At 64.7% G+C, this 57,671-nt stretch carries 50 protein-coding genes and 1 tRNA gene; 19 read left to right on the top strand and 32 right to left on the bottom strand.

The features are described from left to right. Positions 1 to 105: 105 nt before the first annotated feature. The 3 genes from lepA to pnuC form a co-directional block, all read right to left on the bottom strand. The gene (gene lepA, locus AC1DRD_RS20680) at positions 106 to 1,917 is read right to left on the bottom strand and encodes a translation elongation factor 4 (RefSeq protein ID WP_066807655.1); all 1,812 of its coding nucleotides are present in this window, start codon (positions 1,915 to 1,917) and stop codon (positions 106 to 108) included. Between the two features lie 74 nt (positions 1,918 to 1,991). Continuing rightward, positions 1,992 to 2,525 (bottom strand): AAA family ATPase, encoded by a 534-nt coding sequence (locus AC1DRD_RS20675; RefSeq protein WP_478032235.1) that lies wholly within the window; start codon positions 2,523 to 2,525, stop codon positions 1,992 to 1,994. Then, a complete protein-coding gene (pnuC, locus tag AC1DRD_RS20670; RefSeq protein ID WP_478042857.1) occupies positions 2,522 to 3,127 on the bottom strand; it encodes a nicotinamide riboside transporter PnuC in 606 nt (201 codons plus the stop codon). The genes AC1DRD_RS20675 and pnuC overlap by 4 nt, the downstream gene beginning before the upstream one ends. Before the next feature lie 248 nt (positions 3,128 to 3,375). Here pnuC and AC1DRD_RS20665 point away from each other — a divergent pair, with 248 nt between their 5' ends. From AC1DRD_RS20665 to AC1DRD_RS20655, 3 genes are all read left to right on the top strand, one after another. After that, positions 3,376 to 4,122, top strand: a complete 747-nt coding sequence (locus AC1DRD_RS20665; protein WP_478042856.1) for a CsgG/HfaB family protein — start codon at positions 3,376 to 3,378, stop codon at positions 4,120 to 4,122. A 256-nt stretch (positions 4,123 to 4,378) separates the two neighbouring features. Next, positions 4,379 to 5,677 (top strand): FAD-dependent oxidoreductase, encoded by a 1,299-nt coding sequence (locus tag AC1DRD_RS20660; RefSeq protein WP_478042855.1) that lies wholly within the window; start codon positions 4,379 to 4,381, stop codon positions 5,675 to 5,677. A 136-nt stretch (positions 5,678 to 5,813) separates the two neighbouring features. Continuing rightward, positions 5,814 to 5,890, top strand: a tRNA-Pro gene (locus tag AC1DRD_RS20655). Between the two features lie 163 nt (positions 5,891 to 6,053). Here the strand turns inward: AC1DRD_RS20655 and AC1DRD_RS20650 are convergent. From AC1DRD_RS20650 to AC1DRD_RS20625, 6 genes are read right to left on the bottom strand one after another with little or no spacing between them, the layout of a single operon-like run. Continuing rightward, entirely contained in the window at positions 6,054 to 8,555 is a 2,502-nt protein-coding gene (locus AC1DRD_RS20650) for an ABC transporter permease (RefSeq protein WP_478032230.1), read from the bottom strand. 10 nt (positions 8,556 to 8,565) lie between these two features. After that, positions 8,566 to 11,073, bottom strand: coding sequence for an ABC transporter permease (locus AC1DRD_RS20645; RefSeq protein ID WP_478042854.1), 2,508 nt, complete (start codon positions 11,071 to 11,073; stop codon positions 8,566 to 8,568). Positions 11,074 to 11,083: 10 nt separating this feature from the next. Next, a complete protein-coding gene (locus AC1DRD_RS20640; protein WP_478032227.1) occupies positions 11,084 to 13,519 on the bottom strand; it encodes an FtsX-like permease family protein in 2,436 nt (811 codons plus the stop codon). Positions 13,520 to 13,550: 31 nt separating this feature from the next. Next, on the bottom strand, positions 13,551 to 14,231 hold the full coding sequence (locus AC1DRD_RS20635) for an ABC transporter ATP-binding protein (protein WP_478042853.1): 681 nt from the start codon (positions 14,229 to 14,231) through the stop codon (positions 13,551 to 13,553). A gap of 5 nt (positions 14,232 to 14,236) precedes the next feature. Next, a complete protein-coding gene (locus AC1DRD_RS20630) occupies positions 14,237 to 15,562 on the bottom strand; it encodes an efflux RND transporter periplasmic adaptor subunit (RefSeq protein ID WP_478042852.1) in 1,326 nt (441 codons plus the stop codon). Further along, on the bottom strand, positions 15,559 to 15,783 hold the full coding sequence (locus AC1DRD_RS20625; protein WP_478032224.1) for a hypothetical protein: 225 nt from the start codon (positions 15,781 to 15,783) through the stop codon (positions 15,559 to 15,561). Before AC1DRD_RS20625 ends, AC1DRD_RS20630 begins: the two co-directional genes overlap by 4 nt. A gap of 384 nt (positions 15,784 to 16,167) precedes the next feature. Here AC1DRD_RS20625 and AC1DRD_RS20620 point away from each other — a divergent pair, with 384 nt between their 5' ends. Together AC1DRD_RS20620 and AC1DRD_RS20615 are read left to right on the top strand one after the other, a co-directional pair. Beyond that, positions 16,168 to 17,547, top strand: a complete 1,380-nt coding sequence (locus AC1DRD_RS20620; protein WP_478042851.1) for a sigma-54-dependent transcriptional regulator — start codon at positions 16,168 to 16,170, stop codon at positions 17,545 to 17,547. Then, positions 17,537 to 18,853: a sensor histidine kinase gene (locus AC1DRD_RS20615; protein WP_478032222.1), complete on the top strand. Its 1,317-nt coding sequence runs from the start codon at positions 17,537 to 17,539 to the stop codon at positions 18,851 to 18,853. The genes AC1DRD_RS20620 and AC1DRD_RS20615 overlap by 11 nt, the downstream gene beginning before the upstream one ends. A 9-nt stretch (positions 18,854 to 18,862) precedes the next feature. On the opposite strand, the gene dinB is transcribed toward AC1DRD_RS20615, so the two are convergent. Continuing rightward, on the bottom strand, positions 18,863 to 19,951 hold the full coding sequence (gene dinB / locus AC1DRD_RS20610; RefSeq protein ID WP_478042883.1) for a DNA polymerase IV: 1,089 nt from the start codon (positions 19,949 to 19,951) through the stop codon (positions 18,863 to 18,865). A gap of 88 nt (positions 19,952 to 20,039) precedes the next feature. On the opposite strand from dinB, the gene AC1DRD_RS20605 reads away from it, so the two are divergent. The 3 genes from AC1DRD_RS20605 (at position 20,040) to AC1DRD_RS20595 (ending at position 23,128) form a co-directional block, all read left to right on the top strand. Then, entirely contained in the window at positions 20,040 to 21,527 is a 1,488-nt protein-coding gene (locus AC1DRD_RS20605; RefSeq protein ID WP_478032218.1) for a S41 family peptidase, read from the top strand. 96 nt (positions 21,528 to 21,623) lie between these two features. After that, positions 21,624 to 22,382, top strand: a complete 759-nt coding sequence (locus AC1DRD_RS20600; protein WP_478042850.1) for an NUDIX hydrolase — start codon at positions 21,624 to 21,626, stop codon at positions 22,380 to 22,382. Positions 22,383 to 22,474: 92 nt separating this feature from the next. Continuing rightward, positions 22,475 to 23,128, top strand: coding sequence for an extensin-like domain-containing protein (locus AC1DRD_RS20595; protein WP_478042882.1), 654 nt, complete (start codon positions 22,475 to 22,477; stop codon positions 23,126 to 23,128). 27 nt (positions 23,129 to 23,155) lie between these two features. Here AC1DRD_RS20595 and AC1DRD_RS20590 read toward each other — a convergent pair whose 3' ends face one another. The 3 genes from AC1DRD_RS20590 to AC1DRD_RS20580 form a co-directional block, all read right to left on the bottom strand. Beyond that, complete coding sequence (locus tag AC1DRD_RS20590) at positions 23,156 to 23,710, bottom strand: hypothetical protein (protein ID WP_066591361.1); 555 nt, start codon at positions 23,708 to 23,710, stop codon at positions 23,156 to 23,158. A 231-nt stretch (positions 23,711 to 23,941) separates the two neighbouring features. Continuing rightward, the gene (locus AC1DRD_RS20585; RefSeq protein WP_478032216.1) at positions 23,942 to 24,217 is read right to left on the bottom strand and encodes a hypothetical protein; all 276 of its coding nucleotides are present in this window, start codon (positions 24,215 to 24,217) and stop codon (positions 23,942 to 23,944) included. A gap of 132 nt (positions 24,218 to 24,349) precedes the next feature. Further along, complete coding sequence (locus AC1DRD_RS20580; protein WP_478042849.1) at positions 24,350 to 25,081, bottom strand: Bax inhibitor-1/YccA family protein; 732 nt, start codon at positions 25,079 to 25,081, stop codon at positions 24,350 to 24,352. A 131-nt stretch (positions 25,082 to 25,212) separates the two neighbouring features. On the opposite strand from AC1DRD_RS20580, the gene thpR reads away from it, so the two are divergent. After that, the gene (gene thpR / locus AC1DRD_RS20575) at positions 25,213 to 25,755 is read left to right on the top strand and encodes an RNA 2',3'-cyclic phosphodiesterase (protein WP_478042848.1); all 543 of its coding nucleotides are present in this window, start codon (positions 25,213 to 25,215) and stop codon (positions 25,753 to 25,755) included. A 238-nt stretch (positions 25,756 to 25,993) separates the two neighbouring features. Here thpR and AC1DRD_RS20570 read toward each other — a convergent pair whose 3' ends face one another. Beyond that, complete coding sequence (locus AC1DRD_RS20570) at positions 25,994 to 26,530, bottom strand: superoxide dismutase family protein (protein WP_478032213.1); 537 nt, start codon at positions 26,528 to 26,530, stop codon at positions 25,994 to 25,996. A 134-nt stretch (positions 26,531 to 26,664) separates the two neighbouring features. Between AC1DRD_RS20570 and AC1DRD_RS20565 the strand changes: the two genes are divergently transcribed. Then, complete coding sequence (locus AC1DRD_RS20565) at positions 26,665 to 28,167, top strand: DUF4403 family protein (RefSeq protein ID WP_478042847.1); 1,503 nt, start codon at positions 26,665 to 26,667, stop codon at positions 28,165 to 28,167. Positions 28,168 to 28,432: 265 nt separating this feature from the next. On the opposite strand, the gene AC1DRD_RS20560 is transcribed toward AC1DRD_RS20565, so the two are convergent. From AC1DRD_RS20560 to AC1DRD_RS20550, 3 genes are all read right to left on the bottom strand, one after another. Continuing rightward, positions 28,433 to 29,515 carry a hypothetical protein gene (locus tag AC1DRD_RS20560; RefSeq protein WP_478042846.1) on the bottom strand — a complete coding sequence of 361 codons (1,083 nt, stop codon included), beginning with the start codon at positions 29,513 to 29,515 and terminating at the stop codon, positions 28,433 to 28,435. Beyond that, positions 29,503 to 30,228, bottom strand: a complete 726-nt coding sequence (locus AC1DRD_RS20555; protein ID WP_478042845.1) for a VC0807 family protein — start codon at positions 30,226 to 30,228, stop codon at positions 29,503 to 29,505. Before AC1DRD_RS20555 ends, AC1DRD_RS20560 begins: the two co-directional genes overlap by 13 nt. A gap of 112 nt (positions 30,229 to 30,340) precedes the next feature. Continuing rightward, a complete protein-coding gene (locus AC1DRD_RS20550; protein ID WP_478042844.1) occupies positions 30,341 to 31,138 on the bottom strand; it encodes an SGNH/GDSL hydrolase family protein in 798 nt (265 codons plus the stop codon). A 115-nt stretch (positions 31,139 to 31,253) separates the two neighbouring features. On the opposite strand from AC1DRD_RS20550, the gene AC1DRD_RS20545 reads away from it, so the two are divergent. Then, a complete protein-coding gene (locus tag AC1DRD_RS20545; protein WP_478042843.1) occupies positions 31,254 to 31,643 on the top strand; it encodes a DUF6632 domain-containing protein in 390 nt (129 codons plus the stop codon). 202 nt (positions 31,644 to 31,845) lie between these two features. On the opposite strand, the gene AC1DRD_RS20540 is transcribed toward AC1DRD_RS20545, so the two are convergent. Together AC1DRD_RS20540 and AC1DRD_RS20535 are read right to left on the bottom strand one after the other, a co-directional pair. Next, on the bottom strand, positions 31,846 to 32,697 hold the full coding sequence (locus AC1DRD_RS20540; RefSeq protein WP_478042842.1) for a hypothetical protein: 852 nt from the start codon (positions 32,695 to 32,697) through the stop codon (positions 31,846 to 31,848). A 189-nt stretch (positions 32,698 to 32,886) separates the two neighbouring features. After that, positions 32,887 to 34,047 carry a hypothetical protein gene (locus AC1DRD_RS20535; protein ID WP_478042841.1) on the bottom strand — a complete coding sequence of 387 codons (1,161 nt, stop codon included), beginning with the start codon at positions 34,045 to 34,047 and terminating at the stop codon, positions 32,887 to 32,889. 218 nt (positions 34,048 to 34,265) lie between these two features. On the opposite strand from AC1DRD_RS20535, the gene acnA reads away from it, so the two are divergent. After that, complete coding sequence (gene acnA / locus AC1DRD_RS20530) at positions 34,266 to 36,956, top strand: aconitate hydratase AcnA (protein ID WP_478042840.1); 2,691 nt, start codon at positions 34,266 to 34,268, stop codon at positions 36,954 to 36,956. Between the two features lie 674 nt (positions 36,957 to 37,630). Next, positions 37,631 to 38,323: a hypothetical protein gene (locus AC1DRD_RS20525; protein WP_478042839.1), complete on the top strand. Its 693-nt coding sequence runs from the start codon at positions 37,631 to 37,633 to the stop codon at positions 38,321 to 38,323. Positions 38,324 to 38,359: 36 nt separating this feature from the next. On the opposite strand, the gene AC1DRD_RS20520 is transcribed toward AC1DRD_RS20525, so the two are convergent. From AC1DRD_RS20520 to AC1DRD_RS20505, 4 genes are all read right to left on the bottom strand, one after another. Further along, on the bottom strand, positions 38,360 to 40,051 hold the full coding sequence (locus AC1DRD_RS20520; protein ID WP_478042838.1) for a putative bifunctional diguanylate cyclase/phosphodiesterase: 1,692 nt from the start codon (positions 40,049 to 40,051) through the stop codon (positions 38,360 to 38,362). Between the two features lie 73 nt (positions 40,052 to 40,124). Continuing rightward, entirely contained in the window at positions 40,125 to 40,715 is a 591-nt protein-coding gene (locus AC1DRD_RS20515) for a Smr/MutS family protein (RefSeq protein ID WP_478042881.1), read from the bottom strand. A 25-nt stretch (positions 40,716 to 40,740) separates the two neighbouring features. Further along, complete coding sequence (mltA, locus tag AC1DRD_RS20510; RefSeq protein ID WP_478042837.1) at positions 40,741 to 41,994, bottom strand: murein transglycosylase A; 1,254 nt, start codon at positions 41,992 to 41,994, stop codon at positions 40,741 to 40,743. Between the two features lie 195 nt (positions 41,995 to 42,189). Continuing rightward, positions 42,190 to 42,837: a Tim44/TimA family putative adaptor protein gene (locus AC1DRD_RS20505; RefSeq protein ID WP_478042836.1), complete on the bottom strand. Its 648-nt coding sequence runs from the start codon at positions 42,835 to 42,837 to the stop codon at positions 42,190 to 42,192. Positions 42,838 to 43,015: 178 nt separating this feature from the next. On the opposite strand from AC1DRD_RS20505, the gene secB reads away from it, so the two are divergent. From secB to trpS, 3 genes are read left to right on the top strand one after another with little or no spacing between them, the layout of a single operon-like run. Then, entirely contained in the window at positions 43,016 to 43,531 is a 516-nt protein-coding gene (secB, locus tag AC1DRD_RS20500) for a protein-export chaperone SecB (protein ID WP_478032198.1), read from the top strand. Positions 43,532 to 43,570: 39 nt separating this feature from the next. After that, positions 43,571 to 45,169, top strand: coding sequence for a murein biosynthesis integral membrane protein MurJ (gene murJ / locus AC1DRD_RS20495; RefSeq protein WP_478032197.1), 1,599 nt, complete (start codon positions 43,571 to 43,573; stop codon positions 45,167 to 45,169). A 9-nt stretch (positions 45,170 to 45,178) separates the two neighbouring features. Continuing rightward, entirely contained in the window at positions 45,179 to 46,186 is a 1,008-nt protein-coding gene (trpS, locus tag AC1DRD_RS20490) for a tryptophan--tRNA ligase (RefSeq protein WP_478032195.1), read from the top strand. Positions 46,187 to 46,361: 175 nt separating this feature from the next. Here the strand turns inward: trpS and AC1DRD_RS20485 are convergent, their stop codons facing one another. The 5 genes from AC1DRD_RS20485 to AC1DRD_RS20465 all read right to left on the bottom strand — a co-directional run bounded on the left by AC1DRD_RS20485 (position 46,362) and on the right by AC1DRD_RS20465 (position 50,669). After that, a complete protein-coding gene (locus AC1DRD_RS20485) occupies positions 46,362 to 47,066 on the bottom strand; it encodes a hypothetical protein (protein WP_478032193.1) in 705 nt (234 codons plus the stop codon). Then, positions 47,067 to 48,278, bottom strand: coding sequence for a toxic anion resistance protein (locus tag AC1DRD_RS20480; RefSeq protein ID WP_478032192.1), 1,212 nt, complete (start codon positions 48,276 to 48,278; stop codon positions 47,067 to 47,069). Positions 48,279 to 48,422: 144 nt separating this feature from the next. Beyond that, positions 48,423 to 49,334 (bottom strand): hypothetical protein, encoded by a 912-nt coding sequence (locus AC1DRD_RS20475; protein ID WP_478032191.1) that lies wholly within the window; start codon positions 49,332 to 49,334, stop codon positions 48,423 to 48,425. A 7-nt stretch (positions 49,335 to 49,341) separates the two neighbouring features. After that, a complete protein-coding gene (locus AC1DRD_RS20470) occupies positions 49,342 to 49,911 on the bottom strand; it encodes an NADPH-dependent FMN reductase (RefSeq protein ID WP_478042835.1) in 570 nt (189 codons plus the stop codon). 65 nt (positions 49,912 to 49,976) lie between these two features. Further along, positions 49,977 to 50,669 carry a DUF6058 family natural product biosynthesis protein gene (locus AC1DRD_RS20465; protein WP_478042834.1) on the bottom strand — a complete coding sequence of 231 codons (693 nt, stop codon included), beginning with the start codon at positions 50,667 to 50,669 and terminating at the stop codon, positions 49,977 to 49,979. 164 nt (positions 50,670 to 50,833) lie between these two features. Between AC1DRD_RS20465 and typA the strand changes: the two genes are divergently transcribed. After that, positions 50,834 to 52,672, top strand: coding sequence for a translational GTPase TypA (gene typA / locus AC1DRD_RS20460; RefSeq protein ID WP_478032188.1), 1,839 nt, complete (start codon positions 50,834 to 50,836; stop codon positions 52,670 to 52,672). Positions 52,673 to 52,813: 141 nt separating this feature from the next. After that, on the top strand, positions 52,814 to 53,263 hold the full coding sequence (locus AC1DRD_RS20455) for a DUF805 domain-containing protein (protein WP_478032186.1): 450 nt from the start codon (positions 52,814 to 52,816) through the stop codon (positions 53,261 to 53,263). A 22-nt stretch (positions 53,264 to 53,285) separates the two neighbouring features. Here the strand turns inward: AC1DRD_RS20455 and AC1DRD_RS20450 are convergent, their stop codons facing one another. The 3 genes from AC1DRD_RS20450 to AC1DRD_RS20440 form a co-directional block, all read right to left on the bottom strand. Then, positions 53,286 to 53,954: a peptidylprolyl isomerase gene (locus AC1DRD_RS20450; protein ID WP_478032184.1), complete on the bottom strand. Its 669-nt coding sequence runs from the start codon at positions 53,952 to 53,954 to the stop codon at positions 53,286 to 53,288. Positions 53,955 to 54,023: 69 nt separating this feature from the next. After that, a complete protein-coding gene (locus tag AC1DRD_RS20445; protein WP_478042833.1) occupies positions 54,024 to 55,451 on the bottom strand; it encodes a GH1 family beta-glucosidase in 1,428 nt (475 codons plus the stop codon). A gap of 96 nt (positions 55,452 to 55,547) precedes the next feature. After that, a complete protein-coding gene (locus AC1DRD_RS20440) occupies positions 55,548 to 56,360 on the bottom strand; it encodes an SDR family NAD(P)-dependent oxidoreductase (protein WP_478032180.1) in 813 nt (270 codons plus the stop codon). A 73-nt stretch (positions 56,361 to 56,433) separates the two neighbouring features. Here AC1DRD_RS20440 and AC1DRD_RS20435 point away from each other — a divergent pair, with 73 nt between their 5' ends. Continuing rightward, positions 56,434 to 56,877 (top strand): winged helix-turn-helix transcriptional regulator, encoded by a 444-nt coding sequence (locus AC1DRD_RS20435; protein WP_478032179.1) that lies wholly within the window; start codon positions 56,434 to 56,436, stop codon positions 56,875 to 56,877. A gap of 56 nt (positions 56,878 to 56,933) precedes the next feature. On the opposite strand, the gene AC1DRD_RS20430 is transcribed toward AC1DRD_RS20435, so the two are convergent. After that, a partial coding sequence (locus AC1DRD_RS20430) for a hypothetical protein (protein WP_478042832.1) occupies positions 56,934 to 57,671 on the bottom strand: 738 nt, incomplete at its 5' end.

The raw sequence follows: 57,671 nt of genomic DNA, 5'->3' as shown, positions 1-57,671 counted from the left end.
AAGGTGCCGCGATGGAAGTCATTGAACCTCTTGCCTTTCGGCCTGCCGCCCGTTGGCCCCCGGCACAAGGCCAGGGTGACGGCTGGGACGGACGCGCGGTTAGCCTCAGCTCTCGTCACCCATCCTGAGCGCGGCGATGAAGGCTTCCTGCGGAATCTGCACGCTGCCATATTCGCGCATGCGCTTCTTGCCTTCCTTCTGCTTGTCCAGCAGCTTGCGCTTGCGACTTATATCACCGCCATAACATTTGGCCGTAACGTCCTTGCGCATAGCGGCAATCGTCTCGCGCGCGATCACCTTGCCGCCGATCGCCGCCTGGATCGGGATCTTGAACAGATGGCGCGGGATCAGGTCCTTGAGGCGCTCGCACATGCCGCGCCCGCGGCTTTCGGCGGTGCCGCGATGGACGATCATGCTGAGCGCATCGACCGGCTCGTTATTGACCAGGATCGACATCTTGACGAGGTCGCCCTCGCGATAGCCGATCTGATGATAGTCGAAGCTGGCATAGCCCCGGCTGATCGACTTCAGGCGATCGTAAAAGTCGAACACCACTTCGTTGAGCGGCAATTCGTAGGTCACCTGCGCGCGGCCGCCGACATAGGTCAGGTTCTTCTGGATGCCGCGCCGGTCCTGGCAGAGCTTGAGGATCGAGCCGAGATATTCGTCGGGGCAATAGATCGTCGCCTCGATCCACGGCTCGCTGATCAGCGCGATCTTGTTGGGATCGGGCATGTCCGCCGGGTTGTGCAGCTCGATATGGCCCTGCCCGTGGGTCAGCTCGATCTGATAGACGACCGACGGTGCGGTGGTGATCAGGTCGAGATCGTATTCGCGGGTCAGCCGTTCCTGGATGATCTCCAGATGCAGCAAGCCGAGGAAGCCGCAGCGGAAGCCGAAGCCGAGCGCGGCCGAGGTTTCCATCTCGAACGAGAAGCTGGCGTCGTTGAGGCGCAACCTCGAAATGCTCTCACGAAGCTTTTCGAAGTCATTGGCATCGACAGGAAAAAGGCCGCAGAACACGACCGGCTGGACTTCCTTGAAGCCCGGCAGCGGCGCGGTCGCAGGACGCTTGGTATCGGTCAGGGTGTCGCCGACCCGCGCTTGCGCCACGTCCTTGATCTGCGCGGTGATGAAGCCGATCTCGCCGGTGCCGAGCTCGGTCAATTGTTCGATCTTGGGCCGGAAACAGCCGACACGGTCGACCAGATGCTGGGTGCCGGCCTGCATGAAGGTAACTTGCTGGCCCTTCTTGAGCACGCCGTCGATCACGCGGACCAGAATGACGACGCCAAGATACGAATCGTACCAGCTGTCGACCAGCATCGCCTTGAGCGGCGCGGATGCGTCGCCCTTGGGATGCGGGATGCGCTGGACCACCGCCTCGAGCACTTCGGCGATGCCGATCCCCGATTTGGCCGAGGTCAGCACCGCGTTGGAGGCGTCGAGCCCGATCACTTCCTCGATTTCGGCCTTGACCTTTTCCGGCTCGGCCGCGGGCAGGTCGATCTTGTTGATCACCGGCACGATCTCATGGTCGTGCTCGATCGACTGATAGACGTTGGCGAGCGTCTGCGCCTCGACCCCTTGCGCCGCGTCGACCACCAGCAGCGCGCCCTCGCACGCCGCCAGGCTGCGCGAGACTTCGTAGGCGAAGTCGACATGGCCCGGCGTGTCCATCAGGTTGAGCGTATAGGTCTCGCCGTCCTGCGCCTTGTAGGACAGGCGCACGGTCTGTGCCTTGATGGTAATCCCGCGCTCGCGCTCGATGTCCATATTGTCGAGCACCTGCTCGGACATCTCGCGCTCGGACAGGCCGCCAGTTGCCTGGATCAGACGATCGGCAAGCGTCGACTTGCCATGGTCGATATGAGCGATGATCGAGAAATTGCGGATTTTGTCGAGCGGCGTGGACACGATGATCTTTGCAATGAAGAGGGATTTGCCGCGCCGATAGCAGGCATGCGGCCAAACGCCAAAGGGCAAGGACCCTAAGCGCCTGAGAGTGACTTCTCGGTGCCGAGGATGGCGCGAAGCGCGGTCAGATAGCGCTGATCCCCCTCTCCACTCACCATCGTCCAGCGCACGCCGCGGCGTTCGAGCACTTCCATCGACAGTTCGTAGAAGCGTCGGCGCTTTTCCGGCGTGCCGAACATTCGCGTGCCGTCGTCCACCCAGGGAAGGTCGATGTCGAACAGCAGATAGAGATCGGCGAAGCCGTTCCACGAATCGAACCATTTGTCGTGGCGGCCGAACAGCATCTCGGCCCAGACCTCGGTCATCAGCGGGTCGGTGTCGAGGATGACCGGCGTCCGCCCGCTGGCGATCGCCTGGCGCGTCTGGGCGTCGTGCGCCTGGGCGATCGCGACGAGATCGGCCATCGTCCAATTGGTGCCGAACGCCTCGGTATAGGTGCGGCCATATTCGACCACGCAGGCCGAGCCGAAATGGCGCGCCAGTTCGGGCGCCATCGTGGACTTACCGGTGCTTTCTGGACCGTGGAGGCAGATCGAGCGGAGCTTCATGCCGCCGCCCTTTGCCGCGCGGCGTTCCAACCCGCCAGCCCCAACAGCGAAATAGCGAGCAGCACGACGTAAAGCGCGGTGGTAATCCACAGTCCCTTCGCCGCGTACAGCCCGATCGACAGGATGTTGGCGGCGATCCACAGCCACCAATTTTCCAGCTTGCGCACCGACATCAGGATCTGGGCGGCAACGCTGGTCATCGCCACCGAGGCATCCCACCACGGCAAAGCGGCGTCAGTGAAGCGGTGCATCAGCCAGCCCCAAGCGCCGACTGTCACCAGAATGCCCGCCAGCCAGCCCAGCCGCGCGTTCGCGGTCAGTCGTTCCACCACGACCTCGCCCGCGTTGATTTCTGACCGCCGCCATTGCCACAAGCCATAGAACTGAACGACCAGAAAGAAGAGCTGTAGCAATGTGTCACTGTAGAGCTTCGCATGGAAGAACACGACGGCATAGATAGCGACGCCGACGATCCCGAACGCAAAATTCCAGATACTTCGCAGCGCGACCAGCACGACATTGGCGAGGATCAGCAGCGCGGCGACGCCTTCGATTGGCGACATCTCGCTCAAAAATTCGCGGACGATATCGAGCGATGCCATCGCCCCCGACGATAGCGCCGCGCATGTCGGCGGCAAGGATTTCCGTGCGGCCGCCAGCCGGAACCGGGCAAACCAATGACGGAAAATGCCTATTTCGGATCATCACGCTCTGCTAGATATGGATCAGGATGCAGGGCGGGTCGCATCTCCCGCATCGCCATGGACGCGTCACGGCAACAGCTGGGCACGTGCGAACTGGGTCATCCGCGCCGGACCGCTCGAGGGCACTGGCGCTTGGGGAGGTTTAGATGCGTAAGTTGATGATAGCAGCCGTTGCTGCCGCGATGGCGTTTTCCGTTTCGCCGGCGTTCGCGGGGCCCGACAGATCGTCGGGCCGCAAGGATCAGGATCGCGGCATGCGCGAAATGCCGCATTGCGCGAGGCCGCTCGGCACGATCGCGATGGTCGAGCCCGAAAACCAATGGTGGCGGCAATATAGCCTGGGCAGCCCCGAGGCGATCATCAAGGTGTTCGTCCAGGAATCGCATTGCTTCACGTTGGTCAATCGCGGCCGCTCGATGCAGAGCCGGGCGATGGAGCGCGCGCTGGCCGATAATGGCGAACTGCAGCGCGGGTCGAACATGGGCAAGGGCCAGGTCCGCGCGGCCGATTTCCTGCTCGAACCCAATATCGTCACGACGAACGACAATTCCGGCGGCAGCAATGTCGGTGGTGCGATCGGCGGCGTCCTCAGCCGGTTCGGCGGTGGCGGCGCTCGGGCGATCGGTTCGCTCGCAGGCGGCATCAACATCAAGAAGGGTGAAGCCAACGTCACTTTGTCGGTGGTCGATTCGCGCACCACCGAAGAGCGCGTCGTCGAGGGCTATTACCGCAAGACCGATGTCGGCTTCAGCGCGTCGACCAGCGCGAGCTGGTGGGGCGGCTTCGCCGGGGCCGGCGGCGGCGGATATCAGAACACGCAGATCGGCCAGGTCATCGTGCTCGCCTATCTCGACGCCTACATCAAGATGGTCGACCAGCTCGGCGGCCGGTAACAACGACACGATAGGTCTACTAACCCCTCTCCCGCGTGCGGGAGAGGGAGGGGCCCGCCGCCGTCAGGCGGTGGGAGGGTGAGGGTCTTCTTTCCTCTTCGGTTCGGTCAAAGAAGAAGAAAGAAGACCCTCACCCAACCCTCTCCCGTAAACGGGAGAGGGCTAATGTAATTTAACGCTTCCCCGCACAATCCAGGCCGTTGCCGATGACGGATACACGCCCTAAGCATCCCCTCCTGACCTATCAGGAGGGGCCATGCGTCACGTTGCGATCATCGGATCGGGTCCCGCCGGCTATTACACCGCGGAAGCGTGCCAGAAGCAGTTCGGTGACCAGGTCCGGGTCGACATCATCGACCGCCTCCCCGTCCCCTATGGCCTGATCCGCACCGGCGTCGCGCCCGACCATCAATCGATCAAGGGCGTATCGCGCCGCTATGAAGCGACCGCGCTGTCGGACAATGTCCGCTTCGTCGGCAACGTGACCGTCGGTACCGACGTCACCATCGCCGAACTGGTCGGCCTCTACGACGCCGTCGTCCTCGCGACCGGCGCGCCCGCCGACCGGCCGCTCGGCATTCCCGGCGACGATTTGCCCGGCGTGACCGGATCGGCGGCGTTCGTCGGCTGGTATAACGGCCATCCCGATTTCGCCGACCTCGCCCCCGTGCTGAGTGGGCCAGGCGTGGTGATCGTCGGCGCGGGCAATGTCGCGCTCGATGTCGCGCGCGTGCTCGCCAAGACCGGTGCCGAGTTTGCCGGCTCCGACATTGTCGGCCACGCGCTCGACTCGCTCGCGACGGCTTCGCACGAAAGGATCACCATCCTGGCGCGGCGCGGCGCGCACCAGATCGCGATGACCCCCAAGGAGCTTGGCGAGCTCGGCCATCTCGAACGCGCGGTACCCCATGTCGACCCGGCCGATTTGCCGCCCGAGGCCGAAGACGCCGCGCTCGAGCCGGGGCTGCGCAAGTCGGTGACGCATTTGCGCAATTTCGCGACGCTCGACGTGGCCAAGCCGATCACCATCGAGTTCGACTTTTACGCGATGCCGGTCGCGATCGAAGGCGACGGCAAGGTCGAGCGCGTCATCGTCGAACGCACCGTGATCGACCGGGAGGGTCGCGCCAATGGCACCGGCGAAACCTATGTCATTCCCGCTGCTTTGGTGGTGAGCTGCATCGGCTATCGTACCCCGCCGATCGACGGCGTACCCTATGACGCCAAGCTCGGCCGCTTCGCCAATGACGAGGGCCGGATCGCGCCCGGCCTCTACGCGGTCGGCTGGGCGCGGCGCGGGCCGACCGGGACGATCGGCACCAACCGCCCCGACGGCTTCATGATCGCCGAGCAGATCGCCGCCGACTCGCCTGACGATTACGGCAAGGAAGGCCGCGCCGGGCTCGACCTGTTGCTGCGCGACCGCAATGTCGACGTCGTGACGTTTCGCGATTGGCAGAAGATCGAGGCAGCCGAGATCGCCGCGGCGCGCGACGGTTCGCCTCGCGAGAAGTTTACCAGCATCGACGCTATGCTGGCGGCGCGGGGGATATAACCATTTCTCATCATCCCAGCCTTGCGCCGGCATGACGACAGGGGCTGCCGCACCGCGATGCGAGGCTTGCGCGACTCCTCTGCCATGGTTATAGGCGCCCCCTCGCACGGCCGGGCTTGCCCGGAGATGCGCCGGTCGGGGAATAGCTCAGCCTGGTAGAGCACTGCCTTCGGGAGGCAGGGGCCGGAGGTTCGAATCCTCTTTCCCCGACCAATTTTCCCGAAAAAGCGAACGTCCGGGGGACGTTCGCCGGGAAAATTCCCGAGCGATAGCGAGGGCGGATAGCCCGCCGCTCCTCAACATCCTGATGCCAGCATAAGAAAACGCCGGGACGTCTCCGCCCCGGCGCCGCAGTTTTCAGGCCCTCCCCTGAACCCTATTCGTAGCGCAACGCCTTGATCGGGCTCGCTTGCGCGACCCGGACAGCGTGGCCGGCGATCGTCCCCGCCGCGATGATCACTGCCAGCAAGCCTGCCTCGACGAACGGCAGCGGCGTCAGCGTCACTCGCGTGTCGAAGCCGTTGAGCCAGCCGCGCATCAGCCACCACGCAACCGGCCACGCCACCAGGTTGGCAATCAGCACCGGCCGGCTAAATTGCCACACGAGCAGCCGGACGATGTCGCGGGTGCGTGCACCGAGCACCTTGCGGATGCCGATCTCCTTGGTGCGCCGTTCGGCGGTGAATGCCGCCAGCCCGAACAGGCCCAGACAGCCGATCACCACTGCCAGGATCGCGAACATCCCGAACAATTGCGCGCTCTTCTCGTCGATATTGTAGAGATCGTGGACGATATCCTCGACGTACCTGGCGCTGAGCGGCACGTTGGGCACCGACCGTTTCCAGACCCGCTCGACCGTCGCCCGCGCGGCCTGCGGATCGCCGGTGAAGCGTACCATCATCTGATTGAACGCGCCGCCGGTGACATAATAATAGAGGATCGGCTGAACAGGATCGCGCGCCGATCGGTAACGCACGTCGGAGACCACCCCGACGATCGTCGCCATCACCAGGCCTGCCTCATTGCTGACCATCGGCGCCTGGATCTGTTTCCCCAGCGCCGCCGCGGGCGAGGCGAAGCCCAGCCGTCCGACCGCCGATTCCGACAGGATGATATTGGTGCCGCGCGCGACGAGCGCGCGTTCGGCATTGAGGTCGGGCGGGTTGGGTGTGGTCGAATCGTCCAGCGCGATCGCCTCGGAGAAATTGCGGCCGGCGATCACCCGCATGCCCAGCGTGTCGAAGGCATGCGTGTCGACGCCGTAAATGCCCAGCGTCACCGGCTTGCCGCCGGGCAGATTGACGTCAGTGGTGGAATTGTTGCCCGACGCAATGCCCAGAGACACGCGCGCGGCATCGACGATCCCGGGCTGCTTGCGCAATTCCTGAAGCAAGGTCGGCGCCACGGCTTCGACTTGCGCGCGCTGGATGCCGTTGAGCTGAAGCAGCCCCTGGCGCTTGTAGCCGGCATCGACATTCCGCGCATATTGCGTCTGTGCATAGATCACCGAGGTGCAGATGATCAGCCCGATCGAGACCGCGAACTGGGCGATCACGAGCAGGCTGCGCAGCCGCCCGCTACCTTCGGCATCGGCGGCCGACTTGTTGGCCTTGAGGATCCGCGCGGGCTCGAAGCGCGAGAGATAGAAAGCGGGGTAGAGTCCGCCCGCCAACCCGACCAACAGGGTCAGCGCGATCACCGGCAGCAAAAGGCCCGACATGCCAAAATAGCGGAAAGTCATATCGGCATCGAGGAACGCGTTGAGCGGCCGGATAGCGAGTTCGGCCAGTGCCAGCGCGATCAGCATGGCGATCGCCGACACCAGCATCGATTCTCCGACGAACTGGACGATCAATTGTTGGCGGCTGGCGCCCAGCACCTTGCGCAACGCCACCTCGCGAGCGCGCTGCGAGGCACGCGCGGTCGCCAGGTTGGTGAAGTTCATGCACGCCATGGCCAGGATCAGCAGCGCGACCACCCCGAAGGTCAGCACCGATTGGCGATTACCGTTGGGCCGCCCCTGCCCATTGCCTTTGCTAAGGTGGAGATCGCGCACATTGATCAGGTGGAAATTCTCGAATTGGCCCTGATTGGTCACCGGATTGCTGCCGACGTCGTCGGGGATGTTGCGCTTTTCCCAGGCCGGGAACTGCGCCTCGATCGCCTTGGGGTCGGTGCCGGGTTTCAGGCGGACATAGATTTCGCCGTTCGACCAGCTCCAGAAATTCACCACACCCGGTGTCTTGCGGAAATAATCGGTCGGATCGATCCGGACGACAGCGGTCATGTCGAAATGGCTGTTCTTGGGCAGGTCCTTGAACACGCCCGTCACGCGATAATCGGCGGTCATGTCGCCGCTGGCGACGGTGATCGTCTTGCCCAGCGGGTCGCTGTCGCCGAACCGCGCCTGAGCCTCGCTCTCGCTCAGCACGATCGAATGCGGATCGTCGAGCGCGGTCGCGGCGCTGCCCCGGACGAACGGCGCGCGGACGATGTCGAACAGCGGGCCGTCGGTGATGAGCGACTTCTTGGCGGCGGTCGGCGTGCCGTCCTGCAGGAACGTGACGTTTTGCGACGACGCCCACACCACCCGCTCGACCTGCGGAAAATCCTTCTTGAGCGCGCCGCCGGCGACATAGGCAGTGGTCAGCGACAAGCCCGGCTGCTGCCCTTGCGGCGAGGGCAGATATTCGGTCGCCAGCTCATAAGTGTTCTCGGCTTCGGGCAGCCAATTATCATAGCTGAATTCGTAGCGGACATAGGTCAGGATCAGCAGGCATGCCGCCAGCCCGATCGCCAGTCCGACGATGTTGATGACGGCATAAACACGGCTCTTGAGCAGAGCGCGGATGCCGACGGTCAGGTAATTACGCCACATCGGGGCTCTCCTATTCGTACCGCAAAGCGTTGATCGGGTTGGTCCGCGCGACGCGGATCGCGTGACCGGCGACGGTCGCCAGCGCGATGCCGAGCGTGAGCGCGCCGGCGACGGCAAACGGCGTCGGGCCGAGCGCGATCCGCGTGTCGAAGCCGTTGAGCCAGTCGCGCATCAGCCACCAGGCGACCGGCCAGGCGATCAGATTGGCGATCAGCACCGGCCGGCTGAACTGCCAGACCAGCAGTCGCACGATGTCGAGGGTGCGCGCGCCCAGGACCTTGCGGATGCCGATCTCCTTGGTGCGCCGCGCCGCGGTGAACACGGCGAGCCCGAACAAGCCCAGGCAGCCGATCACCACCGCGAGGATCGCGAAAGCGGCGAACAACTGGCCGCGCGCCGCCTCTCGTTCATATTGCTGGCGCACCAGGTCGTCGGCGAAGCTTGCCTTGAACGGCACGTCGGGAATCTGACGGCGCCACACCTGCTCGACCGCATCGCGCATCACCGCCGGCGCCACACCGGCATAGCGAACCGCGATCTGGCTGAACCCGTTGCGCTGCATGACATAAACGATCGGCTGCAACGGCTCGCGCAGCGACCGGAAACGGGCATCGGACACCACACCGACGATCGTGCACGGCACCTGGCCGAATTCGGGCAGCGTGAGCTTTCCCGACATCTGCTTGCCAATGGCGGCTTTGATGTCGGCGAAGCCCAGGCGATGCGCGGCACTTTCGCTGACGACGACGTTGAGCCCACGAGCGACGAGCGCCCGTTCGGCGTCCGGGTTGACCGGATGCGGTGTCGTTGCATCGTCACGGCCGTAGTTCAGCGAGAAGTCGCGACCCGCCAGGATCCGCATCCCCATCGCCTGGAAAAAGCCCTCCTGCACGCCATAGGTGCCGAGCTCGATCGCGCTCGAGCTGCCAGCCAGGAAGTAGGAGGTGATCGAATTGTTGCCCGGCGCGACCGCGATCTGCGTTCCCGCCGCGGCACGCACGCCCGGCAGCTTGCGGATCTGTGCCACCAGCGACCAGGCCTGGTCGTCCGTCACGCCGCGGAAGGACAGATTCTCGACCTGGAGCAGGCCGTCGCGGCGATAGCCGGCATCGATCGTGCGGGCGTAGACCGTCTGGGCGTAGATCACGCTGGTGCACACGATCAACGCGATCGACACCGCGAATTGCCCGATCACCAGCACGTTGCGCAGCCGGCCCGACCCCTGCGAGTCCGCGGCCGACTTGTTGGCCTTGAGGATCTTCGCCGGCTCGAACCGCGACAGATAAACCGCCGGATAAAGTCCGCCGACCACCCCGACCAGCAGCACCAGCGCGATGCCCGGCAGCAGGACGCCACCCAGCCCGAAATAATGCAACTGGATGTCGGCATCGAGGAAACGGTTGAAGAACGGCAGGATCAGCTCGACCGCGGTGAAGGCGACCAGCAGCGAGATCAGCGAGACCAATACCGATTCGCCGACGAACTGGACGATCAGCTGGCGCGGGCTGGCGCCGAGCACCTTGCGCAGCGCCACTTCGCGGGCGCGCTGCGACGCGCGGGCGGTGGCCAGGTTGACGAAGTTGACGCAGGCCATGCCGAGCACGAGCATCGCGATGATGGCGAAGGTCGTCACCGTGGCATTGTCGTTGCCCGGCGTCATCGCGCCATTCTGCGCCTTGCCAAGGTGGATATCGCGCAGGTTGACGAGCTTGTAATCCTGCCCGTCGCCAGGATTGTAGCGCTGGCCGTTGGTCACCGTGTCGGGAATGTTGCGCTTTTTCCACGCCGGGATCTGCGCCCTGATCGCGTCGATATCGGCGCCTGGCCGCAGCTTGAAATAGTGCCAGCCTTCCTGGTCGTCCCAATTGGTCAGTACCTGGGTCCGGTCGGCGAACTGAACGTCCATGTCGAACCGGGCGACCATCGCCGCGCTGAAGCTGCTGTTCTTGGGGATGTCCTTGAATATGCCGGTGACGCGGTAATCGACATTGCCCGCATTATCGACGACGGTCAGCGTCTTGCCGATCGGATCGGCATTGCCGAACCGCCGTTTCGCCTCGCTTTCGCTCAGCACCATCGAATGCGTGTCGTTGAGCGCGTTATGCGCATCGCCTTTCACGAACGGCACCTGGACGATGTCGAAGATGTTGCCGTCGACCATCCTGATCAGGCCCTGCGACGGTTCGCCGTCCTGGATCACGATCGGCGCAAAGCCGCGAACGAACACGACTTTCTCGATCTGCGGGAAATCCTTGGCCAAGGCACGACCCGCGGCGAGCGAGCTCATCTGCAGGTACATCTCCTCCCCGCCTTGCGGCGTGGGGTGATAATAGGTCTGCAGTTGGTACGCCTGATCGGTGCCCTTCAGCCAACCGTCATAGCTCTCTTCGTAACGGACGTAGAGCAGGATCAGCACGCACGCCGCCAGCCCGATCGCGAGGCCGAGGACGTTGATCGCCGCATAGACGCGGCTCTTGAGCAGCGAGCGGATGCCGACAATGAGGTAGTTGCGCCACATATGGCTTCTCCTATTCGTAGCGCAAAGCGTGGATGGGGTTGCGACGCGCAACGCGCACCGCCTGGCCAGCGACGGTCGCGACCGCGATGACAAAAGCGAGGCCACCGGCAATGAGAAACGGTGTCGGGGTGAGCGCGATGCGCGCGTCAAACCCGTTGAGCCAATCGCGCATCACCCACCACGCGGCCGGCCAGGCGATGAGATTGGCAATCAGCACGGGCCGGCTGAACTGCGCGACGAGCAGGCGGACGATATCGCGGCTGCGCGCGCCCAGGACCTTGCGGATCCCGATCTCCTTGGTGCGGCGCGCGGTGGCGAACGCGGCCAAAGCGTAGAGGCCGAGACAGGCGATCACGATCGCCAACAGCGAGAAGCTCGCGAACAACGCGGTGCGGGCACGCTCTGCGGCATAAAGGTCGCGGACGACGTCGTCGGTGAAGCGTGCCTCGAACGGGATTTCGGGCTCGAAATGTCGCCAGATCTTGGCGAGCGCAGCCATCACCTCGCCGGGCCGCGCGGCGGCATAGCGGACCAGTACCTGATTGGTGAGGCCAGGGTGATAGGCGTAGACGATCGGGTGGACCGCATCGCGCGCGGTGCCGAACCGCGTGTCCTCGACCACGCCGGCGATCGTCGCGGGCACCCTGGCTGCTCCATCGAACCAGACGTCGATGACTTGGCCGATCGCGGCTTGCGGCGCTTGGTATCCAAGCTTGCTCGCCGCCGCACGGTTGATCGCCACGTTGATCCCGCGGGTGGCGAGTTGGGCCGATGTCTCCTCCGCGATGCGATCGGCGGCCTGGCGATCGCCGAGCATTCGCCCGGCGAGCAGCTTTACATCCATGGTCTGCAGAAAATCGCCATCCACGTTGTAGACCGTCAGCGAGGCATATTGCGACGCACCAGGCGTGCGGGCGAGCCACACCATTTTCTGGGTCGCGTCGCCGGGGACGAATCCGGTCCGCCCCACCTTGGTCACCCCCGGGATCGCGAGCATCGCCCGTCGCGCGGCGTCATATTCGCTGCCCTGGGTGTAGCGCCAGGCGTTGGCGATCTGGATCAACCCATCGCGGCGAAAGCCGGGATCGACCTGTTCGACGAAGCGGGTCTGCGACCAGATCACCGCAGTACTGGTCACCAGGCCGATGGCGATGGCGAACTGGACGATGACGAGCGCCATACGCAGCCGTCCACTGCCGGCGGTTTCGGTCGAACCACGATTGCCGTTAAGCACGGGCGCCGGTTTGAACCTGCTCAGATAGAGTGCCGGATATAGTCCGCCGGCTAGGCCGGTAATCGCGAACAATGCCAGTACCGGAAGCAGCATGCCGTCCTTGCCCAGATAGCGGAGCTGCATATCGGCCCCCATCGCCTGTGCGACAGACGGCATCGCGAGCTCAGCGATCGCCATCGCGATCAGCACCGCCACCGCAGCAATCAGTACGTTCTCGGCCATGAATTGGGCGATCAGTTCGCGCCGCCGCGCGCCGAGCACCTTGCGCAACGCCACTTCGCGCGTCCGCTGGAGCGCGCGCGCGGTCGTCAGATTGACGAAGTTCATCACCGCCATGCCGAGCGTCAGCAGCGCGACGACGGCGAAAGTGACCAGCGCGCGCGGATCACCCGCCGGCGTAAGCGCTGCTTCCTGTGCCATGCCAAGATGGACGCCGGTGACCGGCTCCAATCGCAGGTCGAACACGTCGGCCATCGGCACGACGCGCTTCTCCCAGCCCGGGAGTGCCGCGTTCACCATCGCCGCGTCGGCACCGGCGCGCAGCTTGACGTAATGTATCTGGTCGAAATTGCCCCAACCGCGCCGCTCGACGGGCATGTTGGCGGCGTCGCCGCGATACATGATGCCGATACGCAGGCTGGTGTTGCGCGGAAGGTCGCGCAGCACACCGCTTATCTTATAGTCGCGCTTGCCAGAGCCCGCGCCGAGCGTGAAGCGCCTGCCCAGCACGTCGGCGGTGCCGAATTGGCGGATCGCCTCCTTCTCGGTCAACACGATCGAATTGGTGTCGGGCAAGGCAATCGCCGCCGACCCGTAAGCGAACGGCAGATCGAAGACTTTGAAGAAATTGCCGTCGACCGTCGTCGCGTCGATGAACACCGGCTGCCCATCGCGTTCGGTCACGGTCTTGCCCGCCGAAAGCGAAGTGACCGCTTCGACTTGCGGGAATCCGGCGGCAAGCTGTTCCCCGACCGGGAACGCGCTCGCCTGCGTCCGCACATCGGGCTGGCCGGGTGGGTGGATCGTCGTTTGGACCTGAAACAAGCGGCCGCTGTCCTTCAGCCAGCCGTCATAGCTCCGCTCGTACCGAATATAGCCGAGGATCAGCACGCAGCCGGCGAGCGCCAGCGCCAGCCCGCCGATATTGATCGCGGCATAGACGCGATTGCGCATCAGGATGCGGATCGCGATCAGCAGATAATGGCCGAGCATCGGTGCCAATCCTCTACCGCCCCGTTGCCGTTCAGGCCGCGCGGCGCCGTTCCTGGAGGATGCGGCCGTCGAGCATGTTGACCACGCGGCTGGCATAATCGGCGTGCGAGGGCGAGTGCGTGACCATGACGATGGTCGAGCCCTGCGCATTCAGCGTCTGGAGCATCTTCATCACTTCCTCGCCGTGATTGGTGTCGAGGTTGCCGGTCGGTTCGTCGGCCAGGATCAATTTGGGCTCGGCGACGAGCGCGCGGGCGACCGCGACGCGCTGTTGCTGACCGCCCGACAATTGGCTGGGGAAATGCCGCGCGCGGTGCGCGATGCCGACGCGGTCCATCACTTCCTCGGTGCGGCGGCGGCGCTCGGCAGCAGGCACTGAGTGATAGAGAAGCGCCAGTTCGACATTCTCGCGCACCGACAATTCGTCGACCAGATTGAAGCTCTGGAAGATGAAGCCGATCGACGCCTTGCGGACTTCCGCCAGCTTGGATTCGGACAGGCCGGCGACTTCCTTGCCGTCGAACACATAGCTGCCGCTGGTCGGGCTATCGAGCATGCCCATCAGGTTGAGCAGGGTCGACTTGCCGCAGCCCGACGGCCCCATGATCGCGACGAACTCGCCGGGCATGATGTCGAGGTCGATCGCGTCGAGCGCGGTGGTCTCAACGGTGTCGGTGCGGTAGGTCCGCGACAGCGCGCGCATATGCAGCATGGTATTCACTCCTTCGCGTTCGAAAGGTCGAGCCGATCCTTGTCGGCGAAACCGGTATAGGGGCTGGTGATCACGCGCTCGCCGGCATCGAGCCCGTCGAGCACTTCGATATAATCGGGATTGCGGCGGCCGAGCCGGACTTGCCGCTTCACGGCGCTGTTGCCGTCGGGGGCGACGACGAAGACATAGGCGCCGCCGCTCTCATTATAGAAGGCACCATTGGGGATCAGCTTGGCCGGCGCGGGATCGCCGAGCGTCAGCTTTGCTTGCAGCGTCTGGCCGCGCTGCACGCCTTGCGGCTCGTCGCCGAGGAATTGCAGATCGACCTGGAACTGGCCGTTCTGGACCTGCGGATAGATTTTCATCACTCGCGCGCGGAAGGTCTTGCCGTTCCAGTCGACGCTCGCCGACTGATTGACCTGGACGCGCCCGAGATAGAATTCGTCGACGCCGGCCTGGAGCTTGTTCTTGCCCGGTGAGTCGATCTGGCCGATCCGCTCGCCACGCTGGAGCGACTGGCCGATCTGGATCGAGAAGCCCGACAATTTGCCGGTCACCGGTGCTTTGAGGTTGAGCGCATCGAGATTGGTGCGGGCGATGCCCAGACCCGCCGACATCGACTTCATCGATGCCTTTTGCTGGTCGAGCTGGCCCGACTGCAGCCGTTCGTCGCTTGACTGGCTGCGCTGGAGCACCGCGAGGCGGCGCTGCTGATATTGGTAATTGTCGGCCGTGTCGTTGAACTGCTTGCCCGACACATAGCCCTTCGCCGCCAGCGGTGCCTCGCGCTCATATTGGCGGCGCGCCGTGGTCAGCGCGAGTTGGGCATCGAGGATCGCGCGCTCGTTGGCCAGGCGGGTCTGCGACAGCGCCAGCTCCTGGCTGCGCATGTTGTTGATCTGCTGCTCGACCTCGGTCTGGCGCGCGAGCGTCGAGAGCTGAAGTTCGGCATTGGACAGCATCGCGATCGGCTGGCCGGCGACGACATCGGTGCCGTCCTCGACCAGGACCTTGTCGACCCGGCCGCCCTCGATCGAGTCGATATAGACGGTGAGCAGTGGCGTCACCTTGGCGCGCAGCGGGATGAAGTCCTCGAAGCGACCGGTCTGCACGGTCGAGATCGTCAGCCGGTTCTTGGTCACCGTCTGCGACCCCGCGCCGGGCATGAACCACCAGAACAGCAAGGCGAGCACCAACACAGCGCCGGCGCCGATCGCGATCTTGACGTTGCGCGACAGGCCGCGGCGCTCGACCACCTTGTCCATCTGGCTGCCGCTGACCGCCCGGTCAGGGGTGGCGGACGCCGCCGCCTTCAACGACGCGATATTCACGAACGCTCGCTCCCGATTTGCAGCAGGAATAAAGAGTGTCCGTTTCCGGACACGGGTGTCCGGAAACGGACAGTGTCACTCTGGAGCGAGAAGGCGATCCGGACCGAGGAAATCTGGATCGCGCCGCTCCAGTGCGACGCCGGCTGAAAGAACAGCACCCAGCTCACGCCGAGTAACACGAGCACCGTGAGGAGTTTGCGGTTGGCTGCCGTGTCTTTCATCGGTTCTGTCCACTTGATTAGGTTGCCAGTACCTCAGCAGGATGCGTGCCAATTGGGTTTGGGTGGTGCTGGCCAAGCCTTCTTTCCCGTCGTCACTCCGGCCTTGCGCCGGGGTTCGCCGCGCCTCCGGGTATGACCGCCGTTGGGCATACCAGCCTCTCCCCGTCATGCCGGGCTAGTCCCCGCATCCACCGTGCCCTGCACCCCTCACCTTGGGATACGCGGCACGGTGGACCCCGGCACAAGGCCGGGGTGACGCTCTTGGGAATCGGGCCACGATTTCCTTTCCCGTTGGCCGCAGGGGATATCCGAACGCTCCCCCAAAACCCTCTGGCACGGAAATTGATTGTCCGTATTCGGACAGTGGCTGTACGGAAGCGGGCAATGGCGGCACCGGAATTCGATCTCTGCATCATCGTCGATGACGACGAGGATATCCTGGTGGCGGCGCGGCTCGCGCTACGCGGGCTGTTTCGCGAGTTGATCACCGTGTCGTCGCCCGAGCGCGCGATCGCCGCCACTGCCGGGCGCCAGCCCGACGTCATCCTGCTCGACGCCAATTTCGCGCGCGGCGCGACCGATGCGCGCGAGGGGCTCGCATTGCTCGATCGGCTGCTGACCAACGATCCCGAGGCGATCGTGGTAATGATCACCGCGCATGCCGGGGTGAATGTCGCGGTCGAGGCGATGAAGCGCGGCGCGACCGATTTCGTGTCGAAGCCCTGGGAGAATGAGCGGCTGGTTCAGACAGTGCGCACCGCCGCCGCGCTGCGCCGATCGCGCGCCGCCGCCGATGCGCCGACGCCGACACCGGCATCATCGAGCGCGGCGCGCGGGCCGTCGCCGCTGATCGGCAGTGCCCCTTCGATGGCGCGCGTCCATTCGCTGATCGCGCGCGCGGCGCCGACCGAAGCGAATGTCCTGGTGCTCGGCGAAAACGGTACCGGCAAGGAATTGGTCGCGCGTGCGCTGCACCAGCAATCGCACCGCGCCGATCGCGAGATGGTGACCGTAGACCTCGGCGCGATCGCGACCGAGCTGATCGACTCCGAATTGTTCGGTCACGTCAAAGGCGCGTTCACCGACGCGCGGACCGACCGCGTCGGCCGCATCCAGGCGGCCGATGGCGGCACCTTGTTCCTCGACGAGATCGGCAATCTGCCGCTCCATCTGCAGCCCAAATTGCTGACCGTGCTCGAACAGCGCAAGGTCACGCCGGTCGGGGCGAACCAGCCGATCCCGGTCGATATCCGCGTGATCGCGGCGACCAATATGACCCCGGCGATGCTACGCGACGAGCGCCAGTTCCGTCAGGACCTGCTGTTCCGGCTCAATACGGTGGAAATCGACCTGCCCCCGCTTCGCGATCGCCGCGAGGATGTGCCGGCGCTGATCGACCATTACCTCACTCTCTACGCCGAGCGCTACAAGCGGCCGCGCCCGGACCTGTCGCCACAGGCACTGGGCGCGCTGGTAGCGCATGACTGGCCCGGCAATGTCCGCGCGCTGCGTCACGCGGTCGAGCGTGCGGTGATCCTGGCCGGCGATGGCCCGTTGGAGACCGACGCCTTCGCCCTCGCCCCAACGGCGATGCCACGGGTCACCGCCGAGCCGGTGGTTTCGGACCTCAATCTCGATCGCGTCGAGCGGCGGCTGGTCGAGGAAGCGTTGAAGAAGCACGGCTATAACATCTCGTCCGCCGCGCATGAGCTCGGCCTGTCGCGGGCCGCGCTCTACCGCCGAATGGAGAAGCATGGGCTTTGACCGCCGCTTCGCGCTGATCCTGGTCGGCTGGCTGGTCGCCTGCCTGCTGGCGCTGATCGCGCTGACGGTGGCGATCGCGACCCCGGGTCTGGCCGCGGTCAGGATCGTCGCCGGCCTGCTGGTGCTCGGCATGGTGGGCGGCCTGCTCCACCATATCGACCGCACCAATCGCACCGTCGCACGCTTTGTCGAAGCCTTGCGCTACGGCGATTTCTCGACCCGGTTCGACGGCCGCGGCGGCGCCGGGTTCGACACCTTGGGCGGCGCACTCGACGCGGCGATGCGCGGGCTGCAAGCGCAACGCGACCGCACGGTCGAGGAGTTGCGCTTCCTCGAAGCGCTGACCGACGATGTTCCGGTGGCGCTGCTCACGGTCGATGCCGATCACGGCGTGACCTTGGTCAACAAGGCGGCGCGACGCCTGTTCGCCGCGCACCAGGGTACCCGGCCGGAGGATTTCACCGTTTATGGCGAAACCTTCGCGTCGCGCCTGGCCGATGGCGCCGCGCCCGCGGCCGAATTGCTGTTGCTGCGATCGGCGACCGGACCGCAGCGCGCGATCGTGCGCAATGCCTCGCTCGAGCGGCTGGGGTTGACGACGCGCGCGATCACGGTCGAACCGGTCCAGGGCACGCTCGACGCGATCGAAATGGCGGCGCAGACCGACCTGGTCCGCGTCCTGACGCACGAAATCCTCAATTCGTTGACGCCGGTGACCTCGCTGGCGTCGAGCACGGCAGAGGTGCTGGCCGAGCAGGAGCCCGATCTCGATCTCGCGCGCACCGCCGCTGGAACGCTCGCGCGCCGCGCCGAGGGGCTGGAATATTTCATCCGATCCTACCGCGCGGTCGCGCATGTTCCCGACCCACGCCGCCAGCGGTTCAAGGCGGCATCGTTCGTCCGCGACCTCGAACGCCTGTTCGCCGCTGAATGGCCCGACATCGCGCTCAAGACCGAGGTGACGCCCGATCTCGAACTCGATGCCGATCCCGATCTGCTCGCCCAGGCGCTGATCAACCTGTTGCGCAACGCCGCCCAGGCGACGCGCGAGCGCGACGAGCATCTGCTGGTCGAACTGCGGTTGCTCGGCGACCGCACAGGGACGCGCATCCTGGTGGCGGATCGTGGTCCGGGCGTGCCGGAGGCCATGCGCAACGAGATCTTCCTGCCGTTCTTCACGACAAGGGCCAAGGGCACCGGCGTCGGCCTCAACCTGGTACGCCAGATCGTCATCGCGCATGGCTGGACGATCGAGGTCGGCGAAGGTCCGGAAGGCGGCGCGGAGTTCAGGCTGTTCGTGCGCTGACCGACGCCATCAGGAAATCGTGTCGGGAAGCAGATTCAGCTCCGGCTCCCCTGCCCCCTCTTCTTCCAGCGTCGCCAAGGTCACCCCGACGAGCCTGATCCCCGCCCGCAGCGGAAACAACGTCGCCACCAACCGTTCGGCCACCGCGATCAGATCGGCATGGCTGGCGATAGCAACGCTCAGCGTTTTGCTCCGCGTGACGATGCGGAAATCGGCATAGCGGACCTTCACCACCACGGTCTTGCCCGTCGTCCGGGTTCGCTCGCACCATGCCCAGACCTGATCGGCCATCCGCCGCACCTGCTCGATTACCTGGTCCGGCGTGGTCAGATCCTGTTCGAAGGTGGTTTCCGAGCCCGACGATTTGCGCGGCCGATCGGGGGTGACCTCGCGATCATCCTCGCCATGGGCGATCTTGTGATACCACAACCCCGATTTGCCGAAATGCGCCTGGAGGAACGCAGGATCGCGCTCGCGCAGATCGGCGCCGGTGAGGATTCCCAGCCGGTTGAGTTTCTCCGCGGTGCGCGGTCCGATGCCATGGAACCGGCCGACCTCCAACCCGGCGACGAACTCGGCGCCGGTCCCGGGCGGGATGACGAATTGCCCATTGGGCTTGTTGTGGTCCGAGGCGAGCTTGGCGAGGAACTTGTTGTACGAAATCCCCGCCGAAGCGGTCAGCGCGGTCACGTCGAAGATGCGCGCGCGGATCTCCCGCGCGGTGGCGGTGGCGGAGGGGAGTTCGCGCAGATTGGCGGTGACGTCGAGATAGGCCTCGTCGAGCGACAACGGCTCGACCAAAGGGGTATAGTCCTCGAATATCTCGCGAATCTGGCGCGACACGCTGCGATAGACGTCGAACCGGTGCGGCACGAAGATCAGATCGGGGCATCGGCGTATGGCGACGACCGATGGCATCGCCGAGCGCACGCCGAACGTGCGCGCCTCATAGCTCGCCGCCGCGACGACCCCGCGCCCGGTCGCCGATCCCACCGCCACCGGCCGCCCGCGCAACGCCGGATCGTCGCGCTGTTCGACCGAGGCGAAAAAGGCATCCATGTCGATATGGATGATCTTGCGTACCACAATGGACGAAATGACGCCCCCTCATGCCCTTGGCAACCGTCGGCGACCGGCGCAGGATGGTGCCGGGGCTCGCGAGAGGCGCCGGGTTGAGAGGGGTCATATGAGAAATAATCGCTTTGCCAGGGGCTTGAGCGCGATCGCCGCGCTCGCGATGGTTTCGAGTTGCGGCGGTGGCGGATCGGCGAGCGGAACCGGAGGAACCCCGACCCCTACCCCCAGTCCGACGCCGACCGCGACTCCGACACCGACGGCTGCGGGCTGCACATTGCGCGAGCGCCAGGATTGGGCCTTCGCGCAGCTCAAGGAATGGTATCTGTTCCCCGACACGCTGCCGGCAAGCCTGGACCCGACGCCCTATACATCGGTCGAGGATTATATCGACGCGCTGACCGCGACCGCGCGCGCGCAGCACAAGGATCGCTATTTCACCTATCTGACCTCGATCGCCGAAGAGGATGCCTATTACAATTCGGGATCGAGTGCTGGCTTCGGCATCCGGTTGGGGTTGACCAGCAGCAACCGCCTGTTCGTGACCGAAGCATTCGAGGGCGGGCCCGCGCTGGCGGCGGGGATCGATCGCGGGACGGAAATCGTCGCGATCGGCACCAGCAGTGCGAACCTGCGCAACGTCACAGACATTATGGCGACGTCCGGTTCCGCCGGGCTGACCGAGGCGCTGGGTCCCGACACAGCGGGCACGTCGCGCGTATTGCGGATAACGTCGTTGACCGGCGCGACCAGCACCGTCACCGTGACCAAGACCCAATTCGCGCTCGACCCGGTGTCGAGCCGCTATGGCGCCAAGATCATTTCCGATGGCGGGCAGCAATTCGGCTATATCAATCTCAGGACCTTCATCAATCCGGCCGAGCAGCCGCTGAAGGACGCCTTCCTGCGGTTCAGGACCAACGGCATCACCAACATCATCATCGATCTGCGCTACAATGGCGGCGGGTTGATCTCGGTCGCCGACCTGATGGGTGACCTGATGGGGGCCAACCGCGCGCCGACCGACGTGTGGGAATATATGACCTTCCGTCCCGAAAAATCGGCGTATAACAGCAACCACACCTTCACGCCGATGTCGCAGTCGATCGCGCCGACCAAGATCGCGTTCATCGGCGGCGGCGGCACCGCGTCCGCGAGCGAGCTCGTGATCAACGGCATGGTGCCCTATCTCCACGCCAATGCCGCGCTGATCGGCTCGAACACTTATGGCAAGCCGGTCGGCCAGATCGCGCTCGACAAGACCGCGTGCGACGACCGCTTCCGCGTCATCGCCTTCGCGATCCAGAACGCGGCGCATAACGGCGCTTATTATGACGGCCTCGCCAGCTTCATGGAGGCGAGCTGCCAAGCCGGCGACGACATCTCGTACCAGCTCGGTGACCCGAACGAGCAATCGACCCGTCGCGCGCTCGATTATCTGGAAGGCAAGAGCTGCACCCCGGTGACGGCAAGCACCGGCGCACCCGGTACCGCATCGCAATCGAGCAAGACCCAGCTATCGGTGATGGAACAGTCGCGCCAATTGCTGACGCCCGATCGGCCGTCGACGCCGCAGCGCGAGGTGCCGGGACTGTTCTAGGCTCCGGTAGCGAAAGGACGCTATTCGCGAGGGATCGAGCGAGACGAAGGTCGGCAAGAGGTTGCGACAGGCGGGCTACGGCTTAAGTTGGCCGCAATGCCCGAAAACCAGTCCCCCATTCCCGCCGCGACCCTGATCCTCTTGCGCGATCGCGGCGGCATGCCGCCGGAAATCCTGATGGTCGAGCGCGCCAAGGCGATGGTGTTCGCCGGCGGCGCGCTGGTCTTTCCGGGCGGGCGAGTCGATCCCGGCGACCGGGCGCTGGCGGCCGAACTCGGTCGGGATGCCGAGGATGCGCCGGCGCGGATCGCAGCGATCCGCGAAACGATCGAGGAAGCGGGCGTGCCGGTGGGGCTCAGCCCGGCACCCGACGCTGCGACGCTGACCGTGCTGCGCGAGGGTCTTCATGCCGGCGAGGCGTTCGGCCTGTTGCTCGATCGCCATGGTCTGTCGGTCGATCTCGACGCCTTGACCTGGTTCGCGCGCTGGCTGCCCGCGCATGCCCATATGCGGATCTTCGACACACGTTTCTACCTCGCCCGAGCGCCCCAAGACGCCGCCGCAGCGACGGTCGATGCCACCGAGAATGTGCGCCTGTTCTGGGCGAGCGCAGCCGAGGTGCTTGCCGAGTGCGATGCCGGCCGCGCGACGGTGATCTTCCCGACCCGCCGCAACCTCGAACGGCTGGCGCAATATGACAGCTTTAGCGAAGCCGTCGCCGCCGCGCATGCCTTCCCGCCACGCACGATCACGCCGTGGAGCGAAGAGCGGGAGGGCGTGCCGCATCTCTGCATTCCCGACGATCTCGGCTATCCGGTAACGAGCGAAGCCCTGACCAGGGCGATGCGGGGATGACACGCCGCCGCAGGCGTCGCGCGCGCCGGGCGCGCCGTGCCCAACGGCGCGGTTGGACCACGCTCGCCATTTTCGCCGCATTGTTCGTCCTGATGCTCGGCGTACTCCATTTTCGCAATCGGCCGCAGGATCTGCCCTGGACGGCGCTCGATCTCGGCCAGCCGGTCGGGCTATTCACCGGGAGCAAGCTTGCCGCGCTCGACGGTGATTATCCGCAATGCCGCGCGCTGCTGGAACGTGCCGGCGTGCACTTCGCCGAACTCGAGCCGATCGAGAAAGGACAATGCGGCTATGCCGATGCGGTGCGGCTCGATCCCGGCGGCGCCCGCGCGATCGGGTTCGATCCGACCAAGCCGGGCATGGCATGCCCGGTCGCCGCGGCGCTATCGATGTGGGAATGGAATGTCGTCCAGCCCGCCGCCTTGCGCCATTTCGGCAGCCGCGTCGCGACGTTCGAGCATTTCGGGACGTATAATTGCCGCCCGATCGCGGGCAGCACGCATCTCAGCCAGCATTCCTATGCGCGGGCGATCGACATTGCCGGGTTCGTGCTGGCGGATGGGCGGCGGATCACGGTCGCGCGCGACTGGCGGGGAGAGGACGAGAAAGCGGGGTTCCTGCGCGAGGTTCGCGATGGCGCGTGCGGGCTGTTCTCGACCACTTTGTCGCCCGACTATAATGCCGCGCATCACGACCATCTGCATCTCGACGAGCAGCCGCGCGGCGGGTGGCGGGCCTGTCGCTGAGCAGCGTCAGGCCCGCCTGAAGGAAGTTCAGTTCGGCAGTGCTGCCGAGGTGTCGACCTTTTCGACCCAGGCTGGGAAGAAGCTCGGCTGACGGTTCGACCAGCCGGACGCGGTCGCCGCGGCCTCGCTGATCGACTGCAGCAGCTTGCGGCGCAAATCGGGGTGAAGGTGCGGCAATGCCGCCGCCGCGCAGAAGGCGCCGGGCAGCCACGGCCGAACCTCGGCACCGATCAGGCGCTCGTAGAGGAAGCGATAGGCCGAGAAAGTGGTCAGCCGGCCCTGCCCCAGGTCGAACGCGCTGACCGTGATCAGCGGCGCCATGAAGATCTCGACCGAGTCGAGCCCGCTATCGTCGGGGACGATCGTGCGAATCTCGTCGAGCCGGTCATAGACCCGCGCCTGGGCGCGAATCGATGCCGCCTCCACGGTATCGCGCGACCAGCGCGACAGCGCGTCCTCACGCTCCAGCCCGACATCCAGGCTGCGGCGCACATAACGCTGCGTCGCTGCTGAAAAGCCCGCGAACTCTTTAATCTCGGCCAATGTCATCGCGCCGTCGGCCGGTCTCTTGCTGGCACTCATCTCGAACACCCCACCCGCTTACCAATGGAAGGGCATCATGCGCTCAGATGGTTAACGCCATGCTTAACGCGTCGTCGCCCTGCGTTAAGCATGGAATCATAGACTGTGTTGCGGCGCAACAAAGTTTGCGACGAAGCGAGCTCTACGCGCAGATCGGTCAAAAAGTGAGGGTTTTGGGCAACGCTTTGTTACGCCGCCGGCGTCCCGGGTGTCCGTCGCGACGTTGGCGGGTCAGCTATCCTGCTGCCGCTCCGCCTCGGCCGCTTCGTCGAAACCGGAGGATTTGGGCGGCTCGCCCTTGTCGCCGGGTTGCGTCGCCGATGGCGGGTCCGAGGCATCCATCGATTCGTCGAGGCCCCGGTCGAGTTGGGCGTCCTGGTTCTCGGGGTCCTTATCGAGCCGCTTCTGGATCGATTGGTCCTGGCCGGCGTCCTGGCGCGGGTCCTGTGCGACATGCTCGGCGCCGTCGGTCTTGCCGTCGCGCTCGATTGCTTGATTGTCGGTCACGTCACCCTCCTACTCGGCCCGAATGGGCCTGATGTTACGCAAGCAAAACGTACGGGTGACGGGTGATGTTCCAACGAAAAGGCCCGGCGAATCGCTTCGCCGGGCCAATTTTCGCGTCGCTGTCGCGTCCGGTTAGTTGCGGCTCGAGCCGAACAGCCGGAGGATGAACAGGAACATGTTGACGAAGTCGAGATACAAGCTGGTCGCCGCCATGATCTTGGCGCGGCCTTCTTCCTGCGTCCCGGCGACATAGCTGTACATCGCCTTGGTCCGCTGCGTATCCCACGCTGTCAGACCGGCGAAGATCAGCACGCCGACCGCGCTGACCACCAGCGCCAGCGGGCCCGACTGCAAGAACACGTTGATCAGGCTGGCGATAATCAGGCCGACCAGGCCGACGATCAGGAACGAGCCCATCGCGGTCAGGTCACGCTTGGTGGTGTAGCCCCACAGGCTGAGTGCCGCGAAGCCGGCCGCGCTGGCGAAGAACGCCTGACCAATCGCCAGCGGCGAATAGACCAGGAAGATCGTCGACAGGCTGAGGCCCATCACCACCGCGAAGCCCCAGAAGGTCGCCTGCAGCGCGCTGTTGCTCATCTGCTTGAAGTTCATGAACAGGATGAAGCCCAGCGGCGCCAGCGTGATCACCCATTTCAGGATGCCACCGCCGACGAACACCTGCGCCGCCAACCCGCTCATCGCGAACGCCATCGCGACGACACCGGAAAGCAACACGGCCGAGGCCATGTAATTGTACACGGACAGCATGAACGATCGCAGTCCCTCGTCATACGCGGCGCCGCGCGCGTCGACCGCCGCACCGAAGGGCGCCATGCCGGAACGGGGATCAGACCAATTGGCCATCGAAAACTCCTTTGCCCAGCCACAACGGCCGGATGCGACCAATATCGTTGGTCCTGGTGCGCTATTCAAGCGAAACACGACAGCCAGCAACATTCGGAAACAATCGGCAAATGGATTAAGGACGTTTGGCCATGCACCGCCTGTTCGTCGCGCTCCGTCCGCCGCCCGACATCCGCCGCCGCCTGACCGAGCCGATGGGCGGCGTTCCCCATGCGCGCTGGCAGGATGACGAGCAGCTTCACCTGACGATCCGCTATATCGGCGAGGTCGACCGGCCAATGGCCGAGGACGTCGCGCTGGCGCTGGGCCAGGTCCATGCCGCGTCGCCGCGCGTAGCGATCCACGGCGTCGGCGCGTTCGACAAGAAGGGGCGAGTCGATGCCTTATGGGCAGGCGTCGCGCCGCACGACGATCTGGCGCGACTGCACAAAAAGGTCGATCAGGCACTGGTCCGGCTGGGCCTGGCGCCCGAGGGGCGCGCTTACCTGCCGCATATCACGCTCGCACGCGTTCCGCGCACCGCGGGTTTCGGGCCGGCGCTCGAACGCTGGATCGCCGATCATGCGGCGTTTTCGAGCGAGCCATTCGAGTTCGGCCACCTGACGCTCTACGAAAGCCACCTGACCGGCGAAGGCGCGCGGTACGAGCCGATCGCGCGCTGGGCGCTGGATTGAGCACTAACGTCATCCCCGCGAAAAACGCCTCCGTTTGAAGATTTAGAAGGGATCGACTTCGCACCCCAATTCGTCATGCCGGGCTCGTCCCGGCATCCACCGGGCAGCTAAGCCTAGCCCTTGAGCCTCGTGTCCCGCGCTTGCGGCACGGTGGACCCCGGCACAAGGCCGGGGTGACGCTGGGAGTTGGGCGCGCTGAACATCCATCCGCCCCAAATACGGGGACGTCGTCTAAGCCCTACCCCTTCGCCAACACCCCGCAAGCCACCCGCGCGCCACTATTACCCGACGGATCGGTCTTCAAATCGTCGCCCGCCGCATGGATGACCATCGCCGCGCCGTCGGCATCCATCAGCGCGTCGAAGCTCCCGCCGGCCAGCCGCGTGGTCAGCGTGCCGCGCCCGTCGGCGCCGATCATCAAATTGGGCATGTCGCCTTCGTGCGGGCCCTGCGGGTTCATCGATCCGTGCTTCATGTTGGTCGGGTTCCAATGCCCGCCCGCGCTGGCGAAATCGGGCGCCTCGCACTTGCCGACGGTATGAAGATGCGCGCCGTGCATCCCGGGCGGCAGATCGCGGGCATCGACCGACACGCTGAGGCCGCCATCGACTTCGCGCACCGTCACCTTGCCGACGTCCTTGCCCGTCGCGGTCATCAGAGTCGCGGTCGCGATCCGACCGGCGGCCACGGACGGGGCTTCCGTGCTCGTCCCGTTGGTCGTGCATCCCGCCAGCATTATCGGTGCGAGCGTCATCATCGCCGCCAGTCCGCGCATCCCGTTTCTCCCTGTGGTCCGATCGCGACAAGTATCGGCGCGGCGCGATTGTTCCGCAAGCGTCGCGCGGCAGCGATTTTGCTCGCGGCCCGCTTGCCCCATGCTATCGGTGAGGGCGACAGGGAGAACCAAATATGCGCGGCAAGTGGTTGCTGTTGCTGACGATCGCGCTGGCGGCATGCGGCCGCGACCAGAACGATCCGCGGCCGCCGCGGGTCGATACCGCGCCGGTGATGCCGAAGCTCGCCTCCACCCTGGTGGTGCCGGTCGACGTGCGGCTCGCCGACCTGGAGAGCGAGCTCAACCGCGCCACGCCGCAGACCTTGTGGTCGATCGACCAGCGCGAGGAGAAATGCGTGCCGGCGCAACGCCTGACCGCCTGCGCGATCAAGCGCAAGGACGGCAGCTGCCGGATCGGCATCAAGAAGCTGAAGGTCACGCCCGATCTGTCGTGCCGCATCGTCGGCCAGGTGACGCGCGGACGCATCGCGTTGGGCGGCAGCGGGGGCGATATCGTCATCACCTTGCCGGTCCGCGCCACGGTCAGCGCGCAAGACGTCGGCGGGATCATCAAACGCGAGACCGCGACTGGCGCCGCCAGCGTCCGCGCGGTGGCGAAATTGGGCATGACTCGCGCCTGGCAACCGACCGCGACGGTGCGCATCGCCTATGACTGGACCAACCCGCCCGGCGTCACGATCCTGGGCAAGCGCATCACGTTCGTCAGCAAGGCCGATGCGAAGCTGGCGGGCGTGATCGCCGGGCTGGAACGCAGCCTGCCGCAGCAACTCGCCAAGGTTCAGGTGCGCGACAAGGTGGCGGCGGCCTGGCGCGGCGCGTTCAGCACCTTGCTGCTCAATCGCGACAAGCCACCGGTGTGGATGCGCGTCACCCCGCAACGATTGGGGGTGCAGGGCTATAGCGTCCAGGGTCGCAACCTGCTGCTGACCATCGCGGCGGAAGCGAATGCGGAGACCTTTGTCGGGATCAAGCCCGACGCGCCGCCCCCCGCGCCGCTGCCCCCGGCGTCTCCGCGCATCGGGCAGCGCGGCCTAAGGTTCAACATCCCGGTGCTCGCCGATTATGGCGAGCTGGAGCCGGTGGTCGAACGCGCGCTGGCCAAACGCGCCGCACGGGGCATCACCTTGCCCAAGCTCGGCGCGGTCGATGTCAAATTCGGGGACGTGACGATCTACGCGACCGAGAACGGTCGGCTCGCGGTCGGCGTGCCGGTCCGCGCGAAGCTAAAGAGCGGCTATCTCGGCGAGCGGCGCGGCGAGGTCTGGCTGACCGGCCTGCCGTTCAACGAGCCCGATTCCGAAGTGATCCGGGTCGACGCGCTGCAGATCAAGACGCGCAGCGACAGCAAGGCGGTCGACCTGATGGTCGCGCTATTCACCGATCCCGAGACGATCGGCTCGATCCAGGCCGCGCTGACCGAGAATTTCGCCAAGGATTACGACCACGTCCTGACCGCGGCGCGCCGCGCCTTGGCCGAGCGGCGTGAGGGCGATTTCCAGCTCACCGCCAAGATCGACGAGGTCCATCACGGGCGGATCATGGTGACCGGCGGCGGGCTGTTCCTGGCGGTCGAGGCGCGCGGGGCGGCGAGTGTGCTTTATCGCCCGCGGCGGTGAGTGGGCGGGTTAGCTTGGTTGGGGACTCATATTCCCGTCGTCATCCCCGCGGAATCCTGCCGTCACCCCAGCGCAGCCTCCCGTCACCCCAACATACTCCCGTCACCCCAGCGAAAGCTGGGGTCTCTGGCGAAGGCGCGATACTGCTTGAGATCCCAGCTTTCGCTGGGATGACGAAGTAGGTGATGCACCTCCGCGCCTCCGCGCGACCCCTCTTCCCTTCTTAGCGCCTTAGCGTCTTTGCGCGAGAAAACCCCGACCGACCTCAGTCCGCCGGACACGCCCCATCCCGCACCCCGCTGACACTCCCCACCCCCAGCACGATCTTGGCCCGCCGCTCGAACGCCAGCGCCTGCCACCGCCCGCTATTCCCGACAGCAGTACGGCTGCGCAGGAAGGTCAGGCTCATCAGCTCATATTGCTCGGGGTCGATCCGCCCGGCATCGATCAGGCAAGTCCACGCCGCGACATTCCATTGCCAGTCGCCCGCGATGCCATCCTCGTCGATCGTCCGCGCCAGCGCGCCATACCAGTCGACGATCGCGCGCAGCCGCGGCCAGCGCTCGGCCGCGGGCATCGCCGCCAGCTTGGCGCGGAGCCGCGCGATATCCTCGTCGGCCGGAAAGCCACCCTGCTGCACCCGCGTGTCGATCGCCCAGCGCACCTTGCGCATGGTGATCGGCTCGCCCGCGAAGATCCGCAGCAGGTCGAGCCGTACCTGATCGAGCAAGACGATATAGGCGTCAGCCTGCACCTGGAGCATCGCGTCATTCTCGAACAGCGCGGTCAGCTCGGCGGCGAGCACCGGCGACAGCGTGCCCTTGGCATCCTCCGCCGCCAGGATCGCATCGCGGCACTTCTGCGCGACCGGCACCGCGAGGCAGTCTTTCGAGAACAGCAATTTGCCATAGGTCGGCGCCAGCGCGTTGCGCGTCCGTTTGAAGTCGCGCCGATGCCGGAACTGCTTGCGCCACGCGGCAAGCACCGGCTGCAGGCTCCCCGTCCCGAAATTCCACTGCGCCATCCCGACCGAGATCAACTGGCTGTCGAAATTGCCGGTCGGCGTCGCCCAGCAGCCGGAAGTCTCCGGGATCGAGGTCTCATGCATCCGCGCGAAGATCGCGGCGCGGTCGAGCCCGATCTCGGCGAGACGCGCGGCCGCGGCGGGATCGATGCGGATGCTGGGCGTGTCGGCGACGGGGCGGCAGGGCGGCAGTTCCTGCGGCGCGGCCCGTCCAGCTGACTGCGGCACGGGCAACGCAGGCGCGGCGCCCGGCCAGGTCTGCGCCAATGCGGGTGAGGCCAGCACGACCAGCATTGCTACCGCCGCCGCTGTCAGGTGCCGCATCCTCGCCCGCCCGCGCCGGCTTCGACACCAGCCGCCGGCTGCGCCATTGCCGCCCGCCGCGCCTCACCGCGGCGCCGGGCGCGCTGGCCGTAGAGGAAGGTCCACAGCGTCAGCGCGCCCATCGTGGCGTAGCCGACGATCGGCCCGACGATCAAATAGGTGCGGATGCTCAGCGCGAAAACCAATGCCACCGACACCGCGACATTGGCGAGCAGGCCCAGACCCCATACCAGGGTCATCACCGTCATCGTCCGGCGGAAACCGGCATGGACCTGGAGCGCCTCGAACGCCTGCGCCTCGTCCGCCGACTTGCGCCGCATGCTCGCCCGCGCCAGCTGATAGATCAGCGGCTTGCCGATCAGCGCCGAGCCGAGAAAGACCAAGGCGATCACCCCGGTGACGAGGTTCTCGCGCAGCTGCAGGAACTTGGGCCCGCCACCGCCGATCATCGCCAGCAGCGACAATATGATGCCGGCCACCACCAGCACCGACAGCGCATCGACCCGGCGGTGGCGCGCGAACTCGACCAGGCTCCAGGCGATCGGCGGCGCCGACGAGAGGAGCAGCGCGCGCACGTCGCCGAGCGGGGCTTCGGCATAGGAGTAGATCACGAAGGGCAGGGTGAAATTGACCAGCGCTTCGACGAGGATGTGGCCGCCGTTGCTGCGGAGGTAGGTCAGGATGCGGGGGATCACGCCGTCACTCGCGGTCACTCGGGGCTCCTCGATGGTCTGGCCATCAGAATCTGGCCATCAGAATAAGGCAGCGGGCAGTCACGGCAAGCCGGGCAGCCGGCGTTCGCCAACAGTTCGGTGATATCGGGCGTCAGGTCATCGCCTGAACGTCGCGGACCTCCTGGCGGATCTTGGCGACGACCGATGGATCGAGACCGGATGGCGCATAGGTCACCGAGCCCACGTCGCGCCCCGACAAGTCGCCATAAAGGACCAGCGCGAACAAATAGCTACCGGCCAGGCTCGGATGGTTCCCATCCTCGGTCAGCGCGATCTCGGGATGGTCGCGTTCGACCGCTGACCAGATCTCGGCGACATTCACCAGATGCGCGCCGGACCGCTCGCCCAGCGCGTCCGTGCTGGCCCGTATCTCGCTTTTGAGCTCCGCCCGTCCGCTGCCGTCGGGATCGCCATCGCCCCAAAGTCGCGATTCATAGGCCCAGTTGACCACCAGGCGCGCGTGTCCGCTCGCGGGATGGGCGGCATCGATGAGCTTGGCGCCATAGACCTGAAAACTATGGGCGAGGTCGTCGGAGGATTGGGCGCGGCTCTCGCCCTGCAGGATGACGTCGTCCCAACGCTGTTTGAGCAGGCGTTGCGTCGCATCGTCGTTCCAGAGGATTTCGAAACTAGCGCCCGAAGGCGCGTCTAGCGTGATCTCCAGTTTCTGCGGGTCGTGCGCGGAATCCGCCATGGCGCGGACCATATCCGGCATGTCGTGATAAAAGGTGCGACTGTTGCCGAGGATGAGGATGGCGCGCGCCGGCCGGCTGTCGAAACTGTCCTCGGCGCGCGCGAGAAGCGCCTTCGCGGAGAGCGGCTGGCCGAACTGGAACCAACCCAGGCCGCAAATCAGTAGCGCGAGGAACACGGAGGGCAGCAGACGCATGACGCTGTATTTGAGCGATAAAGCCGAAGATTCGGTTGATGAAGGGCGGCGGCTGGGCGACGGGCTTGCAAGCCTCCTCAAACGCGTTCAGCCTGCCTGCGGGGAGGATTGTCCGATGATCGGCAAGTACAGCCTGTTGCAGATTGCACTGTTCGTGTTCGGGCTCGTGTCGTGCCTGCTCTATCCGCTATCGATCGTCTGGCCGTCGGGCTGGTCGTGGCATGCGGGGGCGCCGATGGCGTCGCATTATTTCATGATGATCGTCGGCGTGTACGCGACGCTAGGCGTGTTCCTGATGCTCGCGGCACGCAATCCCGCCGCCAATACATCGCTGATCTGGTTCACCGTGGTGTCGAGCGCAGTGCATGCGGTGATCATGGCAGTGCAGGCGGCCGGCGATCCGATGCAGCGCGGGCATCTGCTCGGCGATGTGCCGGCATTGTTGACGGTGGCGGTGGTGCTTGGGGGATTGATGATCGGCCAGGGACGCCGCCGTAGCGTTTAGTTCGGGGGCGGCGCGCGCATTCCGAAGGCAGATTCGTGCATTCAGTAAACTGTCACGGTAACTCCGGAGTTCCTTGCTATGCAGGTAGCAGAATAGGTTAGTGGACGGAGGCCGCAAGGTTGGATGATATATACGGGCAGATCGGCCGGTCTAGTAAACCGTTGCCGTAATTCCTAGATTTCCTACCAGACGAATTAGCGAGCTATCCAAAAACTGCATGATACACATCAATGACAATGCCAGTCATAGCCGTGCAAATGCCATTCCAGTCGTATTTATCGAGCTCTTCCTGATGCTGAAGAGGCCGATAATGAACAATTCCGTTTCTCAAATTATAGATTCGACGCGCTGCCATGGTGGGTAACTCGCCTCGCTTCGGTTGAGGAGCAGTAGAATCCATAAGCGTCAGCACCTGCCTTAAATCTCCCTCCGACGCATCGACAAGCAGGCTGGCCAAACTCCCTTCCTCTCGCGGGTGCCAATTTAATTTATCCTCTAGGACCGCAGACACCTCCTCCCAGGAGTTGGGGAGCTTTAGCCTATCTACTATCGCCTTCGCACTCTTATATGAGTAAAGAGCTTCTAAACATCTATAGAGAGACAAGAAAAATGTCGTCGGATCTTCATCAAATATTGATCGACAGAGAGTTCTATATGGTAATCTTTTCGGATCTAGCTCCGTGAGACTACTCAAAGTCCCGGAAAGGACATCATCTACCCAAGAATCGGTGAATTCTATTTCTTGGAGACACATTTTAAAAAAAAGGTTTTCGGCGGCGAACTTGTATCCGGTATCGCGATATGCCATTATTTTAGGATATAACGATGAAACCTCTTCCCATCCATATCCAGAATACCCGACGACGCCCGCGTGATCGTATTCAATGACATCTTTTATTTCATTTGCGGTCGCCGTTGGACGAGGAGCCAGCTCCGAAGCTATTACAATTAGCAACCCCGCGCCAACTTGCACTTCGCCAAAGTGAGGAGGCGGCGTAGTCTGATCGAATCCAACTGTGCAGACGTATTCTCTCGTCCCGACGGAAATCTTCACAATCTTACGCGTAGGGCCAAAACTAATATAATGTGATACCGTTCCCTTACGAAGAATTACCCGTTCTACACGATTTGCCTTAATCCAACGCCCGGATCCAGAATCCTTGATCTCGACGTCCCTTGATCGACAAAAATTTATCAGCTGTCCAAATATGGCCTGATTTGCTATTTTGCCATTTCGGCTCATTCAATTTGCCCGCCAGCAAGGCTCCAAACTCTCTAGTTTGAATTTCTCTTCAATGAGAACTTGAAAGGCGTCAAAGAACACACCGCGCTCATATCGACCAACCTGACCAACCCTGCGATCAAGTGTTTCTGCTAGCACGTCTAGCTTTAAAAAACTGCCCAATTCTTTGGCATTCATCTTTCCCAAACGGGAAACAAATTCTGTAGAACTCTTGACGATTTGTTTCATACGCAGCGATTTTTGGGATACATCCCGATCCATTCCAGGTCGTCCAAGAACATGCTGGGCCACGGCGACTATAAAGCCGATACGAGCCGGCTGACCGTCAAAAATATTTCTTCCCTTGGAAAATCTCCCCCCGCCAGAACCCTCATAACGCGAAAAGGTGATGTCTAATTTGGACATAACGCCCACGGCATCGTAGAAGTACTCTTGGAACCCGGTATCTGATAAGCTTTCCACGAAATCGAGCCGCGAAAATTCGTCTGACAAGGCCTCTTTGGTATCGACGTTCGTTTTCCGAACCGAAAAGGCAATATACAGTTCGACTAACGCATCACTGCTAAACTCGCCACCTGCTACCCTTCGACCCGGTTTATCGGGTGTCATAATTCTCTCGATCTCCGGCACTCTTTGTTCGAGTTCAGCAAGTAGCGGAGAGAAAACCACAGAAAGCTGTCGAGCGAGAGTCCAAGGAACCTGCCCAGTATTCAGGACCAACATTCTGTATACCATCGTGCGAACACTTTTGGTTATCCAGAATTCAACCCTCATCATGTGTTTTTTCACAGACACGTCTTGCGCTACGGCCTCTGAAAAAGCCGCGGTTCGCTGCATTCCGTCGATGATCGAGAGGTTTTCAATAGAGGATGTCGGTAGAAAATCGCCTGGTGATTTGGCTTTCAAGTTGGGATAACCGCCAAACGTACGGTCATTTACCACTGCACCGATTACAACGGGCGGAATCACAGCGCCGCGTCGAATGTCGCTGACAAGGCGATCTCGTATTCTTTTTGCTGTAGTGGTGCGCAGCGTGTCTCTCTGCCCAGTCAGAGCTCCTCGCGCCGAGTGAGCGGATTTGACCATATCGAGATATTCGCCGATTTCGATCGACGTTTGGACGGAGAAGCAATCTGTTCGTCTATCGAATAACCAGTCCATGGACGCTTTCCCGATAATAGACGGCCTTGCTAGGCAACTGTGCCTCGAAAAGCAAAGCCCCCCACCCTTCCCCCACCCCCTCCCCCCTGCTATCGGCCCTCGCGACTCTCGCATTCGCCCGTTCGGGCGCGCTCGCGCGGGACGCCGGCCTTTTCGGTCTCAGGCGCCCGCCTCCCCGCCGCGCCCGCGACCGGCCACACAGGGAAAGGACCCTTTGAATGACCGCCATCGGCCAGGACACGCTCGGCACTCGCGACACGCTCTCTGCGGGCGGCAAGAGCTACGATTATTTCTCCCTGGCCAAGGCGAGCGCCAAGCTCGGCGACATTTCCCGCCTGCCCTTTTCGATGAAGGTGCTGCTCGAAAACCTGCTGCGGTTCGAGGACGGCGTGACCGTCACGCCGGCGGATTGCCAGGCGATCGTCGATTGGCAGCAGAACCCGGTCGCGCCCGATCGCGAGATCCAATACCGCCCGGCGCGCGTGCTGATGCAGGACTTCACCGGCGTGCCCTGCGTGGTCGACCTGGCGGCGATGCGCGACGCGATCACCAAGCTGGGCGGCGACGCGGCCAAGATCAATCCGCAGGTCCCCGTCCATCTGGTCATCGACCACTCGGTCATGGTCGACGAATTCGGCACGCCCAAGGCGTTCGGCGATAACGTCGACCTGGAATATGCGCGCAATTTCGAGCGCTACGAATTCCTCAAATGGGGATCGAAGGCGCTCGACAATTTCTCGGTGGTGCCGCCGGGCACCGGCATCTGCCACCAGGTGAACCTCGAATATGTCGCGCAGGCGGTGTGGTCGTCCAAGGAAAAAGGCGAGCGCGCCACGGCGGGCGCGACGATCGCCTATCCCGACACTCTGGTCGGCACCGACAGCCACACGACGATGGTCAATGGCCTGGGCGTGCTCGGCTGGGGCGTCGGCGGGATCGAGGCGGAAGCGGCGATGCTCGGCCAGCCGGTGTCGATGCTGATCCCCGAAGTGATCGGCTTCAAGCTGACCGGCGCGCTCAACGAAGGCATCACCGCGACCGACCTGGTGCTGACCGTGACCCAGATGCTGCGGCAAAAGGGCGTGGTCGGGCGGTTCGTCGAATTCTATGGCCCCGGCCTCGACAGCATGACGCTGGCCGACCGCGCGACGATCGCCAACATGGCGCCCGAGTACGGCGCGACCTGCGGCTTCTTCCCGATCGACGACAAGACGCTCGATTACATGCGCCTGACGGGCCGCCCGGACGAGACGATCGCGCTGACCGAGGCCTATGCCAAAGCGCAGGGCATGTGGCGTGACGCGGGCGCCGCCGATCCGATCTTCACCGACACGCTCGAGCTCGACATGAACGAGGTGGTCGCCAGCCTGGCCGGGCCGAAACGCCCGCAGGACCGCGTCAGCCTGAACAAGGTCGACGAAGTGTTCAACGGCGACCTCAGCAAGATCTATCACAAGGAGCGCCCGCAGCGCGTCGCGGTCGAGGGCATGTCGCACGATATCGGCGATGGCGACGTCGTCATCGCCGCGATCACCAGCTGCACCAACACCTCCAACCCGTCGGTGCTGGTCGCCGCGGGTCTCGTCGCGCGCAAGGCACATGCCAAGGGCCTGATGCCCAAGCCGTGGGTCAAGACCAGCCTGGCGCCCGGATCGCAGGTCGTGACCGACTATCTGGTCAAGGCGGGGCTGCAGGCCGATCTCGACGCGATCGGGTTCAACCTGGTCGGCTATGGCTGCACCACCTGTATCGGCAATTCGGGGCCGCTCGCCGCGCCGATCTCGGCCGCGATCAACGAGAACGATCTGGTCGCCGCCTCGGTCCTGTCGGGCAACCGCAATTTCGAAGGCCGCGTCAGCCCCGACGTGCGCGCCAATTTCCTCGCCTCACCGCCCTTGGTGGTCGCTTATGCGCTCAAGGGCACGGTGACCGAGGATATGGTCGAGACCCCGATCGGGCAGGATCAGGACGGCGTCGACGTGTTCCTGAAGGACATCTGGCCGACCAATCTGGAAATCGCCGATCTGATGGCGGCGAACATCGACTCCGGCATGTTCAAGCATCGCTATGGCGCGGTCTATGAAGGCGACGAGAAGTGGCGCGCGATCGACGTGCTCGGCTCGGACACCTACACCTGGCGCGCCGGGTCGACCTATATCCACAACCCGCCCTATTTCGACGGCATCACGATGACACCGGCGCCGGTCGCCGACATCATCGAGGCGCGGCCGCTCGCGATCCTGGGCGATTCGATCACCACCGATCACATCTCCCCGGCCGGATCGATCAAGGCCGACAGCCCGGCGGGCAGCTTCCTGCAGGAGCATCAGGTCAGCCGCGCCGACTTCAACTCGTACGGCGCGCGGCGCGGCAACGACGAAGTGATGGTGCGCGGTACCTTCGCCAATATCCGCATCAAGAACGAGATGGTCCCCGGCGTCGAGGGCGGCATGTCGCGTTACGACGGCGACGTCCTGCCGATCTACGACGTGGCGATGAAGTTCAAGGCCGACGGCGTGCCGATGGTGATCGTCGCCGGCAAGGAATATGGCACCGGATCGTCGCGCGACTGGGCGGCGAAGGGCACCAATCTGCTCGGCGTGCGGGCGGTCATCACCGAGAGCTTCGAGCGTATCCACCGCTCGAACCTGGTCGGCATGGGCGTGCTGCCGCTGCAGTTCGCGGACGGCGTGACGCGCCAGACGCTGGGGCTGACCGGCGACGAGACCTTCACCATCCGCAACGTCGCCGGCCTGCGCCCGCGCCAGGATGTCGAGGTCGAGCTGACCCGCGCGGATGGTACCCAGACGACGTTCACGACGCGCTGCCGGATCGATACGGTCAACGAGCTGGAATATTTCCTCAACGGCGGGATCCTGCAGTACGTTCTGCGGAACTTGGCGGCGTAAGGGCCTCTGTTCCCCTCCCGCTCGCGAGTTCGAGGTCGGTCATGCCCCCGGCATGACCTGGTCGACGCGGGGCGTCGATCACCTCGAACTGGGTTAGGGGAGGGCATGTCGGTGCGGAGCTGTTCGCTCAAGTTACACCCCGTCATGCCGGACTCGTTCCGGCATCCAACGAGCCGCGGGCGCCGGGCTTGAGGCACAGTGGACCCCGGGACAAGCCCGGGGTGACGGCGGAGGTTGGCTACGCTCGTCCTACCCCGTCATGCCGGGCTCGTCCCGGCATCCACTGGGCCGCAGGCGCGTCAGCCTGAGATACGCCGCACCGCCGTCCTACCCCGTCATGCCGGACGTGTTCCGGCACCCAATGAGCCGCAATGGCTTCAGCTTGTGGCGCGTTGGGCCCCGGCACAAGGCCGGGGTGACGATGGGATTTGAGCCAGCTTCGGGGACTCATCGGGCTGCCTGGCTCGCGAGCGCCAACACGCCCTCCCAGCATCAGGTGAAACAGCCCCCGGCTGTTTCAGCTCGTCCGGGGGACGAGCGACCTGCATGCTCCCTCCCGCACGCGGGAGGGGAACACCTACCCCAGCGACACCGCTGCCACCCCCTAACCGATTGACGGCGCACGATGATCCCGGCCATAGGCTCGGCCTCGTCTCGGATGGGAGAAGACGCGGATGGGTGCGATATCGGCGGTCTTCTATTTCCTGGGTCATCATCCCTTCCTGGCGATGCCGCTCTATCCCCTGGTCGCCTGGGCGATCGGCGCGGCGCTCGCCCGGTTGACGCGATGGCGGGGATGGCTGTTCCTGGGCGTGCCCGGGCTGATCCTCGCGGCGATGAGTCCGTTCTTCGGCTCGGCGGTGAATGCGATGTTCCTCAATGTGGTCGGAACCACGGGCAGTGCGGTGATCGTCCATTCGGAGGAAACCAGCTCGACGCTGAACGACAACAATATCTGGTATTACCAGGTCGTGGTGCGGACGGCGGACGGGCGCAATGTCGAGACCGATTTCGACACCATGACCGCGGCGCTCTATCCGTGGCGCAACGAGATCCAGATCCCGCCGGACGGCGAGCGCTTCGTCGTCAAATACGTCCCCGCCTTCCCGCGCAACATCGCGATCATGGTCGACCAGTCGCCTTATGGACGACAGCGCCTGATCGCCCGCGACAGGGAACCGGTAGAGACCGCCACGGCGAAACTGCAAGCGGCGCCCGACGACCCGAAATTCCGCGACGACCTCAGGCAGGCGCTCGTCACGTTCATCGCCAAGCACGCCGCCGACGGTGACCCGGCGCTGCTGGCGACCTATCGCGCGCGGCTGGCGGCACTGGACGCAACATCGGCGGCCGCGCGGCACAACTGACGGATTTCCGAAACGCCTGTGGGTGGCGGAGGCCGCTCAGGCCACCGACACCGCGCCGGTATCGCGATCGCGCGCGGCATTGCGGGACCAGGTCAGGAACGCTTCCTCGTCCATCGGTTGGGCGATGACATAGCCCTGGATGACGTCGCAGCCGATCACGCGCAGGACATCGGCTTGGTCGGCCTGTTCGATCCCTTCGGCGACCGCTTCGCAGCCCAGGCCGTGGATCAGGCCGATCACCGATTGCGCGATCAGCCGCGTCTCGCGGCGGGTGGTGACATGTTCGATCAGGCTGCGGTCGAGCTTGATGCGGTCGATCGGCAATTGGCGCAGACGCGACAGGCTGGAATGGCCGGTGCCGTAATCGTCGATCGCGATCGTCGCACCATCCATGCGCAACGCCGCGATCGCCTCGATCACGTCTTCCGAGCAATGCATTGCCAGCGTCTCGGTGATCTCGAGCTCGAGCAACCGCGCCGGGGCGTTGCTTGCCAGCATCGCTTCGCGCAGGCGGCGGAAGAACATCGCATGGTCGAGCTGACGCTGGCTGATGTTGATCGCCAGCCGCTGTTCGACGCCCAGATCGGCCCAATGGCGGATCGTCGCGGTGACGCGGCCGATCACCCATTCGCCGATCTCGACGATCAACCCGGTCTCTTCGGCACGGGGCAGGAAGCTGCCGGGCAGCTTGACGCCCTCGGTCGGATGCTGCCAGCGCAGCAATGCTTCCGCCGCAACGATGCGGCCGTCCTTCAGCGATACCTGGGGCTGATAGACCAACGTGAATTGGTCGCGGTCGATCGCGGTGCGCAGATCGACTTCCAACTGGGCACGGTCGGCGAGTTCGGCGGCGAGTTCCTCGGAGAAATTCTCGGCGCGGCCGCGGCCGGTCGCCTTGGCATGGTACATCGCAGCGTCGGCGGCGCGCATCAGATCGTGCAAGGTGGTGCCGTGATCGGGGCGGAGCGCGATGCCGATCGAGGCGCCGATCTCGATCTCGGCACCGGCGATGTCGAACGGCTCGGTTAGCGCGAACAGCACGCCGCGGCCGATCCGCGACGCTTCGCGCGGATCGTCGAGGCGGGGGAAGAACATGGTGAATTCGTCACCGGCCAGGCGACCGATCAACGGCTTGTCGGTAACCTCGTCGATCGAGATGCTGTCGGCCACCGCGCGCAGGCGATTGGCGACCATGCCGAGCAGCATGTCGCCGGTGGCATGGCCCATCGTGTCGTTGACCGCCTTGAAGCGATCCAGGTCGATGAACAGCAAGGCGGCGATCTGCCCGATCGGCATCTGGGCAAGCTGACGCTCGGCCGATCGGCGGAAATGGGTGCGGTTGGGCAAGGCCGTGACGGGATCGAACATCGCCAGCCGGTGGACGCTGTCCAAATTCGCCGCGACTTGCTGGAACAGGCCATGCATCGCCTCCGCCAGATGCGGGACGGCGGCGCCGATATCCTCAGGGATAGGGCTGTCGAGGTCGCCATGCGCCGCCTTGGCGATGCGCGCGATCGCGGAGTCGATCGCCGCCGCGGTCGAGGCGATCGAGCGCTCGGCGGCGGCCCAGGACAGCACCGAACAGACGATCGCCGGGATCAGCGCGCGGCCCATCGTGTCGGCGCTGAGTTCGCCATGCGCGGTCGCCAGCAGCGCGAGGATGAACACCATCGCGCCGGCGCACAGTGCGAATACGATCGCCCGGCCTTTCAGCGATGCTGATTCCATTGCGCCCGAAAAGTCCCCGTCTGGTGGGCTGTCGAAGCGCCCCCGATGAAGACAACAGTGTGACGGGAAAGGGTTAAGAAATTCGTGCCCCGCGGGGTCTGCGCAACACAATATATAGTGCTCCCGACCCGCCATGGCGCGGGTTGGCGCCTCTGACCGCGGCGATGGAGTCGGCGTGGCGCGAGGCGTGCAGCCAGTCGCCAACCGCCGCGCGGATCGCGCCGCGCGCATGCGGCCGCTCGCTATCGGGCCGCGGCGGCTTGCCGGTGATCAGCAGGATGACGCGGTCGCCGCGCGCGATCGAACGGCCGAGCGCATCGTCGAGCATGGCATAGGCCGAATTGAGCGTGTGGCCGTGCAGGTCGACCGTCGCGTCGGGCTGAACCATGCCGCGCGACAGCCGCTTGTCCCAGCTGCCGTCGAGTGTGGTGCCGGGGGTGGCAGGAGGTGCGACCTTCTTAAGCCCCTCCCCTTCAGGATCGTCAGGTAAACCGCGCCCCGCGCGGTTTAGGTCAGGCCGGGGGCCTGACCGACCTGACGATGGGTTGGGGTGGGGCCTGGCAACAGGCCGAGGAGCTTGAGGCACTGCCCCACCCCCAACCCCTCCCCCGAGGGGGAGGGGCTTTACCGCCTCGCGCCCAGGCATCGGCTTCACCGTCGCCATCACCCGCGCCCATAAAGCGCGCTCCTCAGCGCTGAGGCGTCGTTCCACCCCCGCCTCCCTGCAGGCGAGCGAGCGTACCGACCGGCACGAACAGGAACGCGGTGCCGCGGCCGGACATGCCGCCGGCGATCGCCTCGGCCTCCTTGCCCGCGCCCCAGAAGGTATCGACGCGATTGGCGCCCTTGATCGCGCCGCCGGTATCCTGCGCGATCCACAAACCGGTCGCGTCGGTGCGGTCCATCGACAGGAAGACCGGCGCGCCCATCGGAATGAACTTGGGATCGCTCGCCACCGTCACGCCGCCGGTTACCGGCAAGCCCATCGCGCCGAGCGGCGGGCCGTCGAGCAGGCGGAAGAAGACATAGCTCTTGTTGGCGCGCATCACCTCGCGCCCTTCGTCGGGATGCGCGCGCAGCCAGGCGACGATGTCCTGCATCGTGGCATGTCCCGGCTGGAGCATCCCGCGATCGCGCATCAACGCGCCGATCCCGGTATAATCGCGGCCGTTCTGGCTGTCGTAACCGATGCGGATGGTCGATCCGTCCGGCTGGCGCAATTCGCCCGAGCCCTGGACCTGGAGGAAGAACAAGGCGACCGGATCCGCCGCCCAGGCAATGATCGGCGCCTGGGTCATCGCGCCATTCTCGATCTGGGTGCGATCGTAATAGGGAATGAAATTCTTGCCTTCGACCCGGCCGCGGATCGACTTGCCCTTGAGCGCGTCGGAGAATTTGCCAAGGTCGACATCGATCAGATCGGCGGGGCGGCCATAGATCGGCACGTCATAGCCTTTGCGCCGCTCGCGCGATCCGGCGATTTCGGGAATGTAATAGCCGGTCGCGAACGCCTTGCCGTCGCCGACCTGGATGGTTTCGAAATTGGTCGCGAAGAAATTCACGGCGTCGCGGTCGCTGGCCGATTGCGCCGCACTACAAGCGGGCGCCCAGTCGGCGCCGCGAGTCAGACCAGATTGGTCGGTGCGGCGGACGAGTTCGCGGCAGCTCAAGCGAAACGCTGCGAGCGCGCGGGCGGCACGTGATTGGCTAATGCCCAGGCTCGTCACCGACGGTCCCGCGACGACACCCGCTCCCGCCGCATTGGCGCCGGCCGCGACGATGGTCGGGTTGGCGACCGGCGGCAGCGGCTTGGCGGGGGTCGGTTTGCGGACTGGGGCGGGGACTGACGACGTAGTGGTCGACGGCGGCACGATCCGCCCGCCGCACGCCGACAAGAGCAGCGCGAGGCTCGTCATTACTATCAGCTTGCGCGCGACGGCCATGTACGAAACCCCTTTACTCGATCTGGGTATCGCTAATGACCGGTCGGTCGACCTGAAACAAGCTCCGGAAAGTGCGCAATGCTACCGTTTGGTGTTCCTGCGAAAGCAGGAACCCAGGGTAGTCAAGTACTTCGCCACCCTAGGCTCCTGCTTTCGCAGGAGCACATGGTGCGATGAGCAATCGATTGCGGGCGCTCAAGCCTCGTCGGTGTCGGCCAGCTTCCAGTCGGGATCGCCGCTGCGTAGCGGGCGGGTAAAGGTCCAGACGTCATGCGTCTCGACCGCGTCGGTCAGCGATCCTGCGACGACATTGCCGTCGGCATCGCGCGTCACCGCGGCGATATCGGCGTCGAACGCCACCGTCACGCGTGCAACCTTGTTGTCGACCGAGGCGTCCGTGATGATCGCGCGTTCGATCGTGACCAGCCGGTTGTCGAGCACGTGCCCGGCCTCCTTGCGCGCCTTGATCGCCTCGACAAAGGCGTCGCGGACATGGTCCTCGGTCAGCCAGCCGAGCGTTTCTTCGTCACCCTTCCAGAACGCTTCGAGCACCATGCGATAGGCGTTCTTGGCGCCATCGAGGAAACCGGCGACGTCGAACGAGGGATCGGCATGGATCACCGCGCGCAATCCAGTTTGCGCCGCGCTCTCGATCGTGCGCGGGCCGGCGTCGCGGAAATCGGGGCGCGGTTCGGCATTGCGGGCCAGCGTCAGCGGCGGGCCGGGGCGTTCCTCGGCGGGATTGCGCAGCACCGGCTCGTGCCCGGTCCGCTTGCCGAGCACGGCATACAGACGCAGGCCCAGGAACAGGGCAACCATGGCAAGGATAACAATATAAACCACCGGGCCTCCAATTTGACCGCTATGCAACATAGGCACAAGAAACGCGCTATTCAAATGTTCCCGTATGCGACCTGCCGTTGAACTGCCACGATCCCCCTGCTAGTCGCCGCTCACTTCGCGCGAGCCCACGGGCCTGACCCACGCGGAATACCCATTCAAGACGAGAAAGCAGCTACTCATGGACGATCAGGACACCTCCGGCGCGATCGACGCCACGCTTCCCAACGGCGCCGATAACGGGCCGGCCATCGGCATGATTTCGCAATATGTGAAGGACCTGTCGTTCGAGAGCCCGACCGCACCGGCGGTCTTCAGCTCGGAGAATCAGCAGCAGGCGCCGCAGATGGACGTCGAATTCGGCATCGGTACCAGCCAGGTGGGCGACGAATTCCACGAAGTCACGCTGAAGATCGAGGTTCGCGCCAAGATGGGCGAGCAGACCGCGTTCATCGTCGAATTGACCTATGCCGGCCTGTTCGGCGCGCGCAACGTGCCCGAGGAGCATCTGCGCCCGTTCCTGCTCGCCCAGGCCCCGACCCTGTTGTTCCCCTTCGCCCGCCGCATCGTCGCCGACGTGACGCGCGACGGCAATTTCACTCCGCTGCTGCTCGACCCGATCGATTTCGGTACTTTGTACCAGCAGCAGCTCGAAGCGCAGGAACAGCAGGCCGAGGGCGTCGTAGGCAACGCCTGACGCTCGCCGGTCCGGCGGGGACTCCGGCGGAGACAGGGCATGAACCTGGCGAAATCACTGGGATCGGTCGGCGGGCTGACGCTCGTCAGCCGCATCCTGGCGCTCGTCCGCGACACGTTGCAGGCGACCTATGTCGGCGCGAGCTTCGCGTCGGACGCCTTTTTTGTCGCGTTCCGCCTGCCCAACATGTTCCGCGCCTTGTTCGCGGAAGGCGCCTTCTCCGCCGCGTTCATCCCGATGTTCAACCGCAAGGTCGGGGAGAAAGGCGAGCTGGCGGCCGGGCTCGCCTTTGCCGAAGCGGCATTGGCGGTCCTGCTCCCGTTGCTCTCGATCTTCACGATCGTGATGCTGGTCGCCGCATGGCCGGTGACCTGGGGCCTGTCGGGCGGGTTCAAGAACCCGACGCATGACCAGTTCGCCTTCGCGGTCGAGCTGTCGCGCTACACCATCCCCTATCTGATGCTGATCTCGCTGGCATCGCTGCTCGGCGGGATTCTCAACTCGCTCAACCGCTTCTGGGTCAACGCCGCGGCACCGATCCTGCTCAACATCTCGATGGTCGGCGCCCTGTGGTTCTTCCACGGCTCGGGCCCGGACGCGGCCTACGAAACCGCGCGCGCCCAGGCGATCTCGGTGTCGGTCGGCGGCGTGCTCCAGCTCGCCTGGCTGCTGTTCGCCTGCCGCCAGGCCGGGGTCAGCCTCAAGTTCCGCAAGCCGGTGATTGACGATGATATGCGTCAACTGCTCAGGCTGATCCTGCCAGCGGCGATCGGGGCGGGTGCGGTGCAAGTCAACCTGGCGATCTCGACCGCACTCGCCGGTCGCCTGCTCGACCAGGGGTCGATCTCGTACATTTATTATGCCGACCGGCTGAACCAGCTCCCGCTCGGCATGATCGGCATCGGGCTCGGCACGATCCTGCTCCCGACCGTCTCGCGTCTGCTGTCGACCGGCAAATATGACGAGGCGATGGACACGCAGAATCGCGGGATAGAACTCGCGCTGTTCCTGACCTTGCCGGCGACCGTCGCGTTCATGGTCGGCGCCGAGCCGATCATCCGCGGGCTGTTCCAGCACGGCGCCTTCACCGCCGCGGCGACTACCGCCAGCGCCGGGGCGCTCGCCGCTTTCTCGGTCGGGCTACCGTCCTATGTGCTGGTCAAGGTGCTGACCCCGGGCTTCTATGCGCGCGAAGACACCAAGACGCCGGTCCGTTACGCCATGATTTCGGTCGCGGTGAATTTGGTCGGCAATCTCATCCTGATCCCCACCCTCCATCATGTCGGCCCGCCTCTCGCCACCGCGATCGCGTCCTCGGTCAATGTCGGCATGCTGTATCTTACGCTCCGCAAGCGCGGGCATTTCGTCACCGATGCCCGATTGCGTCGCCGCATCCCGCGTCTGCTGCTCGCCGCGATCCTGATGGGCCTGGCGCTATGGGGAGCCGAACGCTTCGTCGACCCGTATCTGACCGGCAGCCTGATCCGCCGCGGGCTCGGCCTGACAGCGCTGGTCTCGGCCGGCGGCGCGGTGTACGCGGTCGCCTGCTTCGTCACCGGGGCCTATCGCCTCAGCGACATCAAGGCATTGCTCGGTCGCCGCCGTCCGGCCAAGGCGACCGGCCAGGAACAACTTTAAGGGAATCTCATGCGCGTCGTTTCCGGCATCCAGACCACCGGTCGCCTTCACCTCGGCAATTATCTGGGGGCGATCAAGCAGTGGGTCGCGATGCAGGACGAGGTCGCGGCGGCCGGCGGCGAGTCGATGTACTTCATGGCCGACTTGCACGCGCTGACCGACCGCGTCGCGCCCAAGGAGTTGGCCGACAACACGATCGAGATGACCGCGACGATCCTTGCCGCCGGGCTCGACCCGGAGAAGTCGATCATCTGGAACCAGGCGCGGGTGCCCGCGCATAGCGAGCTCACCTGGTTGCTCAACAATGTCGCGCGCGTCGGCTGGCTCAACCGCATGACCCAGTTCAAGGACAAGGCCGGCAAGGACCGTGAAGGCGCCAGCGTCGGGCTGTACGATTATCCCGTGCTGATGGCGGCGGACATCCTGCTCTACAAGGCGACGCACGTGCCGGTGGGCGAGGACCAGAAGCAGCATCTGGAACTCACCCGCGACATCGCGGCCAAGTTCAACAGCGACTATGGGGTGGAGGTCTTCCCGCTCCCCGAACCGATGATCAGTGTCGCGGCACCGCGCATCATGAGCTTGCGTGATGCGACCGCCAAAATGTCCAAGTCGAACCCGTCGGACATGACCCGGGTCAATCTCAACGATTCGGACGACGAGATCGCGCAGAAATTCCGCAAGGCGAAGACCGATGCGGAGCCGCTTCCCGACGCCGTCGACGGGCTGGAGGAACGCCCCGAGGCGCGCAATCTGGTGACGATCTACGCTGCGCTGGCGGATGTCGCGCCGGCCGACGTGCTGGCGCAATATGGCGGTCAGGGCTTCGGGCAATTCAAGCCGGCGCTCGCCGATCTGGCGGTAGCGAAGCTCGGGCCGATCCGTGACCGCCTGGTGCAACTGCTCGACGATCGCGGCGAAGTCGTGCGCGTGCTGGAGCGCGGCAGCGAGCGCGCGCGAGCGATCGCCGGACCGGTCCTGCGCGAGGCGCAGGATGCGATGGGGCTGCAGCTTTAGAGTCTGGCTTCGACTCTCCTTCTCCCCTTGTGGGAGAAGGAGGGAGGCGCGAAGCGCCGGAAGGATGAGGGGGAATCGGCGAAAGTTGTGAGTCTCCCCCTCATCCTTCCGCGCCTTCGGCGCTCCCTCCCTCTCCCACAAGGAGAGAGGGAGAATTAGCCCCCCTCCTACCCGATCAAACCGTGCTCTTGTCGCCCTGGTACTTGATCTCGAGATACCGCCCGCGCGTCGACAACGCGTCGAGATCGCCTTGCGCGAGTTGCGCCGCCATCTCGTCGATCTCGCGGCCGATCACACCCAGCCCTTCGACCAATTGCTGGTCGGGGCTCTTGCCATTGCGTTCGACGCCGCGCAGCGCCGACGGCACGCGTTCGTAGCCTTTGATGAACTCGGGCAATTGCTCGCCGACCAGCTTGCGGATTTCCGCCGCGGCCGGCTCGTTCTCGTCGAGTCCCGCCAGCTGCGGGGTCAGCGCGTTGAGCTTGATCCCGATCTGATCGACCAGGTTGATCGCCGGTGCCGGCAGTGCGGGCCGCTGCGAATCGAGCCAGCGCCCGGTCTGCGCGGGCAATGCCTTCAGCTCGACCTGGCGCAATTTCTCGAAGGTCGGCGCGCGTTGCGCCGGAGTCGCGAGCAGCACCATCGTCGCCACCACCATCGCGACGATCATCAACAGAAAGCCGAACATGCCGATCGGCCCGACCACCAGGCCGAACGCTACCGCCAGCCCGACGATCGCCGCATCAACGATCGCCGCCCGCGTCACCCGCTGGCCGACATCACTCACCCGCACGCTCCGCCCGGGTCCGGCACGATAGCGCTCGGACGTGCGGTCGAGCGTCTCTCGCGCCCGGGCGATCACATCGTCGGTAGAGGACATTTACACCGCCTCGAGCTTGAAATCGGTCTGCGGACCTTGCAGCGCGGCCTGCGACTGGCCCTCGGCCCGTGCGATATAGCCTTTCGACTTCTCGACTTCGGTCGACAGCGTGTTGACCGTGGTCTTCATCGAATCGAGCGCCTTCATCTTGAAGGCGTCGATCGCGTCCATCGTGTCGTAGATATTCTGGAACGCGCGCTGCAGCGTCTCGACCGGAATGGTCGAGGCGGCCGCCTGCTCATGGATTTGCGCGGTCTGCGACTTGAGCAACTGACCGGTCGAATCGATGATGTTGGCGGTCGTCGTGTTGAGCTGGGTGATCTGCTCAAGCACCAGTTTCTGGCTGGTCAGCGCCTGCGCGACGGTAACCGCGGTGCGCAGTGCCGAGACGGTGGTGGTCGACGCGCGGTCGACGCCCTTGATCAGCTCGACATTGTTCTTCTTGACCAGATCGAGCGCGAGATAGCCCTGCACCGTCACCGCCATCTGGGTGAGCAGGTCCTGGGTGCGCTGACGCGCATAGAACAAGGCACTTTCGCGCAGCGCCTTGGCCTTGGCCGGATCGGTCGCGTCGAGGTCGTTGGCCTTGTCCTCGAGCTTCGCGTCCATCGTCTTGGCGAGATGGATCATCTGTTCGAGCCGGCCCATCGCCGCCCACAGATTGGCGCGTTCGGTCTCGATCGCGGCATTGTCCATCAACAACTCGTCCTTGCCCGAGCCGAGGCTCTTGAGGATCGAGGAGATGTGGGTCTGCGACGATTTGTACTTGTCGAAATAAGTGTTGAGCCCGCCGCCGAAAATCTTGTCGAGCAGTCCGCGGCCGCCTGAGATCAACTTGCCGTTCTTGCCGGGATCGAGCTTTTCGATCGTTTGGCGCAGCTGGATCAGGTCGGCACCGACGCCGGTGTCCTTGTCCATGGCGCGCACCGGACGGTCGAGGAACCGGTTCGACTGCGACGCCGCTTCGCGGATTTCCTTTTGCCCCATGCTGGTGATGGCATCGACGCGCTTGCCGAATTCGGGCGAGTCGACGTCCTGGGCGACCAGGTCTTCGACGAACTGATCGACTCGGCGTTCGAGTTCGCTCCGCTTGGCATCATCGACCGGCACCAGTCCCGCCGCCTTGGTCGCCGACACCGCGGTAACGGGCTCGGGAGGCGTCAGAACCAGATCGGGTTCGGCCGTGACGGTTTCGGTCGGGGTCGTCGCCATTCTCAGTCCCTCTTCGCGATGGTTCGTGGAGTCTGGCCACGAATGGTCGCGCGTTCAAGTGTGTTGCACATGTAACACGCGCTGCCGGAATGGCAAGATGTGCTGCGCTCCGCGACCGACGGCACCACTGACATGGACGATCCGCTATTTGCTGCCGGTATTCGCAGAACTAGGCGGCACGTCTCCCGTCGCCAGCCACCGCACGACGTTGCGGATGAAGCGCTTATTGCCCTCGGCGCCCGGCGCATTGAATCCCATCGGTTTTTTCTTGGACCCGAGCAGTTGCGCCGACCACGCGCCGGCCTCCGCCAACAGGACCACTCGCCCCTTCCCAACCGCCAGCGTCGCCCCGCGCAGGTCGCTCCCCGTCATTGGCCGTGGCGGCTTGTCGGTAACCAGCATCTTCCAGCTCGAATCGAACCGCAGCAGCGGTGTCGCGGCAGCGGGCGCAGTGAAGGCAGCGCCATAAAAGGTCTGGATCGGCGGGAGCCCGCGCGTCAGCGGACCGTCGACAAGGCCGCCATTGGCGAAGCTGAAATATTCCTCCTTGGGAACATGTTGCGCGGCATATATCTCGATATCGAAGCCGAACGACGAGGCCAAAGCACGCAGGCTGCCCGCATAGGGCGGATGATCGGCAATCATCAACAGCGCCCCGCCGCCTTTCACCCAATCGGTGATCGTCGCGATCTCCTGCGGCGTGAAGGCGGAGGTCGATTGGTATTTGGGCGCCTTGGGCGGATCCTTCGGGTTTACCGGATCGACGATCACCAGCACGGCCGATTTGGCGAGACTGGCGGCGGAGATCGGCTCGTCGAAATCGCGGACGACATAGCCGTCATGGGTCAACAGCGCCCCGAACGGCGCATAGTCGGTCGCCAGGGTCTGGCGCTCGTCATGCCCCGAATCGACCATCACGACCGGCCCTTTGCCCGCCGCGAAGGCTGGATCGGCGACCTTGGTGTCGGCATCGGGATCGACGACCTGTTGCGCCAGCGCCGGCATAGCAGGGATCGCAAGCGCCGCGGCCAGCGCGAAATAGATGATCCTCCGCATGTCCGTATCAGTCCCCCCGTCGCGCCGCCTTCAGCGCGCTGCCCCACCATAGCAATTCCTCGAACAATGCCGAGAGGCGCCTGTCCTCTATTTCACCCGCATTGAACCGATCCCCCTCGCGCAGCTTCGCCGCACCCTGGAGATGGACCGCGCTGCTGAGCGGCGCCATCGCCATTGCAACGGTGACCTGTCGCAGCTGCTCGACCGAGCGCGCGCCGCCCATCCCGCCATGCGCGACGAACGCGACCGGCTTGCGGCCCCATTCGGCATAGACGGTATCGAGCGCGTTCTTGAGCACCGCGCTCATGCCGTGATTATATTCGGGGGCGACCAGGATATAGCCGTCGGCGCCGCCGATCCTTTCCGCCCAGGCGCGCTGCTTCTCGCCCGTATAACGTCCGGTCGCGGGCGGATTGGGCTCGGCGAACATCGGCAGATCCCATTCGGCCAGGTCTAGCAGCTCGGCCTCGAACTCGGTCCGCGCGGCGATCCGGTCCATTACCCACTTGGCAATCGGCAGCGAGATGCGCCCTTCGCGGACGCTACCGACAATTACCGAAATCCTGAGCTGCGCCATGATCGCCTTTCCTGTGTCGTCCCGTCATCGCCGGGCGCCGCGAAAGGATCAAGCGCCGGCCTCAGTCAGGCATAGGGCCGATCGTCGCCGAGGTGCTGTTCGCGCAACAGGCGATCGATCGTCCGCCCGGGCGTTCCGGACGCGCGTTGCCAGGGGGCAAAGGGCAGCAATAGTCCCGCCAATGTTTCGGCCTCGGCGAGCAGGGCGGCGGCATCGTAATCGGGCTCGACGACCGCGGCCTTCAACCACGCGCCCAAGGATTCCTTGGCGACGCACGTTTCAGCGGTGAAGATGCGCAGGCAGACACCGTAGCCGCCCTGAATCCATGATGCCCATTCGTCCCGTGCCGCGGCGCGTGCCGCGCCGAGATCGACCGCATCGCCCGAGAAGCAGGTGGCAAAGGCGAGGCGCGCATATCGCTGATGGCCGAGCGCCGATGCGAACCGATCCGCGAAACTATCGAGCAACATGGCAGCGGCCTCCGCCGGCGAACTGCCGCTGCGCGTCGCCAATTCCGCCTGGCGCAATCCCCAGGCGGCGCCGGGGCTGAACCAATGCTCGCCCGCGGGCGCCGCACCGTCCGCGCCGAGCGCGCTCCACCAGCTATCGGCACTCCTGGCGTAGATCGGCCCCGGCGCGCAGTTGGCAGCGATCAATTGCTCGATCCGCGCCGGCGTCACGCCCACCGCCTCGGCGAGATTGTCGAGCGTCCAGAACCAGCGCTCGACATAACGGCGAGCGTCGTCATCAATGTGCATGGCCGTCTTCCTTTGAAACGCCCGACGGATAGCGAGAACGGACCGTTCGATGCTTCGGCGGTCGCCGAATGATGGCGTAGGTACCCACGCCCCTTCCCGCACCGCACAATTTAAGCTATGCGCGCCCCCGAACCCGCCTTCGGGCGCTCCAATCAGGATATCTCATGAGCCTCCGCAACGTGGCGATCATCGCCCACGTCGACCATGGTAAGACCACGCTCGTCGATCAGCTTTTCCGTCAGTCCGGCACTTTCCGCGACAACCAACGCGTCGAAGAGCGCGCGATGGATTCGAACGATCTCGAAAAAGAGCGCGGCATCACGATCCTCGCCAAGTGCACGAGCGTCGAGTGGGACGATCATGCTGGGCACAAGACTCGCATCAACATCGTCGACACGCCTGGCCACGCCGATTTCGGCGGTGAGGTCGAGCGCATCCTGTCGATGGTCGACGGCGTCATCCTGCTGGTCGACGCGTCCGAAGGCGCGATGCCGCAGACCAAGTTTGTCACCGGCAAGGCGCTCGCGCTGGGTCTCCGCCCGATCGTCGTGGTCAACAAGGTCGATCGCCCCGACGAGCGTATCCAGGAAGTGCTCGACGAAGTGTTCGACCTGTTCGTCAGCCTCGAAGCGACCGACGAACAGCTTGATTTCCCAGTTCTTTATGCCTCTGGCCGCAACGGTTACGCGAACGAGGATCCGAGCTTGCGCGAAGGCACGCTGGCCCCGTTGTTCGAAAAGATCGTCGAGCATGTCCCCGCCCCCTCGGCCGATCCGGACGGGCCGTTCAAGTTCCTCGTCACCCTGCTCGATCGCGACAATTTCCTCGGCCGCATCCTGACCGGCCTGATCTTCTCGGGCTCGGTCAAGACCAACCAGCAGATCCACGCGCTCGATAATGATGGCAACGTCGTCGAGACCGGCCGCGCGTCGAAGATCCTGACCTTTCGCGGGCTCGAGCGCGTGCCGACCGACGAGGCGCAGGCTGGCGACATCATCTCGATCGCGGGCCTGACGCACACCACGGTGTCCAACACGATCTGCGACCCCGAAGTGACCGAGCCGCTCCACGCGCAGCCGATCGATCCGCCCACCTTGTCGATGCGTTTCGCCGTCAACGACAGCCCGATGGCGGGCCGCGAGGGCACCAAGGTGACCAGCCGCATGATCCGCGACCGCCTGTTCCGCGAAGCCGAGAGCAACGTCGCGATCAAGGTGACCGAAGCCGCCGACCGCGACAGCTACGAAGTCGCCGGCCGCGGCGAACTCCAGCTCGGCGTGCTGATCGAGACGATGCGCCGCGAGGGCTTCGAGCTTGGCATCAGCCGCCCGCGCGTGCTGTTCGGCGAGGATGAGAGTGGCAAGAAGACCGAGCCCTACGAAACCGTCATCATCGACGTGGACGAGGAATATTCGGGCACGGTCGTCGAGAAGATGGCGATCCGCAAGGCCGAGCTGACCGACATGCGCCCGTCGGGCGGCGGCAAGACGCGCATCACCTTCTCGGCGCCCAGCCGCGGCATGATCGGCTATCACGGCGAATTCCTCTCGGACACGCGCGGCACCGGCATCATGAACCGGCTGTTCGAGAAATATGGCCCGCACAAAGGCAATATCGAGGGCCGCAAGAACGGCGTGCTCATCTCCAACGGATCGGGCGAGGCCAATAGCTACGCGCTCGGCCCGCTGGAAGAGCGCGGCATCCTGTTCGTCGGGCATGGCGAGGCGCTCTACGAGGGCATGATCGTCGGCGAGAATGCCAAGCCGGATGACCTCGAGGTCAATCCGATGAAGGCGAAGCAGCTGACCAACTTCCGCGCATCGGGCGGCAAGGACGACGCGATCCGCCTGACCCCGCCGAAGAAGATGACGCTGGAACAGGCGATCGCCTATATCGACGATGACGAAATGGTCGAAGTGACGCCCAAGTCGATCCGGTTGCGCAAGCGCTATCTCGACCCGCATGAGCGGAAGCGGGCCAGCCGGGCGAAGCAGGCAGCGTAAGGCGAACGGGCCGCGAGACACTCGACCGCAAGCGCGCGAAGCGAGTGAGCGAAGCGGCCTGATCGGTCGATCCGACCAACTGGTCAACAAGGCCCCGCGCGGCTAACGTCGCGTGGGGCTTCTGTTTTTTTGGGGGAAATGATGAAACCTTCGATCCGGTCGTGGCGCGATCCTTTCGACTTTAAAGGACGTTCAACGCGAACCGAATATGGCTTGTATCACCTTGCTGCGATCGCCCTGTTCGTCACGCTCGAAATCATATTTATTGGGATCAATATCGGACTCAGCGGGCCTATGGGAGCCTCCCACGACAATCCCGTCGTGATGATAGTTAGCCTACTTGGCGGGCTGACCTTCCTCGTCGGTCTACCGTTGCTCTATATCGCGCATGTCGCGATCAGCATCCGTCGCCTGCACGATCACGGCGAGCCTGGAATCAAGTTCCTGCTGACCTTCATTCCGCTCATCGGAATCATCTTTTGGGTGATGATGGTGTTCACCCGTGGCGACAGTTTTGAGAACGACTACGGACCCGATCCTCGCCAGCCCGAAGCGGGCGGCGGCAACGAACTCGGCGGCGTATTTTCCTGAGTGACTCGCCGGTCGGCGCCGATCACTTCATCCCGGCGAACAACTCCCACACTTTCGCGCGCCCGGTCGGCTTGGGCGTGCCGTCGAGCCGCTGCGCGCGGATGATCGTGACCGGGCGGATCAGCATCTGGCCTTTCATCGCACCTTCCCCGCCGGGGCTGGTCGGCATCGCCAGGATCCGCTTCACCACGTCCATGCCGCCGACGATGCGGCCGAACACGGCATAGCCGGGCGATCCCGGCCGCGCGTCCATATTGGGGCTGGCGCCGACCATCAGCGAAAAGTTGGCCGTCCCCGAATTGGGGCTGTCGTAGCGCGCCATCGAGATTGCGCCGTCGACATGATGCAGGCCCGTCTTGCTGGTCGGCTCGAGCGGCACCGGCTCAAGCCGACGCCGCGCATCGGTATCGATCCCGCCCTGGACGAACCCGAGATTGGGCGCGCCCTTGCGCCGCGCCGCACGATAGAAGCGCGTGCCGTCGAGCCGGCCGTCATCGACATAGGCCAGGAAATTGGCACCGGTCTTCGGCGCGTGCCGGACATCGATCGCGAGCGTGATCACGCCGGCCGATGTGGTCATCCGGACGCGGACGATCGGCGGATCCTTGGGAGCAGCCGTCTTTTGCGGCGCCGCCGCCGAAACCGTCGCGCCGAAGGCCAAAGCCAGAACCGTCAGCTTCGCGAACCGCACGTCATATCTCCCAACTAAGCAGGAGACGCCGATAGCTGATCCCGCGCCCGGAGGAACCCCCGTCCGCCTCTAAACCAGCGCGTTGCGCCTGATCAGCTCGCGATACCAGGCGGCGCTCAGCTTGGGGATGCGCGCCTGCGTCTTGAAGTCGACATAGTGCAGCCCGAACCTCTTGCCGTAGCCATCGGCCCATTCGAAATTATCCATCAGGCTCCACAGGAAATAACCGGCCAGCGGCAACCCCTCCGCGGTCGCGCGCTGCGCCTGGCCGATATAATTGCGCAAGTACATCACGCGGTCGGCATCGTCGATCCGCCCGTCGGTCACCGGATCGTCCGCCGAACAGCCGTTTTCGGTGATGTAGATCGCCTTGGGCTTCCACAAATCCGTCGTGTTGCGCACTGCCCAATAAGCGGATTCGGGTCCGACGCGCAGCCAGGGCGAGGCCATGCGCGGCGACGACGCCAGCATCGGCAGGACTGTATAGCCCTGGGCATTGGCGTCTGCCCGGACGAATTGCGGCGCGTAGACGTTGATCCCGACGAAATCGAGCGGGCTGCCGATCGCCTTCATATCGCCCTCCTCGACCTTGGGCGCGGCCGCGCCCTGCGCCGTCAGGTAGCTGTCGATATAGCGTCCCTCCATCACCGCGGTCAGCGCGGCGGCATTGACCTCGCGCATCGCCTTGCGTGCCGCGTCGATATGCTCGGGGATCTCGATCACCGGAACGGTGATGGAGGGATTGTCGGCGAGCCCGATTTTCGTCCCCGCCTTCGCATTCGCGCGGATCGCCTGGACGCCGAGACCATGCGCCAGGACGCCGTGATGGCGCACCTGATTGACCCCGGCGGGATCGAGCTGGAGTCCCGGAGCGTGGATTCCTACCTTGTGGCCAAGGTCGGTGAAGCAGGCGAATTCGTTGATCGTCATGAAATGCTTCACGCGATCGCTGAGCTTGCCCGCCATGAACCCGGCATAATCGGCGTACGCCTTGGCGGTGTCGCGCGATTGCCATCCGCCGGGCAATGCCGAGGGCAGATCCCAGTGGAACAAGGTGACGTAGGGCGTGATGCCGTTGGCCAGCAGGTCGTCGATCACGCGGTCATAATGGTCGATCCCGGCCTGGTTGGGCTGTCCCCGTCCTTCGGGAAAGATGCGCGACCAGGCCAGCGACATCCGGTACGTCGAGACGCCGAGATTCTTGAGCAGCTGGTGATCCTCGCGATAGCGATGATAGCTGTCGCAGGCGACGTCGCCGGTGTCACCGTTCGCGACCTTGCCCGGCGTGTGCGAGAAGATGTCCCAATTGGTTTCGCCGCGGCCATCTTCCTTGACGGCGCCTTCGACCTGATAGGCGGCGGTCGCGCAGCCCCATTTGAATCCCTTGGGGAAACGACGCTCTTTCATCGCGCCGGCAGCCAGCGCCGGGCTGGTCGCCGCCATTGTTGAGAACGTTCCCAATATCGCGCCGATCTCACGCCGGGAAAACTCTGCCACGCGCCTCTCCTGTTCCTGGAATGGCGCGCAGCTTAACCACGGCTGGGGGCAAATGCCAGTGTCGGCGGGCGCCCGGCGAACGGGCGCCCGTCCGGTTCACACCAGCGCGGGTTGACGATAGCGGTCCGCGACCGCGCGGTTGCTGAGCTTACCGCCCAACGCGACGCGCGATGCCTGCATGGCGTCCCATTGCGGCAAATCGGCATCCGCGAGCGGTGGGATCGTCACGTTCTCGCGACGGTCGAACCCGGTCAGTGCCGCATCGACGAGATCATCGACATCCATCACCCATTCGGGCGGAAACGCATTGACGTCCTTGCCCGATCGTTCCCAGATTTCGGTCCGCGTTGCGCCCGGCAATACCGCCTGCACGTACAGGCCCTTGGCGCCATATTGCGCCGCCAGGCTCTGGCTCAGATTGAGCAGATAGGCCTTCGATCCCGAATAGACGCCGTCGAACATCTCAGTGACCAAGGCGAGAACCGAGGCGAGATTGATGATCGCCCCCTCGCCGCGCGCGACGAATGCCTTGCCCGCGGCGCCCGCCAGCACGGTCGGTGCGGTGATGTTCAATGCAACCAGCCGCTCGATCTCGGCCGGCTCGACCGAGATCGCGTCCCCGGTCATCGACAGGCCGGCGTTATTGACGAGCAAGGTGATCGTCGGATCGCTGGCGAACCGTCCCGCCACGCGCGCCAAATCGGCGCGATCGGTGAGGTCGGCGCGGACCACCTCGATCGTGCGGCCGGTTTCGCCGCGCAGCCGTTCGGCGAGCGCCTCCATCCGCGCCTGATCGCGCGCCACCAGGATCAGATCATAGCCGCGATGGGCCAGGCGATCGGCATAGACAGCGCCGATGCCGGTCGACCCGCCGGTGATGAGCGCGGTCTGGTTGAGAGCTTGAGTCATCGAATTTCTCCTTCGCGCCCGGCACCGAGTCGAGCGGCTTGCATTTTGATAGTTATGTGACTATCATTTTGCAATGGACACTGAGAAATTATCCTGGGGCGTCTGCCCTGTCGGCCGCGGACTGGCGCGGGCGGGCGATGCGTGGAGCATGCTGATCCTTCGCGATGCCGGGCTCGGCCAGACGCGGTTCGACGATTTTCAAAAGGGCTTGGGGATCGCGCCTAACATCCTGACGAAGCGGCTGGCTGCGTTGGTCGAAGCAGGCCTGCTCGAACGCCGGCGCTATAATGACCGCCCGCCACGCGACGAATATGTCCTGACCGAAGCAGGGCGCGATTATCTGCCGGTGCTGCAAGCGCTCGGCGGATGGGCGCGCAAGCATTTCGGCGAAGGCGCGATGAGCGACCTGATCGAGACGAGCAGTGGGCGGACGATCACCCCGCTGGTAGTCGATGCCGAGACTGGCGTGCCGCTGTCCGAAATTGCGGTGACGCTGCGCCAGCCCGGCGACGCCTGATCCAGAGCTAGCGACGGAGCTGCCGAAATTGGAGGAAGGCAGCCCCGTCTTTGCGTTCAACGCTCGGGCGTGCTCCGCCCTTCGTCGCGTCGATCGTCAGGCAACGGCCGGCCGGACTGCAACCGCATCGCGCGGCGCTGCAGCCACCATAGGCGGCGTGCCTGACGCCGTTCGAACCGCTCCTGCGGCGTGAGTCGATTGGCCATCGCGGCGTCGGGCCCGATCGTGCCGCCGGGAAGCGCGGCGTCCGGCTTGATCGGATCGCCCGCGGACGCGGCCAGCGCCGACCTCGCTTCCAGCCGCCTTTCCACCTGCGCAGCGACGCGCGGGTGGGTCGCGAGATAATCGGCCTTGAGCTTGGCGATCTCTACCTTGCGCTCGGGCGGTGGCAGCGCCTTGATCCGCCGCCATTCGGCAACCGCCGCCTGGCGCTGAGTCGCGGGCATCGCCCGGAAGCGCGCCATCAGCGCCCGGCGCACCAGCGGCCGCCTGACCGGCAGCCCCGCCGCGATGCGCGCCTGGCGCTGCGCGCGCCAGAGCGCCGGGGGCACCGGATCCGGTAGCAAGACCGGCGCCGCGTCGGGGATCGGCGCCAGTGCTTCGGTACGCCCGATCGACGGTTTGGGCTTTTCGACACGCACCAGGTGCCTGGGTTTCTTCACCTCGGGCGGTGCGGCAATGGTCCGCGTGATGCCGGGGATCGCGATCGGCAGCTTGCCGAACCAGCCGGTCGCCGCCGCGGTCGCGCTTGCCAGCAACAGCGCGCCGGCCCCGATCAGCACGCGGCTCTGCGC

The organism is Sphingomonas sp. P4_G2 (assembly GCF_056401155.1).
The sequence above is the reverse complement of the archived record's forward strand: the minus strand, read 5'-3'. Positions and strand labels throughout refer to the sequence as shown.

Bases quoted from the DNA above. Each gene is read 5' to 3' on its own strand.
- AC1DRD_RS20570 (WP_478032213.1), bottom strand. From the start codon at position 26,530: ATGCGCGGACTGGCGGCGATGATGACGCTCGCACCGATAATGCTGGCG.
- thpR (WP_478042848.1), top strand. From the start codon at position 25,213: ATGCACCGCCTGTTCGTCGCGCTCCGTCCGCCGCCCGACATCCGCCGC.
- AC1DRD_RS20515 (WP_478042881.1), bottom strand. From the start codon at position 40,715: ATGGCGACGGTGAAGCCGATGCCTGGGCGCGAGGCGGTAAAGCCCCTC.
- AC1DRD_RS20560 (WP_478042846.1), bottom strand. From the start codon at position 29,515: ATGCGGCACCTGACAGCGGCGGCGGTAGCAATGCTGGTCGTGCTGGCC.
- AC1DRD_RS20440 (WP_478032180.1), bottom strand. From the start codon at position 56,360: ATGACTCAAGCTCTCAACCAGACCGCGCTCATCACCGGCGGGTCGACC.
- murJ (WP_478032197.1), top strand. From the start codon at position 43,571: ATGAACCTGGCGAAATCACTGGGATCGGTCGGCGGGCTGACGCTCGTC.
- AC1DRD_RS20550 (WP_478042844.1), bottom strand. From the start codon at position 31,138: ATGCGTCTGCTGCCCTCCGTGTTCCTCGCGCTACTGATTTGCGGCCTG.
- AC1DRD_RS20605 (WP_478032218.1), top strand. From the start codon at position 20,040: ATGAGAAATAATCGCTTTGCCAGGGGCTTGAGCGCGATCGCCGCGCTC.
- AC1DRD_RS20635 (WP_478042853.1), bottom strand. From the start codon at position 14,231: ATGCTGCATATGCGCGCGCTGTCGCGGACCTACCGCACCGACACCGTT.
- AC1DRD_RS20580 (WP_478042849.1), bottom strand. From the start codon at position 25,081: ATGGCCAATTGGTCTGATCCCCGTTCCGGCATGGCGCCCTTCGGTGCG.
- secB (WP_478032198.1), top strand. From the start codon at position 43,016: ATGGACGATCAGGACACCTCCGGCGCGATCGACGCCACGCTTCCCAAC.
- AC1DRD_RS20565 (WP_478042847.1), top strand. From the start codon at position 26,665: ATGCGCGGCAAGTGGTTGCTGTTGCTGACGATCGCGCTGGCGGCATGC.
- AC1DRD_RS20525 (WP_478042839.1), top strand. From the start codon at position 37,631: ATGGGTGCGATATCGGCGGTCTTCTATTTCCTGGGTCATCATCCCTTC.
- AC1DRD_RS20435 (WP_478032179.1), top strand. From the start codon at position 56,434: ATGGACACTGAGAAATTATCCTGGGGCGTCTGCCCTGTCGGCCGCGGA.
- AC1DRD_RS20545 (WP_478042843.1), top strand. From the start codon at position 31,254: ATGATCGGCAAGTACAGCCTGTTGCAGATTGCACTGTTCGTGTTCGGG.
- AC1DRD_RS20600 (WP_478042850.1), top strand. From the start codon at position 21,624: ATGCCCGAAAACCAGTCCCCCATTCCCGCCGCGACCCTGATCCTCTTG.
- AC1DRD_RS20520 (WP_478042838.1), bottom strand. From the start codon at position 40,051: ATGGAATCAGCATCGCTGAAAGGCCGGGCGATCGTATTCGCACTGTGC.
- AC1DRD_RS20485 (WP_478032193.1), bottom strand. From the start codon at position 47,066: ATGTCCTCTACCGACGATGTGATCGCCCGGGCGCGAGAGACGCTCGAC.
- AC1DRD_RS20465 (WP_478042834.1), bottom strand. From the start codon at position 50,669: ATGCACATTGATGACGACGCTCGCCGTTATGTCGAGCGCTGGTTCTGG.
- AC1DRD_RS20455 (WP_478032186.1), top strand. From the start codon at position 52,814: ATGAAACCTTCGATCCGGTCGTGGCGCGATCCTTTCGACTTTAAAGGA.
- AC1DRD_RS20625 (WP_478032224.1), bottom strand. From the start codon at position 15,783: ATGAAAGACACGGCAGCCAACCGCAAACTCCTCACGGTGCTCGTGTTA.
- acnA (WP_478042840.1), top strand. From the start codon at position 34,266: ATGACCGCCATCGGCCAGGACACGCTCGGCACTCGCGACACGCTCTCT.
- AC1DRD_RS20615 (WP_478032222.1), top strand. From the start codon at position 17,537: ATGGGCTTTGACCGCCGCTTCGCGCTGATCCTGGTCGGCTGGCTGGTC.
- AC1DRD_RS20595 (WP_478042882.1), top strand. From the start codon at position 22,475: ATGCTCGGCGTACTCCATTTTCGCAATCGGCCGCAGGATCTGCCCTGG.
- AC1DRD_RS20480 (WP_478032192.1), bottom strand. From the start codon at position 48,278: ATGGCGACGACCCCGACCGAAACCGTCACGGCCGAACCCGATCTGGTT.
- AC1DRD_RS20590 (WP_066591361.1), bottom strand. From the start codon at position 23,710: ATGAGTGCCAGCAAGAGACCGGCCGACGGCGCGATGACATTGGCCGAG.
- AC1DRD_RS20620 (WP_478042851.1), top strand. From the start codon at position 16,168: ATGGCGGCACCGGAATTCGATCTCTGCATCATCGTCGATGACGACGAG.
- mltA (WP_478042837.1), bottom strand. From the start codon at position 41,994: ATGGCCGTCGCGCGCAAGCTGATAGTAATGACGAGCCTCGCGCTGCTC.
- AC1DRD_RS20475 (WP_478032191.1), bottom strand. From the start codon at position 49,334: ATGCGGAGGATCATCTATTTCGCGCTGGCCGCGGCGCTTGCGATCCCT.
- AC1DRD_RS20640 (WP_478032227.1), bottom strand. From the start codon at position 13,519: ATGCTCGGCCATTATCTGCTGATCGCGATCCGCATCCTGATGCGCAAT.
- AC1DRD_RS20645 (WP_478042854.1), bottom strand. From the start codon at position 11,073: ATGTGGCGCAACTACCTCATTGTCGGCATCCGCTCGCTGCTCAAGAGC.
- pnuC (WP_478042857.1), bottom strand. From the start codon at position 3,127: ATGGCATCGCTCGATATCGTCCGCGAATTTTTGAGCGAGATGTCGCCA.
- trpS (WP_478032195.1), top strand. From the start codon at position 45,179: ATGCGCGTCGTTTCCGGCATCCAGACCACCGGTCGCCTTCACCTCGGC.
- typA (WP_478032188.1), top strand. From the start codon at position 50,834: ATGAGCCTCCGCAACGTGGCGATCATCGCCCACGTCGACCATGGTAAG.
- AC1DRD_RS20470 (WP_478042835.1), bottom strand. From the start codon at position 49,911: ATGGCGCAGCTCAGGATTTCGGTAATTGTCGGTAGCGTCCGCGAAGGG.
- AC1DRD_RS20535 (WP_478042841.1), bottom strand. From the start codon at position 34,047: ATGGACTGGTTATTCGATAGACGAACAGATTGCTTCTCCGTCCAAACG.
- AC1DRD_RS20675 (WP_478032235.1), bottom strand. From the start codon at position 2,525: ATGAAGCTCCGCTCGATCTGCCTCCACGGTCCAGAAAGCACCGGTAAG.
- AC1DRD_RS20660 (WP_478042855.1), top strand. From the start codon at position 4,379: ATGCGTCACGTTGCGATCATCGGATCGGGTCCCGCCGGCTATTACACC.
- AC1DRD_RS20665 (WP_478042856.1), top strand. From the start codon at position 3,376: ATGCGTAAGTTGATGATAGCAGCCGTTGCTGCCGCGATGGCGTTTTCC.
- AC1DRD_RS20650 (WP_478032230.1), bottom strand. From the start codon at position 8,555: ATGTGGCGTAATTACCTGACCGTCGGCATCCGCGCTCTGCTCAAGAGC.